The sequence below is a fragment of the Nocardioides sp. PD653-B2 genome, from assembly GCF_002117935.1.
GTDB lineage: Bacteria > Actinomycetota > Actinomycetes > Propionibacteriales > Nocardioidaceae > Nocardioides.
Map to the genome: position 1 here is coordinate 113245 of NZ_BDJE01000028.1, position 54610 is coordinate 167854.

A 54610-nucleotide genomic window follows, 5' to 3' on the forward strand; every position below is an offset into this window, starting at 1 on the left:
GCGACCGTCTTGACGTCGACCCAGGTGCCGGCGACGAGCCGCTGCAGGACCAGGTCTTCGTCACCGATCTGGTCCACCGCCACGGCGTCGGCCGCCGGGGTCGCCCCCTTCTTCACGGTGACGGTGCCCGTGCGCCAGCCCGAGATGCTGGTGACGGCCAGCGGCTCGTCCACGGTCATCGGGTCGCCGTCGTCGTTGACGATGCACGGGACCGTGCCCTGCCAGTGGTAGTTGGTGCCACCGACCTGGGTCCAGACCACGGAGTACGACGTCACGCCGGCCGGCCACTTCGGGTGGCTGGCGTAGGGGAAGGAGGTCGTCCCGCCCCAGAAGGCGTCGCTGTTGTGGAAGTTCAGCGTGACCTGGCCGAGGTCGGTCTCGAGCCGGACGTTGACGTCGTTGGCCTGGCCGTCCGGGATGTTGGACGGGTAGGCGACGGTCAGCGCCGAGCAGGACGGGTCGTCGTACTGCCAGTCCCAGCTGAACGGGCCCGGGTCGGTCGTCGTCGCCTGGTAGGTGCCGAGCACGACGGAGTCCGTCGTGGTGACGTCCGCACCGGTCGGCGGGGTGGCCGAGCCGCTGGCGATGTTGACCACGGAGCCCTGGTCGACGTCCGCGGCCGTCACCGTGTAGTGCGCGGCCGGCAGCGAGGGGCAGGTGGTCGTCTCGCCGACGGCCAGGGTCGCTGCGCAGAGCGCGCCGCCGGCCAGGGCCGGGATCATCGGGTCGGTCACCGTGACGTTGCTCAGCGGGGCCTGGCCGGTGTTGGTGACCGAGAACGAGTAGGTGAGCTGCTCGCCCACCGACGCCAGGTCGTCGGCGTCGTCCGAGTCGGCGACCGTCTTCTCCAGCCTGATCGACGACGCGGGCGCCGGCGGCGTCGTCTTCGTCGCGATCACGGCCGTGTCGTTCGCCGTCACCAGGTCACCGGTCGACCGGGCGGCCGAGGCGCTCGCGGTGTTCTCCACCGACTCGTGCGCCACCTCTGCGGCGGTGACCGTGTGCGTCGCGGCCGGCAGGGACGGGCAGGTCGTGGTCGCTCCCGGGGCCAGGCTGGCGACGCAGACCGCGCCACCGGCCAGGGCCGGGATCATCGCGTCGAAGACCTTGACGTCGCTGAGCGCGACGTTGCCGGTGTTGGTCACCGAGAACGAGTACGTCAGCCGCTCACCCTCCGAGGCCAGGGCGTCCGCGTCGTCGGAGTCCGCGACCGTCTTCTTCAGGGTGATCGACGCGGCGCTGGGCCGGGTGTCGATCGTGGCGCTGGCAGCGCCGGCGACGGCGGCGCCGGTCGGCGGCTTCGCGGTGGCGCTGGCCTCGTTCACGACCGTGGCCTGGTCGGCCTCGGCGCCGGTCACCGTGTGGGTGGCCGCCGGCAGGGACGGGCAGGTCGTGGTCGCACCCGGGGCCAGGCTCGCGACGCAGACCGCGCCGCCCGCCAGGGCCGGGATCATCGCGTCGGTGACCTGGACGTCGGTCAGCGGCACGTTGCCGGTGTTGGTGACCGAGAAGGTGTAGGTCAGCTGCTCACCCTCGGCGGCCAGGTGGTCGGCGTCGTCGGAGTCGGCGACCGCCTTGGTCAGCGAGATCGCAGGCGCGGCCGGCGACAGGATCGTCGCGGACGCGTTGCCGGCGACCGTGCCGGCCGGCGAGCTCGCCGACGCGGTGGCGAAGTTGTCGACCGACCCCTTGGTGATGTCCGCGGCGCTCACGGTGTGCGTGGCGGCGGGCAGCGACGAGCAGGTCGTCGTGTCGCCGACGGCCAGGGTCGCGGCGCAGACGACGCCGCCGGCGAGGGCCGGGATCGTCGCGTCGGTGACCTTCACGTCGGTCAGCGGCACGTTGCCGGTGTTCTCGACCGTGAACGTGTAGGTCAGCGTCTCGCCCAGGGCGCCGGCGAAGTCGGCGTCGGCGGAGTCGGCGACGGCCTTGGTCATCACGAAGGCGGGTGCCGCCGGCGTCGCGATCGTGGCCGAGGCCTGCGACGTCGGGTTCGGGCCGCTCGGCGATGACGCCGTGGCGGTGGCGTCGTTGACGACCGAGCCCCGGGCGATGTCCGCCGCGTTGACGACGTGGGTGGCGGTCACCGTCGAGCAGGTGGTGGTCGCCCCGACCGCGAGGGTGGCGGCGCACACGGCGCCGTCCTTCATGGCCGGGATCATCGCGTCGGTGACCCGCACGTTGGTCAGCGGCACGTTGCCGGTGTTCTTGACCGTGAACGTGTAGGTCAGGGTCTCGCCGAGCGAGCCGATCGTGTCGGCGTCGCTCGAGTCGGCCACCGTCTTGGTCATCGAGACCGACGAGATGGCCGGCGCCGCGATGGTGGCGCTGTCGGCCGCGGTGGGCGCAATGCCCTTGCTCGGGGTGCCGGTGGCGGTCGCCTGGTTGACGACCAAGCCTTGGGCGATGTCCGCCGCGTTGACGACGTGGGTGGCGGTCACCGTCGAGCAGGTGGTGGTCGCCCCGACCGCGAGGGTGGCGGCGCACACGGCGCCGTCCTTCATGGCCGGGATCATCGCGTCGGTGACCCGCACGTTGGTCAGCGGCACGTTGCCGGTGTTCTTCAGCGTGAAGGTGTAGGTCAGGGTCTCGCCGAGCGAGCCGATCGTGTCGGCGTCGCTCGAGTCGGCCACCGTCTTGGTCATCGAGAGGGCCGGGGTGGCCGGCGTCGCGATGGTCGCCGTGTCGGTCGCGGTCACCTTGGCACCGCTGGGCCGGGTGGCCGAGGCGGTGGCGTTGTTGACGACCGAGCCCTTGGTGATGTCGGCGGCGGCGACGACGTGGGTCGCGGCCGGCAGGAGCGGGCAGGTGGTGGTTGCGCCGGCGGCGAGCGTCGCGACACAGTCGGCGCCGTCGACCAGGCCGGGGATCATCGCGTCGGTGACCCGCACGTTGGTCAGGGTGATGTTGCCGGTGTTCTTCACCGTGAACCCGTAGGTGAGCCGCTCGCCGAGCGATCCGACCGTGTCGGCGTCGTCGGAGTCGGCGACGGTCTTGGTCAGGGTGATCGCCGCGGTGGTCGGCTTGGTCGTGATCGACACGCTGGAGCGGGCCGTGACGGCGGGCCCGGTCGGCGGCGTCGCCGCGGCGGACGCGGAGTTCACCAGCGCACCCTGGTCGGCCTCGGCCTCGGTCACCGTGTGGGCACCGGCCGGGAGCGCGGGGCAGGTGGTGACGGCGCCGACCGCGAGGGTGGCGACGCAGGTCGCCCCGCCCGCGAGGGCCGGGATCATCGCGTCCGTGATCTTCACGTTGGTCAGCGCGACGTTGCCGGTGTTGGTGACGGAGAACGTGTAGGTCAGCTTCTCGGTCTCGGACGCCGCGGTGTCGGCGTCGTCGGAGTCGGTGACGACCTTGGTCATCGAGATGCCCGGTGCCGCCGGCGTGGAGATCGTGGCCGAGTCGGTCGCGGTCACGGCCGCTCCGCTGGGAGGCGTCGCGACCACGGTGGCGGTGTTGTCGACCGAGCCCTGGGCGATGTCGGTGGCCACCACCGTGTGGGTCGCGGCCGGCAGTGCGGCGCAGGACGTCGTCTCGCCGACACCGAGGGAGGCGGTGCAGACGGCGCCGCTGCTCAGGGCGGGGATCATCGCGTCGGTGACCTTCACGTTGGTCAGCGGCACGTTGCCGGTGTTCTTCACCGTGAAGCCGTAGGTCAGCGTCTCCCCGAGGGAGCCGATGGTGTCGGCGTCACTCGAGTCGGCGACCGTCTTGGTGAGCTTCACACCCGGGGTCGCCGGGGTCGAGATGGTCGCCGTGTCGGTGGCGGTGACCGTGGTGCCGGCCGGGCTCGTGCCCGCCGCGGTGGCGGTGTTGTCGACGGAGCCCTTGCCGATGTCGGTGGCGCTCACCGTGTGGGTCGCGGCGGGGAGCGACGGGCAGGTGGTCGAGGCACCGACGGCCAGGCTCGCCACGCAGACCGCGCCGCTGGTGAGCGCCGGGATCATCGCGTCGGTGACCTTCACGTTCGTCAGCGGCACGTTGCCGGTGTTCTTCACCGTGAAGCCGTAGGTCAGCGTCTCGCCCAGCGAGCCGATCGCGTCGGCGTCGCTCGAGTCGCTCACCGTCTTGGTCAGGGACAGCGACGGGGCCGGCGGCGGGGTCGGGTTGACCGGCACCGACTTCGCGTCGAACGCGATGCGGCCACACCCGTCCGTGACCGTGACGCGGATCGTGCAGGCGGTCGCGGCGGAGAGGGTCGGCGCCGTGAAGGTCGTGCTGGCGGCGGTGCTGTTCGCGAAGGTGCCTCCGCAGCCCGAGGTCCACTTGTAGGTGTACCCGCCGCCGCCGCCCGTGGCGGTGGCGCTGACCGGGATGGTGGTGCCCGACGTGATCTCGGCGGACGAGACGGTGGCCGTGACCTCCGGGGACTTGTCGACCGAGGAGATCAGGTTGAAGTTGAGGAAGCTGCGCTGGGCGGCGACGTTCGCGGTGGCATCGGCCTTGGCGAAGTCGTGGCCGGCCTGGTACATGACGAGGCCGTTCGAGGAGTCACCGAAGCCGCGGCCGTAGACGGAGACGGCCGCCTTGCCGGGCGACAGCGCCCTGCTGCCGCTGATCTGCGGGTGGTCCGGGTCCCACGCGAGCACCTTGGTGGTCGGGCGCCAGCCGGTCTTGGGCAGGTAGACCTGCTCGGCGCCGTTCTGGGTCGCGGAGTCGAAGGAGTTCATGATCTGCGAGATCGGGTCCGACCAGTCCCCGTTGTAGGTGTACGCCGGAGTGCCGTCGTTGTGGTCGCCGTACTCGACCATCCCGCTCACGGACAGGAAGTTCAGGTCGGGCGCGGTGCCGGCGTCGGCCGGGTCGTCGAGGTTCTCGAGGGTGCTGGGGGCGTGGCACTGCCCGAAGATGTTGCCGCCGGCGTCGTTGAACGCCAGGAGGTTCTTGTGCAGCGACCAGGTCGGGTCGGCGTGCGGGAAGACGAAGAGGTCGTCGCAGGAGGTGAGGGCCGACGGGAGCGCCTTGCGGTAGGCCGAGGACGGGATGCCGGCGTTCGCGTAGTAGCCGTCGGCGACCGGATCGCTCGACGCGTCGAGCACCACGCGCGGCCAGCTGCGGAGCAGGGAGGACTGCGGCACGGAGGCGATCGGCGAGTTGGCGACGTACATCTGCACGCCCGCGGACCGCCAGGCCAGCAGCCGGGCCGCCGGGATGTCGCCCACGAAGTCACCCGAGACGACGAACGAACCGCCCGCGAACGCCTTGCTCGCGACCGTCGCCCCGGTGGTCACGTTGAGCAGGTTGGTGGCCGTGAAGTCCGACGCACCCATCGTGGTCTTGCCGTTCTTGACGGCCCAGGCCACCGGGACCTTGTACGTCGTGAGCAGCTCGTAGACCAGCCCGTACGGCTTCAGGCCGTTGGCCACCGTCTGCGGGGTCACGCCCATGTCGATGATCAGCGAGCCCGACGGGAAGTCCGCGGTCGCCGGGGTCGCGGCCCGGGCAGCGACGGGCGCCGTCGACGGGGTGCTCGCCGATGCCGAGGCGGCCGGGAGGAACCCGCCGGCCAGGACGGCCAGGACGAGGGCGATGAGGGCTGCGACGCGGATGCGCACGAATGGCTCCAAAGGGTGCTGGCGGAGGTGACGCCGAACTCTGGCACGCATTTCGGGGCCGAAACCGTTCCTGCCCCCAACCTTTGAGAGACGTTGAGGAAACCCGGCCTTCCTTGAGGAAACCCTGAGCATGAGGCCCCGGAACCGCGCCGTACAGTCGCTCCATGACCGACCGCTTCCAGGTGGCGAGCCGCGCCAACGTGCCCCCTTTTCACGTGATGGACCTGCTGGCGGCCGCGACGACCCGGCAGCGCACGCACGGCGACCTGCTCAACCTGCTGGCCGGCCAGCCGAGCACGGGCGCACCGGCGGCGGTCCGCGCGGAGGCGAAGCGGCTGCTCGACTCCGGCGACCCGCTCGGCTACACGCCGGCGGCCGGGGTGCTCGAGCTGCGCGAGGCGATCGCCGGCCACCACAAGCGCACCCACGGCATCGACGTCGACCCCGACGAGGTCGTGGTCACCACGGGCAGCAGCGGTGGCTTCCTGCTCGCCTTCCTCGCGGCGTTCGAGGTCGGCGACCGCGTCGCGATGGCGCGGCCCGGCTACCCCTGCTACCGCAACGTGCTGACCGCGCTCGGCTGCGAGGTGGTCGAGATCCCGACCGGGCCGGAGACCCGCTTCCAGCCGACGGTCGAGCAGGTGGCGGAGCTCGGTGACATCAAGGGCCTCGTCGTCGCCAGCCCGGCCAACCCGACCGGCACCATGCTGCTCCCCAGCGAGCTCGCCGCCCTCGCGACGTACTGCGAGACCGAGCGGATCCAGCTGATCTCCGACGAGATCTACCACGGCATCGAGTACGCCCCCCTCGCCGGCGGTGACCACCTGGCGCGCAGCGCCTGGGAGACCAGCCGGGAGGCCGTCGTCTTCTCCAGCTTCTCCAAGTACTTCTCGATGACCGGCTGGCGGATCGGCTGGATGCTGGTCCCCGACCGGCTCCGGCGCGCGACCGACATCCTCACCGGCAACTTCACGATCTGTCCGCCCGTCCTGGCGCAGTGGGCGAGCCTCGCGGCCTTCAGCGACGCGTCGTACGTCGAGCTCGACAGCCACGTCGCGCGCTACGCCGACAACCGGCGCCTCCTGCTCGACGGCCTGCCCCGGCTGGGGATCACCGAGCTCGCGCCGGCCGACGGCGCGTTCTACGTGTACGCCGACGTCGGCCACCTGACCGACGACACCATGGTGTTCTGCCACGAGCTGCTGGCCCGCACCGGCGTCGCCGTCGCACCCGGCATCGACTTCGACACCGTCGACGGCGGCCGGTTCATCCGGCTCAGCTTCGCCGGCCCGGGAGCCGACATCGAGCGCGCACTGGAGCGTCTCTCCACAGCCCTCGTGCGCTGACGTTTCTCCACATCCGCCGCCCGGCGAGGCTCCTCGGCACACCGACCGATGCGAGGGGGACTCCATGTACGGCGACACCACCACCATCCGGGCCCTGGCCCGCGACCTGCGCGACCGCGCCGACGACATCCGCACCGCGGCCGACCGGCTGGCGGCCCGGGCCGACGGGGTCGACTGGCGCGGGCTGACCGCCGACGCGATGCGCCGGCACGCCCACGACCGCTGCGCCGCGCTCCGGCGCACGGCGGCCCTCCACGACGACGCCGCGGACGCGCTCGACCGGCACGCCCGGGAGGTCGACCGGCTCGAGGACCTGATCGCCGCCGTCGAGCGGAAGGTGCACGGGCTCATCGACGCCGCCCGCGACAAGCTCCTGCCCGACGGCCTGGACGGGCTGCTCCACCGGTTCTCGCCGCCGCTCCCGGGCAGCCGGGACTGGCTGTCCGTCGACCTCCCGGGGATCTGAGATGACCGCCTCGCCGATCACCGGCGTGAGCGGCGGCTCGGCCGGCGTGGCGGCGACGTACGACGCGGTGCGAGCGCTGGCCGACGCCTTCGACGCGGCCGGCAGCGAGCTGCGGGGCTGGGCCGGCCTCGGCGCTCGGACCATGGCGAACCCCGACCTCGCCGAGTCGGCGATCCTCTCGCCGCTGACCTTCGCGGAGGCGGAGGGTGCGGTCCTGGCCGCGACCACCGGCCCCGACGGGGTGCTCGTCGAGGCGCTGGGCTGGGAGGCCGACGCCGTCGTGGTCCGGGCCGTCGTCGCCGCCTTCGAGGAGACCGACGCGCTGGTCCGGGCGGCGATCGACGCGGTCGACCACCAGGTCGGCCGGGTCGTCGGTCTCACCCTCGGCGCGACCGCCCCGGTGACGGTGCCGCTCCTGCTCCTCACGGTCCCCCACCTGCCGTCGCAGGCGCAGGACGAGCTCGAGCAGTGGGTGGTCGAGCACCCGGGGGTGGTCCAGCACGCCGCCAACGGCGGCGGCGGCCTGCTCGAGGGACTCTGGGACGGGGTCACCCCGTTCGCGCCCGCCGGGCCGCTCGGCGTCTCGCTCTTCGTCCCGGACACCGAGGCCGGGGCCGGCCTGCTCGCGGCGCTGTACGGCGACGACGGCAGCGCCCACGTCGTCCGCACCCTGGACGTCGTGCCGGGGGACGCCACCCAGCCGGCGGGGGTCGCCGACCTGGTCTCCCACCTCCAGGACGTCGCGCACCTCTCACCCGACCCCGACTCGCCGCTCAACGGCACCATCGAGGTCCAGACGCTCGGGGCCGGCACCGACGACGTGCGGCACATCGTCTACCTGCCGGGCACCGACGACATGACGACCGTGCCGTGGAGCAAGGACGACGACGTCCGCGACATGCTCACCAACCTGCTGCTGGTCGGCGGCCGCGACAACGCCTACCAGGAGGGCATCCTCGAGGCGATGGCCCAGGCGAGCATCGGTCCCGACGACCCCGTGCTGCTCGTCGGACACTCCCAGGGCGGCATGGAGGCGGCGGCGATCCTCAGCCAGGGCAGCGACTTCAACGTCACCGACGTGGTGACGGCCGGGTCGCCCACGGCCCAGGTCGACGGCTTCCCCGACGGCAGCCACGTGCTGTCGCTGGAGCACCAGGGCGACGTCGTGCCGCTGCTCGACGGCGCGGACAACCCCGACTCGGTCGAGCAGACGACCGTGACCTTCGACGACCACGGCTCCGGCATCGTCGACCAGCACGACTACGACCACTACGTCGCCGGGGCCGAGGCGGTCGACGCCTCCACCGACCCGTCGATCCTGGAGCAGCTCGCCAGCCTGCACCAGCACGGGTTCCTGGCCGGCTCCGGGGACGGGTCGACGAGCGTCACCGCCCACGTCTTCCAGATCACCCGGCAGCCGTGAGCCGGAGCGGGACGGCGTTTCGTGCCCGGCGTACGGGGAATGCGAATGAGCGACCACCCGGACATCTCGGAGGAAGGTGGCCCATGTACGGCGACACCGATGTGATGCGCAGACGCGCGGCCCAGCTACGCGAGCAGGGCGTCGACATCCGCGCGCTGGCCGACCGCCTGGTGGCCCAGACCGAGGGCATCGGATGGACCGGCCGGGCCGCCGAGTCGCTCAGCGAGCGGATGCGCGAGCGGGCCACCCATCTCCGCGATGTCGCCGCCCGCCACGACGGTGCCGCGGAGTCGCTCGAGGCTCACCTGCACGAGGTCGACCGTCTCAAGGACGGGATCGCCGCGACGGAGCGCAAGGCCGACGTCCTCCTTGCCGAGACCCCGAGCGGCCGGGGCGCGTTCACGCCTCCGCCGCCCGGTCACAAGGACTGGCTCGCGGTCGAGCTCCCGGGGCTGTGACATGGCGACCATCGACCTGAGCAACCCGCCGCCGGCCCCCGTCGGCATCCTCGGCGCCCTCCCGCGCCGGGTGTCCCTGACCCTCCCCGAGCTGCAGTGCGTGGCCGCCCGGGCCGGTGGCGCGCCGCTGCCGTTCGAGATGCTCACCCCCGGCGGTGAGCGCGAGCTCGGCGGCCGCCTGGGGCGCACCCCGGCCACCCTCGAGTCCGAGGCGTACGAGGCCGCGATCTCGTCCTTGCACGACGCCGAGTCGTCGCTCGCCCGACGCGGCCTGCTCGTCGACACCTCGATGGACGAGGGCCTCCTCGGCGCCGTCGGTCTCCTCGCCACCCCGACGGTCGCCCTCGACCTCGACGTCGCCGCCGGCGACTCCCGGATCAAGGCCTGGCACCGCCAGCACGGCGCAGCGGTGGCGAGCCTCGCGACCGCCGACGGCATCGTCTTCGAGCTGGCGTGGTTCCCCACCGACCAGTGGGCCGACGAGCTGGCCCGGGTCACCGTGCTCCCCGAGGAGTTCGCCCTGCGCGACTCCGTCGTGCCCGACCAGGTCGTGCTCCCCTATGCGCTCGCGGACGCCGCCAGCGAGGCGGTGCGCAGCAACCGCTCGGACCTCCTCTCCGTGCTGGTCGCCGAGCACGCCGGCGAGACCCGGGACGCCGGCGGGCGGCCGCTGCCCGACCTCGAGGTGGGCGTGCTCCTCTCCGGGCTGTCGACCGAGTCCCGCGGCCGGCTGCGCGCGCTGGTCGCCGACGTCTCGGGCGCGATGACCGCGGTCGTCGGCGTCGTGTCGTGGGTGCTGCTGGCCGACGGCTGGCGGGCGCTGCGACCACGCCGCACCGAGGGCGTCGACCGGATCGAGGTGCGCCGGGTCGACCCCGGCGACCTCGCCCACGAGCTGGCCCCCGTCCTCGCGGAGGTGACGACATGACCGAGATCCGCGACGACGTGGTGAGCACCGTCGACAAGTACGACCAGATGTTGCGCCTCGCCGACCTCTACGACGGCTCGGGCGCCGACCTGCGCACCCGCGCCGCGCTCGGGGAGCAGGTGCTCCGCGATCCCGAGGTGGCCGACTCGGCCGAGCTCGCGCCGACGACGTACGCCCGTGCCGACGAGGCCGTCCGCGGCGCGACCACCGGCAAGCACGGGCTGCTGGCACGTTCGGTCGAGCTCGACGCCGACGCCTTGATCGTGCGCGCGACGGTGCTCACCTACCGCTGGATCGACGAGCTCCAGGACGCGGCGTACCGCACCCTCGGCTCCATCGCCGGACGCGCGATCGGCTACCTCGCCCCCGAGGTGGCCCTCGGCGGCGCGATCGTCTCGGCCGGGCTGATCGAGACCGACGCCCTCGACCGCGACGGGGTCGCGTCGTACCTCGAGGAGCTCGCGGAGAACAACCCGGCCCTGATGGACCACGTCGCGAGCGGCGGCGGCCTCCTCGAGGGCCTGCAGATGCGCTCGCTGCTGACCGCCGGCGTGCTGGCCGGTGAGTCCGCTCCTGCCGCTGCCCGCGGCGGCCTGCGCGCGGCCGGGATCGAGCCCTTCGCGGCCGACCTCGGCTCGGCGCTGCGCGACGTCGCCGGCGGCGTCGTCGAGCAGCCGGCCGAGGACCCCCCGCCGTCGAAGGCCGCGGCGGACCGTCCGGCCGGCGTCGAGGAGCTGATGACCAGTCTCGTGAGCGCCGTCCACGCGGTGACCGTCCACGAGGTCGCGCCCGCGCGCTACATCGCCTACCTCCCCGGCCCGCACGGCGGCCCGCAGCGGCGCCTGCGCCTCGTCGGCGGCGACCACACGGCGTACGCCGACCAGGCGGTGCGCGCGATCGAGAGGGCGGTCGCCGACGGGTCCCTCGACGAGGCCGCGCGCGTGATGCTGGTCGGCTGCGGCCAGGGTGGCGTCACCGCCGTCGGCCTCGCGACGACGCCCGGGTCCGACGCCTACGTCGTCGACCAGGTCGTCACCGCCGGTGCCCCAGCGGCGCTGGTCCCGCGGGTCCCCGAGCCCACCCGGGTGCTGTCGCTGGAGGACCGCACCGACCCGGTCGCGCTCTTCGGCTCCCTGGTCAACGCGGGCTCCGACAACCGGCTCACCGTGGTGTTCGACGGCGGCGAGGAGGACGGCACCTCGTCGTACGTCGTGGGCGGCCGGGCCGCCGACGCCGCGGGCCATCCCGAGCTGCGCGACGAGCTGGCCCGGCTGCGGGAGCTCGGCTTTCTGTCGTGAGGGTGGTCCGGCGGGGTCACCAACAGCGCAATTGCGCTGTTGGGCACCTCGACACGCCGCCCGGCCGGGTCACAACGGCGCAATTGCGCTGTTGTGCACCTCGACACGCCGCCCAGCCGGGTCACAACGGCGCAATTGCGCTGTTGCGGAGGTGCGGAGGTGCGCGCTGGCGCGGAGGTGCCCGTCCTAGAGGATGTCGTGCACGAACTCACCGAGCTGGGTGAGGTTGCGGCACTCGACCATCGGCACCACCTCGCCGTAGCGGGACGCCGCGGAGTCGCCGGTGTCCCAGTGCCGGCGGTGCTCGGGGTTGAGCCACCAGCTGTGCCGGGCCGCGCCCGCGAGCCGCTCGAGCACGTCGAGGTTCAGGTCGCTGTAGTTGGAGCGCGCGTCGCCGAGGACGAGCAGCGACGACTTCGGGCCGAGGGCGTCGGCGTGCTGCTCCTCGAACTTCGCGAGTGCGCGGCCGTAGTTGGTGCGCCCCCAGAGCGCGGCGTGCGACGTGGCGGCGGCGAGGTTCGTCATCACGTCGGCGACGTCGGCACCCGGAGTGAAGTGCTCGGTCACCTCATGGACGTGGTCGATGAACGTGAAGGCGCGGACCTTCTCGAACTGGTCGCGCAGCGCGTAGACGAGCAGCAGCGTGAACTGCGCGAAGTTCGCGACCGACCCGCTGACGTCGCAGAGGACGACGAGCTCGGTGCGGTGCGGCCGCTTCGGCTTGTGATGGGTGACGAGCGGGACCCCGCCGGTGGAGATGGAGGCCCGGACCGTACGCCGGAAGTCGAGCGGACCCCGACGCCTCGCGTGGTGCTCCTGGGTGAGACGGGTCGCGAGCCGGCGCGCGAGCGGGTAGATCTCGCGGCGCATGTCCTCGAGGTCCGACTTCCGCGCGGCGGTGAAGTCGATCCGGTCGATGCTCGGGCGGATCGCGACGTTCGCGACGTGCTCGGGCCCCTTCTCCTCGGCGATCCGGCGGCGGGCGTCGTCCTCGACCATCTTCGTGAAGGAGCCGATCCGGCGCCCGGCCTCGCGACGCGCCTCGCCGTCGAGCCGCCCGTCGGCCAGCAGCGCCTGCACGACGCGGTCCACCAGCTCGGACGGCGACACCCGCTGGAGCGCGGTGTACGCCGACCACGACGACAGCCCGGGCCCGCGGCCCGGCATCGCCCCGAAGCGCGCCACCATCTCGGCCGCCAGCTGCAGCAGCGCCTGCTGGTCGCCGTCGGAGAGCGCGTCGAAGAGCTCGTCGCGGAAGCCGGCCAGCTGCTCGGCGTTGTCGCGGACCCCACCCTCGCCCCCGTCGTCGTCGTCGGACCCGGCGCGGACGGCGACCCCGTCGCCGACCATCCGCGGGAAGTAGACGTCGAACAGCGCGTCGAACGTCGGCCGCTGCGACTGCTTCTTCACGAGGGTCGCGGCGTACCCGTCGTGGACGACGCGACGGTCGTCCCAGTCGAGAGCGCTGAGCGCGGCGATGGCGTCGAGGTCCTCGGCGAGCGACACCGACAGCCCGGCAGCGCGCAGCGCCTCTAGGAAGGAGATGTGGCGATCGACGAGGCCGCTCATGCTGCCCTCATGACCGGAGCCTGAGCTCCTTGACCGCGCGCGCCTGGTCGGACACGTGCTTGAGCACGACGCCGAGCGTGTCGGACACGGCCTTGTCGTCGAGCTCACCGATCTCGAGCGCCACCAGGGTGCGCGCCCAGTCGACCGACTCGGCGATCGACGGCGCCTTCTTCAGGTCGAGCTCCCGCAGCCGCGAGATGGTGGCGACCAGCTGGCCGGCCACCCGCTCGTCGAGGTCGGGGACCTGCGAGACGACGATCTCGCGCTCGCGCTCGGCGTCCGGGTAGTCGAGGTGCAGATAGAGGCACCGGCGCTTGACGGCCTCCGAGAGCTCGCGGGTCGCGTTGGAGGTCAGCACCACGAAGGGGCGCCGTACGGCGGAGACGGTGCCCATCTCGGGGATCGTGACCTGGAAGTCGGACAGCACCTCGAGCAGCAGACCCTCGACCTCGACGTCGGTCTTGTCGACCTCGTCGATGAGGAGCACCGTCGGCTCCTCGCGGCGGATCGCGGTCAGCAGCGGGCGGGTCAGCAGGAACTCGTCGGTGAAGATGTCGTCGTGGGTCTCCGACCAGGTCTGGTCGTCACCGTGCGAGGCCTGGATGCGCAGCAGCTGCTTCTTGTAGTTCCACTCGTAGAGCGCCCGCGCCTCGTCGAGGCCCTCGTAGCACTGCAGCCGCACCAGGTCGGCGCCCGTCGTGCGCGCCACGGCCTTCGCCAGCTCGGTCTTGCCGACGCCGGCCGGGCCCTCGACGAGCAGCGGCTTCTCGAGCGCACCGGCGAGGTACGCCGTCGTCGCGGTCGTCGGGTCGGCCAGGTAGCCGGACTCCGCCAGGCGGGCGGCGGCGTCGTCGGGTGAGGAGAACCAGGTGCTCGGCTGCGGCATGCACCCATCCTCGCGCACGGCCGTGGCGGTAGCCCCGGGCCGCCCGTGTGACGCGGCAGACGCAGCGATGTTCCGGACCGGCGTCACCTCCGGGCGCCTTGCCTCGTTGGCGCAGTGGAGAGCGACACGCGCGGCCTGGGGGGACGTGCGTGCGACCGCCACAGCAGGAGGACCACCCGTGCAGCACCGACTTCCACGACCCGCTCGCCTGACGCTCCTGAGCGTCAAGCTCGGCGCCGTCGGCGCGATCATCGCCGCCGGGCTGCTGTGCGCTCCCGACTCCACGGGCGCGCAGCAGCCGGGAGTCACGGGCTACTCCGGCCCCGCCGTCACCGGCGAGCCCGGCCGGGTCGACCGGCTGCTCGACGCACACGAGTGCTCGGTGTCCGGGTTCGGCGAGAGCGAGCAGCCGGTGTCGGCCATCGTGCAGTCGGCCCGCGGCCGGCTGCGGTTCGTGGACTTCGAGACCGGCTGGCAGGTCTTCACCCGCCACGGCGACGCGAAGCTCATCGCGGTCTGCCTGGACGATCCGCCCGCCCGCTGACCGTCTAGAACCGACCGTGCCGGCCCTCGCCGGAGGCGAACCGCGCGGCCCCGTCCAGCGCGCCGGTCAGGGACGCGAGGCCGTGTCGCAGCTCGCCGGCCATCGCCTCGACCTCGGTGAGACCCTCCTGCTCGAGGACCGAGAGCCGGTCGTGGCGCAGGCAGTCCTGGGGGAACTCCGCCAGCGACCGCGCCAGCGCCTCCGCCTCGACCCGGGCCTGGCCGACCGGCACGACCCGGTTGACCAGCCCCATCCGCTCGGCCTCCCAGGCGTCGACCGGGCGACCGGTGAGGATTAGGTCCATGGCCCGGCTGGCCCCGATCAGCCGCGGCAGCCGGACCGTGCCGCCGTCGACGAGCGGCACTCCCCAGCGCCTGCAGAAGACCCCGAGCACGGCGTCACCGGCCGCCACCCGCAGGTCGCACCACAGCGCCAGCTCGAGGCCGCCGGCCACGGCGTACCCCTCGATCGCGGCGATCACCGGCTTCGACAGCCGCATCCGGGTCGGGCCCATCGGGCCGTCCGCTCCCTCGACGGGCTCGGTGACCTGGTTGCCGCGCTCGGTTCCGATCGCCTTGAGGTCGGCGCCGGCGCAGAACGTCCCGCCCTCGCCGTACAGGACCGCCACGCTCTGGCTCTCGTCGGCGTCGAACGCGCGGAACGCGTCGGCGAGCGCCGTGGCGGTGGGTCCGTCGACGGCGTTGCGGGCCTCGGGCCGGTCGAGGACGACCGTCGTGACCGCCCCGTCGGTCTCGACCCGGACGCTCACGACTCGACCGCCGACGCTCCGGCCCGGTGCCGCTGCGCGAGCTCCTGGTAGTACGGCGGGTTCTGCTCGACCCAGAACTCCGAGGAGGTGCCCTCGATCGGCTTCGTCGGCCTGGCGGGGATGCCGGCCGCCACCATGCCACCGGGGATCTCGGTGCCCGGGGTGACGACCGACCCGGCGGCGACCAGCGTCCGCGGGCCGACGGTCGCGTGGTCGAGGACGGTGGACCCGTTGCCCACCAGGGCCTGCTCGCCGATCTCGGCGCAGTGGATGACGCAGCCGTGGCCGATCGTGGAGTTGCGGCCGATGACCAGCGTCTCGCCGGGTGCGGCGTGCAGGACCGAGTTGTCCTGCACGTTGGCGCCCTCGCGGACCACGATCGTGCAGATGTCGGCCCGCAGCACCGCGCCGTACCAGATGCTCGCGCCCTTCTCGACGGTTACGTCACCGATCAGGGTCGCGGTCGGCGCGACGAAGGCCTCGGGGTGGACGGTCGGGCGCTTGCCCTCGAACTCGAAGCAGAACATGGGGTCATTCCACACCCCCGCTCTGCTCGGCGGATCCAGGCGTCCGCCGTGACGTCGTCGCGTCAGTCGCGGGTGGCCCACCAGGCGGCGAGGGCGCGGTACTTCTGCTCGTCGAAGGTGGTCGGTCGGTAGTACCGGCCGATGATCTGCTGGCGCTGCAGGTCGGTGCCGCGCGACGAGGGCGGCTGAGCGACGTAGGCGCGGGTGAACCCGTAGGGCTGCTCGGGCGAGAGGAAGAGGGTCACCCCGCGGGCCGGCGTCGTCCGCTCGTCGAAGTACTGGCCGACCGATCCCACCATGCCGGCGACCTTCTTCGAGCTCGCGATCGGGCTGATGTCGAGGTTCAGGACGAGCCCGGGGCGATTGGCGTAGGAGCACCGCACCTCGCCGTCCACGTCGGATCCGGTCGCCGCGCGGACCTCGCCGAGCAGCGCCCGGATCGGCCGGCTGCGTGCGGGCGGACAGCTCTCAGGCAGGTCGACGGGGAAGTCGAACATCGCCGGGTCGACCTGCTCGAGCATCCGGCCGAGCAGCCCCTCGACCCGCGCCGGGCGCGGCTTGGCGAACAGCTCGACCATCACGGTGTACCTGCCCTGGCGGGCCCACGCGTGCCACGTCTTGTCGCCGTAGGCGTTGTAGAGGACCAGCCGGGCCTGGTCGCCGACGTCGAGGCGGGCCGGCTTCTCGGTGCCGACCTGCTGCACGGCGTCGGCGACCGACACCCCGGGCACCAGGCTGTAGCCGTAGAAGACCGACCAGCCGTCCTTGCGGTCCGGCACCAGGCAGGCGGTGGTGCGCGGGTCGGGGAGCAGGCCACGCTGCTCGGTGTCCGGGTCGGGCGTCAGGCCCGCCGCCTCCAGGTCCTCGGCGGAGAGCAGGCTGCACGGGTCGACCGGCTCGGGCGGGGGCTCGGTCGGGCTGCTCGACGCCGTCGGGGACGTGCTCGCGGTCTGATCGGCGTCCGCGTCGGCGTCCCCTCCCGACGAGCACCCGCCGAGCACCGTCGTCAACACGAGCAGCACCCCGGCGTACCTCGTCCCCCGTCGCATGCCTGAGTCGTCCCCCGTTGGGGTGACGGGCAAACGACGAACGCCCCGGATCGAGGACCCGGGGCGTTCGGTGCGCGGTGGCGGTGGGATTTGAACCCACGGTGGGTGTGACCCCACACAACATTTCGAGTGTTGCACCTTCGGCCGCTCGGACACGCCACCGCCGGAGAGATTACCGGAGGGCGTAGGTGCGGACGAAATCGCCCTGTCACGGCCTCCACGCGGGGTCGCGACCCGTCGCGCCGGCCAGCCGGTCGAGGGCGGGAGCGTCGTCGAGCGCCACCAGCACCGCGATCTCGGCGGGCATCTCGACCGGTCCGGCCCGGGTGATCCCGTCGTACGCCGTGGGGTCGCGCCACGCGTGCGCCAGCACGGCCAGGTCGGCGGCGATCCGGTCGCGGAACCCGTCCTCGAGCCGGTCGGAAGTCGATGATCTCCCTGCTGTCTCCGACCCCCCGAGCTCGCCTACTCATCCGTCGCGCGCAGCTGTAACGCGGTGTTGGACCCTCTGGGCACCCCGTTCTAACGGGTTCCTAGTGGCCCTAACATCGCGTTACAGCGGGAGGGTCGGGTCAGCCGTCGCCGGCGCGCGTGGATGGCGTACGTCGTTCGTCCCATGCCGGGAGCGTCTCCCGAGCCGACGGCTCCGAACCCTCAGCGGCGACGCGGCTCCAGACGCTGGAGCTGGGTGACGTGACCGGGCTCCAGCTCGTCGAGCGTGGTCACCCCGAGCAGCCGCATCGTCCGCTCGATCTGGCCGGCCAGGATCTCGATCATCCGGTCGACGCCGTCGCGGCCGCCGGCCATCAGGCCGTACAGGTAGGCGCGCCCGACGAGGGTGAAGCGCGCCCCGTGCGCGATCGAGGCGACGATGTCCTGCCCGGACATGATCCCGGTGTCGAGGTGCACCTCCACGTCCGTGCCGACCGCGGCGACGACCTGCGGCAGCAGGTGGAAGGGGATCGGCGCCCGGTCGAGCTGGCGACCGCCGTGGTTGGAGAGCAGCACCGCGTCGACCCCGACGTCGGCGAGCCGGCGCGCGTCGTCGACGGTCTGCACGCCCTTGACCACGACCTTCCCGGGCCACTGGTCCTTGATCCAGGCGAGGTCGTCGTAGGTCACGGTCGGGTCGAACATCGTGTCCAGCAGGTCGGCGACCGTGCCCGACCACGCGTCCAGCGACGCGAAGGCCAGCGGCTCGGTGGTGAGGAAGTTGATCCACCACGCGGGCCGCGGGATCGCGTTGACGACCGTGCGCGGCGTGAGGGTGGGCGGGATCGTCATGCCGTTGCGCACGTCGCGCAGCCGCGCCCCGGCGACGGGTACGTCGACCGTGACGAGCAGCGTGTCGAAGCCGGCCTTCGCGGCTCGATCGACCAGCGCCATCGAGCGGTCGCGGTCCTTCCACATGTAGAGCTGGAACCAGTTCCGGCCGTCCGGGTTGGCTGCCGCCACGTCCTCGATCGACGTGGTGCCCATCGTCGACAGCGAGAACGGGATGCCCGCGGCGGCCGCGGCGGTTGCGCCGGCGATCTCGCCCTCGGCCTGCATCATCCGGGTGAAGCCGGTCGGCGCGATGCCGAACGGCAGCGCCACCCGCTGCCCGAGCACCTCGCGCGAGGTGTCGACGGTCGAGACGTCGCGCAGGATCGCGGGGTTGAACTCGACGTCGCCGAACGCCTCCCGGGCCCGGGCCAGCGAGACCTCGCCGTCCGCCGCGCCGTCGGTGTAGTCGAAGGCCGCCTGGGGCGTGCGCCGCTTGGCGATCCGTCTCAGGTCGTCGATCGTCAGCGCCGACGCCAGCCGCCGCTGCTTGGGCGAGAGCGTCGGCTTCTTGAACTTCATCAGGGGGGCCAGGTCCCGGCGCTTCGGCAGTTGACGCTTCATCGTCCGACTCCATCATGTCTGGCGGTCAGGCGCGACTCCGCACCGCCGATCGGGTTGACACGTTTCACAACAGCGTCCTCGGTCGCCCTGCTGTCTGCGACCATCGACGCCCTCCGGTCCGGCGACGCCACCAGGAAACACCCGGATCACGATCGCGCGGGAGTACGCTCGCGCACACCCTGGTCGTCCTTGATCGTTTCAAGAGGAGGCGCCGTGGCCGGACGAGATCCCGGCTCGCGCAACGCGTCGGTCAAGGACGTCGCCGCGGCCGCGGGCGTCTCGCTCGGCACCGTCTCCAACGTGCTCAACCGCCCCGACCGAGTCAGCCCGGACACCCGGGAGCGGGTGCTGCGGGCGATGGCCGAGCTCGGGTTCGTCCGCAACGAGTCGGCCCGTCAGCTCCGGGCCGGCAGCAGCCGGACCCTGGCCTACGTGATGCTCGATGCGAGCAACCCGTTCTTCATCGACATCGCGCAGGGCATCGACACCGCGGCCGAGGCGGTCGGCCTCTCCCTGGTGCTCTGCAACAGCCGCAGCCTCGCCGAGCGCGAGCAGTCGCACCTGGCCCTCCTCGAGCAGCAGCGCGTCCAGGGCATCCTGATCACCCCCGTCGACCCCGACGCGGCGTCCCTCGACGACGTCGCCCGCCGGGGCACCCCCGTCGTCCTCGTCGACCGCACCCGCGCCGACCAGAAGTTCTGCTCCGTCGCGGTGGACGACGTGCTCGGCGGGCAGCGCGCCGTCGAGCACCTCATCGACCGCGGGCACACCCGGGTCGCCTTCGTCGGCGGCCCGACGACGCTCGGCCCGGTCCGCGACCGCTGGCGGGGAGCCCAGGACGCCTGGGCCGCCGCCGGCCTCCCTGCCGAGGGACTGGTCGAGGTCACCACCACCGGGCTGACCGTCGCCGAGGGCCGCGAGGCCGGCCAACGGCTGGCCGGGATGCCGGCCCCGCGCCGACCGACAGCCGCCTTCTGCGCCAACGACCTGACCGCGCTGGGCCTGCTCCAGCAGGCGACGAGCTCGGGCCTGCGGGTGCCCGAGGAGCTGGCGCTCGTCGGGTACGACGACATCGACTTCGCGGGCGCCGCCGCCGTCCCCCTCACGTCGGTCCGCCAGCCGCGCCAGGAGCTGGGCTGCACCGCGGCCGAGCTGGTCCTCGACGAGGCGACCAACCCCGAGCACACGCACCGACAGGTGTTGTTCACCCCGGAGCTGGTGGCCCGGGCCTCGACGCTGGGCTAGACGCTACAGCTGGCGGTGCCCGGCGAAGAACGTCGCGAGGAGCGCGGCCGACTCGGCGGCGAGCACGCCCGACACGACCTCGGGCCGGTGGTTGAGGCGACGGTCGCGGACCACGTCCCAGAGGCTGCCGACCGCGCCGGCCTTGGGGTCGAACGCCCCGAAGACCACCCGGTCGACCCGGCTCAGCACGGCGGCACCGGCGCACATCGTGCAGGGCTCCAGGGTCACGACGAGCGTGCAGCCCTCCAGGCGCCACTCCCCCCGCTCGCGCGCGGCGGCCCGCAGCGCGACGACCTCGGCGTGCCCGGTCGGGTCGTGGTCGGCCTCGCGGACGTTGCGTCCGCGACCGATCGTCGTCCCGTCCGGCGCCAGCACCACCGCGCCGATGGGGACGTCGTCGGTCGCCAGCGCCGCCCGCGCCTGGTCGAGCGCGGCCCGCATCGGGCCGGCCCAGCGGTCCTGGGTCACGCCGGGTTCACGCGGAGGTGAGTCCGACGGCGTCGTCGAAGGCCTCACCGAACCCGGCCCGGCGGGCGATGTCGGAGAGCATCTCGTCGGGGTAGAGGTCGTAGTCGTCGAGCAGCACGCCCATGTCCATGGCGTGCATGCCGAGGTCGCCCAGCAGGTCGAGGTCCCCGGCCGGGACCTGGTCGTCCTCGTCCTCGGGCATCGGCAGGCCGAGGAACGCGACGGCCGAGCGGGCGAGCTCCCACTCGTCGGCGGCGGTGATGTCGGAGAGGAGCACCCGGGTGGTCGGACCCGCGACCCGGATCAGGATGAAGAAGTCCTCGTCCATCGCGACCAGCCCGACCGCGCCGCCGTCGCCGGGGAACCGGCGCAGTGCGTGGGCCAGGGTCTCGATGTCACCCAGGACGTCGTGGGCGAGCTCCTGGACCTGCCAGACGCCCTCCTCGCGATAGGCAGCCAGGGCGAAGTCGACCCCGTCGATCAGCTCAGCCATGGCGCTCCTCCGATCCGTCCGCTCCGGTGCGACCTGTCAGTCGTCTTCCAGAGTGGCAGACGGTCGCGGCCGGGCCAACCCCCCTTGCCCGCCTGGCACTAGTGTTCGGGCATGCGCACCCACGTCGTGGACCACCCGCTGGTCGCCCACAAGCTCACCGTCCTGCGCGACGAGGTCACCGACTCCCCGACCTTCCGGGCCCTGACCGACGAGCTGGTGACGCTGCTGGCCTACGAAGCGACCCGCGACGTCCGGGTCGAGCCCTACGACATCGTCACCCCGGTCGCGCCCACCACCGGGGTCGCGCTGGCGCGCCCCCGGCCGCTCGTCGTCCCGATCCTGCGCGCGGGGCTCGGCATGCTCGACGGGATGATGCGGCTGCTGCCGACGGCCGAGGTCGGCTTCCTCGGCATGATCCGCAACGAGGAGACGCTCGAGGCCTCGACGTACGCCGAGCGGCTGCCCGAGGACCTGTCGGGGCGCCAGTGCTACGTGCTCGACCCGATGCTCGCCACCGGCGGCACCCTCGCCGCGGCGATCAAGTTCCTCACCGACCGCGGGGCCGACGACATCACCGCGATCTGCCTGCTCGCCGCGCCCGAGGGCTGCGCCCGGCTGGAGAAGGACCTCGAGGGACTCGACGTCCCCGTCACCGTCGTCACCGCCGCCATGGACGAGAAGCTCAACGAGAAGGGCTACATCGTCCCCGGTCTCGGCGACGCCGGCGACCGCCTGTACGGCGTGGTGGGCTGAGCTGCCCCGGGCCGAGCCCGCGAGGACCGTGACCCAGCAGCCTCATGCCGGGAAGACGTGCACGGTGCCGGTGGCGATCAGCACCATCAGCACGAGCACCAGGACGCCGAGGGCCAGGTAGGCCCACTCCTTGCCGACCCGGTCGTCGTCGGACTCGGGCGCGTCGTAGCGATGTCCGTCGGGGCGGCCCATCCGCTCGTCGTCGTCAGTCATGCCCGGTCAACGAGCGAGACCCGCGGACGTCCCGTGTGACATCCGCGGCCCACCCGGATGGCCGAGCTCAGAGTGCCTTGACGGCGTTGAGCAGCTTGCCGAGCGAGTCCTTCGCGTCGCCGAAGAGCAGCGTCGTGGTCGGTTCGAAGAGCAGCTCGTTCTCGATGCCGGCGAAGCCCGGCCGCATCGAGCGCTTCATGAAGACGACCTGCTTCGCCTCGTCGGCGTTGAGGATCGGCATGCCGTAGATCGGTGCGCCGGGCGTGGTCTTCGCAGCCGGGTTGACCACGTCGTTGGCGCCGACGACGAGGACGACGTCGGTGTGCTTGAACTCGCCGTTGATGTCGTCCATCTCGACCAGCTGCTCGTAGGGCACCTGGGCCTCGGCGAGCAGCACGTTCATGTGCCCGGGCATCCGGCCGGCGACCGGGTGGATCGCGTAGTCGACCTTCGTGCCCCGGGCGATCAGCACATCGACCAGCTCACGCAGCGTGTGCTGCGCCTGGGCGACCGCGAGCCCGTAACCGGGCACGATGATCACCCGGTCGGCGTAGCCCAGGAGGATCGCGATGTCCTCGGGCCCGGCGGACTTCACCGGCCGGTCGGAGGCGACGCCGGCGCCGAGCGTGGAGCCACCCTTGAGGGCGCCGAAGAGGATGTTCGAGACCGAGCGGCCCATCGCGTTGGCCATCAACATCGTCAGGTAGGTACCCGAGGCGCCCACCAGCGTGCCGGCCACGAGGAGCACGACGTTCGACAGCACGTAGCCGCCGGCCGCGACCGTGAGGCCGGTGAACGCGTTGAGCAGCGAGATCACGATCGGGACGTCGGCCCCGCCGACCGGCAGCACCAGCAGCAGCCCGATCGCCAGGCCCAGCAGGGCCAGCACGATCCCGATCCAGATGGCCGGGCTGGTGACGGTCAGGACGCCGAGCGTGATCGTGGCGAGGCCGGCGACGCCGAAGAGGACCGGCAGGCCGGGGAAGACCACCGGCCGCGACGTCATCAGCTCCTGGAGCTTCGCGAAGGTGACGATCGATCCGGCGAACGAGATCGAGCCGACCGCGATCGTGAACGCCGTCGCGGCGAGCGTGAACCAGTCGATCGAGTCGACGTGCGGCAGCATCTCCTGCAGCTCGACGAGCGCCACGAGCGCGGCCGCGCCACCGCCGACGCCGTTGAAGAGCGCCACCATCTGCGGCATCTGCGTCATCTGCACCCGTTGGGCGCCGACGACACCGCCGACGGTGCCGATCGCGATCGCGACCAGGATCGGCACGACGTGGTCGAGGTCGAGGTAGACGAACGGGACGATCACCGCGACGACCGCGGCCGCGGCACCGATCAGGTTGCCGGCGCGGGCGGTCTTCGGGCCGGACAGGCCCTTGAGCGCGAGGATGAAGCAGATCGCGCAGGCGAGGTAGACGAGCTGTACCCAGGTCGGCATCAGGCGTTCCCACCCTCGGTCGAGGCCGGCGCGGGCTTCGGCTTCTTGCGCACGAACATCTGCAGCATCCGGTCGGTGACCACGAAGCCGCCGACCATGTTCACCGCGGCGAGCACGATCGCGACCAGACCGACCACCAGCGCGACGTCGTTGTCGGTCGAGCCGGTCACCAGCACGGCGCCGAGCAGGATGATGCCGTGGATCGCGTTCGCGCCCGACATCAGCGGGGTGTGCAGCGTCGAGGACACCTTCGAGATCACCTCGATGCCGACGAAGACGCTCAGGATGAAGATCGTCAGCCAGACGACTGCCTCGTCCATCAGTTGGCTCCTTCCAGAGCGGCTCGGGTGGGTTCGTGGCGGATCGCTCCGTCGTGGGTCACGCAGGACCCGGCGACGATCTCGTCCTCGAAGTCGGGGGCGAACGAACCCTCGACCGTCATCAGCGTGACGATGTTGACGATGTTCTGCGCGTAGAGCTTGGACGCCGGCCCGGGCATCTGCGACGGCACGTTCTGCCCGCCCCACACCTGCGCGTTGCCGATCCGGACCACCTCGCCGGGCACCGCGCCCTCGACGTTGCCGCCGGTCTCGGCGGCCAGGTCGACCACGATCGAGCCGGGCTTCATCTGCTCGACCATCGCGCGGGTGACCAGCACCGGGGCGCGGCGGCCGGGGACGGCCGCGGTGGTGATCAGGGCGTCCGCGGCGGCGACGTACGGCGCCAACCGCTCCATCTGCAGGGCGGCGCGTTCCTCGGTCATCTCCCGCGCGTAGCCGCCCGCCCCCTCGAGCGTGTCGAGCTCGAGGTCGATCGACTGCGCACCCACCGAGCGGATCTCCTCCGCCGCGGCGGCGCGCACGTCGTACGCCTTCACGACGGCGCCGAGCCGCTTCGCGGTCGCGATCGCCTGGAGCCCGGCGACGCCGGCGCCGAGCACCACGATCTGGGCCGGGGGGACGGTGCCCGCCGCGGTCATGTTGAGCGGGAAGAAACGGCGCAGCATCCCGGCCGCGACGATCGCGCAGCGGTAGCCGGAGACCAGCGCCTGCGACGACAGCGCGTCCATCGACTGGGCGCGCGAGATGCGCGGGACGAGCTCCATCGCGAACGACGTGATGCCGCCGTCGCGCAGCTGGGTGACGATCTCCGGCTCCTGCCCGGTCGGCAGGAACGACACCGTCGCGGCGCCGCGGCGGAGCCTGCGGATCACGTCCGTGCCCGGCGGCTGGACCGAGACGACGACGTCGGCCTGCTCGACGGCCTGCGCGTCGACCGTCGCCCCGGCGGCCTCGTACTCCTCGTCGGCGATCAGTGCGTGGCGTCCGGCGTCCGGCTCGACGAGCACGTCGTACCCGAGCCCGGTCAGCTTGGCGACCAGCTCCGGCACCATCGCGACGCGCGCCTCGCCCTCGCGGGTCTCTCTGGCTACAGCGATCTTCACCCGAGGCAACCTAGGGCACATCGCGGCCCCGGGAACAGGCGTCTCAGGTTCCACACGGCTTCCACCTACACCCGCTCCGTAGGGTGGTCGGGTGACCGAGACGTCGGAGACGCCCCCGGGCGAGGACTTCCGCCGGTTCATGCTCGAGCACCGGTTCGGGATGGACGAGATCGTCACCAAGCTCAACATCCTGCGCGACGAGTTCACGCATCTGCACGACTACAACCCGATCGAGACGGTCTCCTCCCGGTTGAAGTCGCCGGAGAGCCTGCTGGAGAAGGTCCAGCGCAAGGGCCTCTCGCTCGACGACCACCCGACGTTCGACGAGATCCGCGCGCGGGTCACCGACATCGCCGGCGTGCGGGTCGTGTGCAGCTTCGCCTCCGACGTCTACCAGGTCTTCGACCTGCTCACCGAGCAGGTCGACGTGTCGGTCGTCGAGGTGCGCGACTACATCAAGCTGCCGAAGCCCAACGGCTACCGCAGCCTGCACGCCCTGGTGGAGGTGCCGGTGTTCCTCTCGGGCGGCGCCGTGGACGTGCTCGTCGAGGTGCAGTTCCGCACCATCGCGATGGACTTCTGGGCCAGCCTCGAGCACAAGATCTACTACAAGTACCGCCGTGACGTGCCCGCCGAGCTGCTCGCCGGGCTCCGGGAGGCGGCGGACACGGCGTACACCCTCGACACCACGATGGAGCGGCTGCACGACGAGGTGCGCGGCCTCGCCGGCCTGCCGCCGGCGCTGGTGCAACAGCTGCAGACGGGCGCAGGCGGCCCGGACGCGCGGCTCGTCGACGCGCTGCGCCGGCTCGGCGCCCGCGCGGATCAGGACGACCCGAGCGCGAACTCCTCGACCACCTCGTAGCGGGGACGCCCGCGCGCGCCCTCCCCGAGGTACGACGCCACGAGGGCGACCCGGTCCGCGGGCCACCGCGGTCCCGCGTACCCGTCGAGCAGCCGCACCCAGCTCGACACCTCGGTCGGGTGCCCGATCCGGGCGAGCGTCACGTGCGGCCGGAACCGCCGGCCGTCGACCGCGATCCCGGCCCGGTTGGCCGCGGCCCGACACCCGGTCGCGAGCCGGTCGAGCTGGGTGCGACCGTCCTCGTCGAGGTCGAGCCCGGCCCAGAGGATCCGCGCCCGCGCCGGGTTCGGGAAGGCGCCGCCGCCGGCGATCGCGGTGTCGAACGTCGTCCGGCGGGCCGCGGCGCGGGCGAGCCGCTCGGCCAGGTCGTCGAGCCGGCGCTCCTCGACCGACGCGAGGAAGGCCAGGGTCACGTGCAGCTGCTCGGCGGTCGCCCAGCGGAACTCGCCCGCCGGGCGGCGCACCTCCACGAACTCGTCGAGATGCTCGACCGCCTCCGGGGGCGGCACGAGCGCGGCGAACATCCGGAGGGACATCAGCCGATCTGGGTCCCCAGCGCGGTCCCGATGGCGTAGGTGACGGCCATGGCGAAGAGGCCGCCGGCGATGTTGCGGGCAACCGCACGACCGGGCTTGCCGTAGCCGAGGCGGGCACTGGTCCAGCCCGTCAGCGCGAGGGCGAGGACCACGGCGACGACGGTGACGAGGACGCGTGCGGACGGGCTCACCAGGGTGATCGTCAGCAGGGGCAACAGCGCGCCCAGGGTGAAGGAGACCGTCGACGCGAAGGCCGCGTTCCAGGGGCTGGTGATGTCGTCGGGATCGATGCCGAGCTCGGCCTCGGCGTGCGCGCCGAGGGCGTCCTTCGCGGTCAGTGCCTTCGCGACCTCGAGGGCGAGCGCCTCGTCGAGACCCTTGCCGACATAGATCCCGGCCAGCTCGGCGAGCTCCTCCTCGGGCTCGTCGCGCAGCTCGCGCCGCTCCTTGGCGAGCAGCGCGAGCTCGGAGTCGCGCTGAGTGCTGACCGACACGTACTCGCCCGCGCCCATGCTCATCGCCCCGGCGGCCAGTCCGGCGACGCCGGCGATCACGATCGCGGTGCGGTCGCTGGTGGCGCCGACGGCACCGATGACGATGCCGGCCGTCGACACGATGCCGTCGTTGGCGCCCAGGACGGAGGCGCGCAGCCAGTTGAGCCGGTTGTTGAGGCCGCGCTCGTGGGGCTCGTCGTCGTGCGGTCCGATCGGTGCCGCGGCGTCATCGAGGTCACTGGCGCTCATGTCAGAATCCAAGCCCCCGGACGGTGCCCCTCGCAACCAAGGCAAGGCTGCGCTCGCGCGGCCGGGGCCGGGTGCTCAGCTCGATCCTGGCGGTGCCGACTCGGTGACCCGCTTGGTCATCAGCAGCCCGACGAGCAGCAGCGCCAGCGCCGCGAGAGCGGACGCCACGAAGACGGCGTGGATCGCCGGGTCGAGGACGTCCGGCGTGAGGTGCTCGAGGTCGGGGACGCCGCGGCCGACCCGCGACGCGACCACGCCGTTCGCGATCGCCCCGAAGACCGCGACGCCCACCGCGCTGCCGACGGAGCGCGCGAACATGGTGGTGCCGGTCGCGACACCGCGGTGCGCCCAGGTCACCGACGCCTGGGCCGCGATGATCGACGGGCTGGCGACCAGGCCGAAGCCGAGGCCCATCACGAAGCACGGGGCCGCGAGGTGCCAGATCGAGCTGTGCGGGTCGATGGTGAGCAGCAGCAACGCCCCGCCGACGGCGATCACACTGCCGATCAGCATCGTCGCCCGGAAGCCGATCGACAGGTAGAGCCGGCCGGCGTTGGACGCGGCGATCGGCCACCCGATGGTCATCGCCGCGAGCGCGAGCCCCGCGACGAGGGCACCCTGGCCGAGCACGCTCTGCGCATAGAGCGGGATGTACGACGAGAGCCCCATCATCAGCACGCCGACGACCAGCGAGGCGAGCATCGCCGAGACCAGCACCCGCTGCTTGAAGACCCACGGAGGCAGCACCGGCTCGGCCGCGCGTCGCTCGACGAGCGCGAAGGCGACCAGCAGCACGACCGCCGCGGCCAGCAGCCCGATGCTCGTGCCCGAGCCCCACGCCCAGCGCACGCCACCCTCCAGCAGCGCGAGCAGGAGCAGCACGCCACCGCCGGTGAGCAGCAACGACCCGGCGTAGTCGATGCGGTGCGGACGGCGTACGACGCGCTCCTCGAAGTGGCGCCACAGCATCCAGCCGGCGGCGATGCCGAGCGGCAGGTTGACGAAGAAGATCCACCGCCAGGACAGGTAGTCGACGAAGACGCCGCCGAGGGTCGGCCCGACGACCGACGAGACCGCCCACACGCTCGCGACGTAGCCCTGGACCTTCGCCCGCTCCTCGAGCGTGTAGATGTCGCCGACGATCGTCATGCTCATCGGCTGCACCGCGCCGGCACCGATCCCCTGGATCGCACGGAACGCGATCAGGGAGCCCATGCTCCACGCGAGCCCGCAGAGCAGCGAGCCGACGACGAAGAGCCCGATGCCCACGAGCATCACCGGCTTGCGCCCGACCATGTCGGAGACCTTCGAGTAGATCGGGACCGTGACGGCCTGGGCGAGCAGGTAGATGGAGAAGAGCCACGGGAACTGGGTGAAGCCGCCGAGGTCCTTCACCACCGACGGCACCGCGGTCGCGAGGATCGTCGCGTCGATGGCGACCAGGCCGACGCTCAGCATCACCGCGAGGAGGACGGGTCCGCGCTCGCTGCGCAGGCCGATGCTGGCACGGGTGATCTCGGGAGCAGTCACGTGAGGCGCCAACCCGGTGTGACGCTCGACCATTCCCCGGCGCGGTTGGACACCCGCCACGATGGGTACCGACCGCTTCACTAGCGGGAACAACTGAGGGGTGTGCTTTGATCGTTCCAAACGACCAGGTGGAGGCTGCTGTGGAGGTCTGGCCAGGACGCGCCTACCCGCTGGGCGCGACCTTCGACGGGAGCGGCACCAACTTCGCGCTCTTCAGCGAGGTCGCCGAGAAGGTCGAGCTCTGTCTCTTCGACGAGGACGACGTCGAGACCCGGGTCGCGCTGACCGAGGTCGACGCCTACGTCTGGCACGGCTACCTGCCCACCGTGCAGCCCGGCCAGCGCTACGGCTACCGCGTGCACGGACCCTGGGACCCCGAGCAGGGTCAGCGCTGCAACCCCAACAAGCTGCTGCTCGACCCGTACGCCAAGGCCACCAGCGGCGACATCGACTGGGACCAGTCGCTCTTCGGCTACAACTTCGGGGACCCCGAGTCCAAGAACGACGAGGACTCCGCGGCGCACATGATGAAGAGCGTCGTGATCACGCCGTTCTTCGACTGGGAGGGCGACCGGCGCCTCGACATCCCCTACAACGAGTCGGTCATCTACGAGGCCCACGTCAAGGGCCTGACCCAGCTGCACCCCGACCTGCCCGAGGAGATCCGGGGCACGTACGCCGGCCTCGCGCACCCGGCGATCACCGAGCACCTCACGAAGCTCGGCGTCACGGCGATCGAGCTGATGCCGGTGCACCAGTTCGTCCAGGACAGCACGCTGCTGGAGAAGGGGCTGCGGAACTACTGGGGCTACAACACCATCGGGTTCTTCGCGCCGGAAGCGTCGTACGCCGCCAGCGGCGAGGGCCAGCAGGTCCAGGAGTTCAAGTCGATGGTCAAGGCGATGCACGCCGCCGGCATCGAGGTCATCCTCGACGTGGTCTACAACCACACCGCCGAGGGCAACCACCTCGGTCCGACGCTGAGCTTCCGGGGCATCGACAACGAGGCCTACTACCGCCTGGTCGAGGACGACCAGCAGTTCTACATGGACTACACCGGCACCGGGAACTCTCTCAACGTCCGGCACCCGCACTCGCTGCAGCTGATCATGGACTCGCTGCGCTACTGGGTCACCGAGATGCACGTCGACGGCTTCCGCTTCGACCTCGCGTCGACGCTGGCGCGTGAGTTCTACGAGGTCGACCGGCTCGCGACGTTCTTCGAGCTCGTGCAGCAGGACCCGGTCGTCAGCCAGGTGAAGCTGATCGCCGAGCCCTGGGACATCGGCCCCGGTGGTTACCAGGTCGGCGGCTTCCCGCCGCAGTGGACCGAGTGGAACGGCGCCTACCGCGACTCCGTGCGCGACTTCTGGCGCGGCGAGCCGGCGCTCGGCGAGTTCGCGTCCCGGCTGGCCGGCTCCTCCGACTACTACGAGCACTCCGGCCGGCGCCCGGTCGCGAGCATCAACTTCGTCACCGCCCACGACGGCTTCACGCTGCGCGACCTCGTCTCCTACAACGAGAAGCACAACGAGGCCAACGGCGAGGACAACAACGACGGCGAGAGCCACAACCGGTCCTGGAACCACGGGGTCGAGGGACCGACCGACGACCCGGAGATCCAGGCCTTCCGGGCCCGCGAGCAACGCAACTTCCTCGCGACGCTGCTGCTCAGCCAGGGCGTCCCGATGATCCTGCACGGCGACGAGATGGGCCGGACCCAGGACGGCAACAACAACACCTACGCCCAGGACTCCGAGATCGCCTGGATGCACTGGGACAAGGCCGACAAGCCGCTGATGGAGTTCACGTCGGCGCTGATCCGGCTGCGCCGCACCCACCCGACCTTCCGCCGCAAGCGGTTCTTCACGGGCACCACGGTCCGCACCGGCGACGGCGAACGTCTCAACGACATCGTCTGGCTGCACCTCGAGGGCCGGCCGATGGAGGACGGGGACTGGACCGACGGGACCCAGGCGATCGGCATGTACCTCAACGGCAACGGCATCGGCGGCAAGGACGCCCGCGGCCAGAGCATCGTCGACGACCACTTCCTCATCTACTTCAACGCCGACGGGCCCGCCGAGGTGACCCTGCCGGCCGACGAGTACGCCGCGGCGTGGGACATCGTCGTCGACACCGGTGGCTCGGCCGACGAGAAGCAGGTCTGCAAGGCGGGTGAGACGTTCCACATGGAGCACCGGAGCCTGATCGTGTTGCGTGAGTTCACCGAGCCCGAGGCCGAGCCCGACCACTCCGTGGCCGCGTCCGTCGCCGCGCTCACGCAGAACTCCTGATCGCCGTGCCCGAGAAGATGCAGAGTCCGGTCAGCACCTACCGGCTGCAGATCACCGAGGACTTCGACCTGTTCGAGGCCGCCCGGCGACTGCCGTACCTCCACGACCTCGGCGTCGACTGGGTCTACCTGTCGCCGCTGCTGGCGGCCGAGCCCGGCAGCACGCACGGGTACGACGTCGTCGCGTTCGACCACGTCGACCCGTCGCGCGGCGGGGCCGAGGGCCTGGCCGCGCTGTCGGCCGAGGCGCGCCGGCTCGGCATGGGCGTGCTCGTCGACATCGTGCCCAACCACGTCGGCGTCGCCTCGCCGACCGAGGAGGCGTGGTGGTGGGACGTGCTCCAGCACGGCCGCGAGTCCGAGCACGCGACGGCGTTCGACATCGAGTGGCCGGCGGGCGACGGGAAGCTGCTGATCCCGGTCGTCGGCGACGGCGACGAGGACGCGATCGAGGTCACCGGCACCGAGCTCCGCTACCACGACCTGCGCTTCCCGCTCGCTCCCGGCACGACGACCCACGAGGAGCAGCACTACCGCCTGGTCAACTGGCACGAGGCCGACGACAACCTCAACTACCGGCGGTTCTTCGCGGTCAACAGCCTGGCCGCCGTCCGCGTCGAGGACCCCGAGGTCTTCGCCGAGACGCACATCGAGATCCGGCGCTGGTTCGAGGAGGGTCTCGTCGACGGGCTCCGGGTCGACCACCCCGACGGCCTGCGCGACCCCAAGCGCTACCTCGACGACCTCGCCCAGCTGACCGGCGGCGCCTACGTGCTGGTCGAGAAGATCCTCGAGCCCGGCGAACGCCTGCCCGCCGACTGGGCGACCCAGGGCACCACGGGGTACGACGCGCTCGCCTACGTCGACCGGGTGCTCACCGACCCGGCGGGGCAGAAGCCGCTCGACGAGCTCGAGGAGCGGCTGCGCGGTGCCCCGGTCGACTGGGCCGAGATGATCCACGGCACCAAGCGCGAGGTGGCCGACGGGATCCTGCACTCCGAGGTCCGCAGGATCACCCGCGAGGTGCGCCGGATGACGACCGAGGCGTCGTTCAAGGCCGTCGAGGACGCGATCGCCGAGCTGCTCGCCTGCTTCCCGGTCTACCGGTCCTACCTGCCCGAAGGGATCGACCACCTCGAGCAGGCCTTCGCCCTCGCCCGTGAGCACCGGCCGGACCTGGCCGCGACGTACGACGTGCTGCACCCGATCCTGTCCGACGGCTGGTCCCCGCCCGCGCGCCGCTTCCAGCAGACGAGCGGGATGGTGATGGCCAAGGGCGTCGAGGACTGTGCGTTCTACCGCTACTCGCGGCTCACCTCGCTCAACGAGGTCGGCGGCGACCCGAGCATGTTCTCGGTCAGCGTCACCGACTTCCACGAGACGATGGTCATCCGCCAGCGCGAGTGGCCGCTCGCGATGACCACGCTCTCCACCCACGACACCAAGCGGGGCGAGGACGTGCGCGCCCGGATCACCGCGCTCGCCGAGCTGCCCGACGTGTGGGCGGCGGCGCTCGAGCAGCTGCTCGAGCTGGTGCCGCTGCCCGACGCGGGCTTCGGATCCCTGCTGTGGCAGGCGATCCTCGGCGCCTGGCCCACCTCCACCGACCCGGACCTGCGCAGCCGGCTGCACGGCTACGCCGAGAAGGCGATGCGCGAGGCCGGCGACCGCACGACCTGGACCGAGCCGGACGAGGCCTACGAGGCCGCGGTGCATGCCGCCGTCGACGCGGCCTTCGACCATGCCGACGTACGACGCGTGCTGGACGACCTGCTGTCGTCCGTCGACGAGCCCGGCCGGTCGAACGCGCTGGCCGCCAAGCTGGTCGCGATCACGATGCCCGGCGTGTGCGACGTCTACCAGGGCTCCGAGCTGTGGGAGCAGTCGCTGGTCGACCCCGACAACCGGCGCTTCGTCGACTTCGACCACCGGGCAGCCGTGCTGGCCGGCACCGAGGAGGACGACGCGGCCGCCAAGCTCGCCGTCACCCACCACGCACTGACCCTGCGCCGCGACCGGCCGGAGCTGTTCACGACGTACGCCCCGGTCACCGTCTCCGGCTCCGCCGCCGACCACGTGCTCGCCTTCGACCGCGGCGGCGCGATCACCGTCGCGACCCGGCTGCCGGTCGGGCTCGCCGCCCGCGGCTGGGGCGACACCACCCTCGACCTGCCCCAGGGCGCGTGGACCGACGTCCTCACCGGCGCCCGCACCGACGGCACCCTCGCCGATCTCCTCGCGACCCACCCGGTCGCCCTGCTGGTCCGGGAGGACTCATGACCTACGGCCCCTTCGACGTGTGGGCACCGCGCCCGTCCCGGATGCGCCTGCTGGTGGCCGGCGAGACCCTCGAGATGACGCGCGGGGACGACGACTGGTGGACGCCGACCGAGCCGGTCCCCGACCGGTTCGGGGAGGAGATCGACTACGGCTACCTGATCGACGACGACGAGACCCCGCGACCCGACCCGCTGTCGCGGCGCCAGCCCGAGGGCGTCCACGGGTTGTCGCGCACGCACGACGCCACCGACTTCGAGTGGCACGACGCGAGCTGGACCGGTCGCCAGCTCGCCGGGGCGGTGATCTACGAGCTGCACATCGGGACGTTCACGCCCGAGGGCACCTTCGACGCCGCGCTCACGCGGCTCGACCACCTGCGCGACATCGGCGTCGACTTCGTCGAGGTGATGCCGGTCAACGCCTTCAACGGCACCCACAACTGGGGCTACGACGGTGTCCTGTGGCACGCCGTGCACGAGGGCTACGGCGGCCCCGAGGGCTACCAGCGCTTCGTCGACGGCTGCCACGCGGCCGGGCTCGGCGTCATCCAGGACGTCGTCTACAACCACCTCGGGCCGTCCGGCAACTACCTGCCGCTCTTCGGGCCCTACCTGAAGTCCGGCGCCAACACCTGGGGCGACCTGGTCAACCTCGACGGCGAGGGCTCGGACGTCGTCCGCCGCTACATCCTCGACAACGTGCACATGTGGCTCTCCGACTACCACGTCGACGGGCTGCGGCTCGACGCCGTGCACGCGCTGGAGGACTCCTCGGACGTGCACCTCCTCGAGGAGATGGCGGTCGAGGTGGCGGCGCTCTCGGCCCACCTGCGCCGACCCCTCACGCTGATCGCGGAGTCCGACCTCAACGACGCCAGGCTCGTGACGCCCCGCGAGGCCGGCGGCTACGGCCTCGACGCGCAGTGGAGCGACGACTTCCACCACGCGGTGCACGTGGCGCTGACCCGCGAGACCGAGGGCTACTACGCCGACTTCGAGCCGCTGAGCGCACTGGCGAAGGTGGTCGAGCGCGGGTTCTTCCACGACGGCACCTACTCGTCGTTCCGCGAGCGGGACCACGGGCACCCGATCGACATCGACAAGATGCCGAGCTGGCGGCTCGTCGTGGCCAGCCAGAACCACGACCAGATCGGCAACCGGGCGGTCGGCGACCGGATCACCGAGAAGCTCGACGACGACCAGCTCGCGTGCGCGGCGCTGCTCACGATGGCCGGCCCCTTCACGCCGATGCTCTTCCAGGGCGAGGAGTGGGCGGCGTCGACCCCGTTCCAGTTCTTCACCTCCCACCCCGAGCCCGAGCTCGGGAAGGCGACCGCCGAGGGCCGGATCGCGGAGTTCGAACGGATGGGCTGGGACCCGGACGTCGTGCCGGACCCGCAGGACCCGGAGACCTTCCGGCGCTCGAAGCTCGCCTGGGACGAGACCGGCTCCGGGCGACACGCCCGGATGCTCGACGTCTACCGCCGCCTGGCCGCGCTGCGCCGCGAACGCCCCGAGCTGACGGACCCGTCGTTCGCGAGCAACGCGTGCCTGGTCGACGAGGACGCCCGGCTCTTCGAGATGTGGCGAGGCGACGTGCACGTGCTCGTCAACTTCGGCGACGCCGAGGTGGTGCTCGATCTCGACGAGCCGGGTGAGCTGCTCTTCGAGACCGAGTCCGGCGTCGACCTCCGTGGTGAGACGTTGACGCTGCCGCCCCACGCCGGGGCGGTCATCGCCCCCTAGTCAGCCCGCCAGGGAGCTGAGGTCGATGATCTCGTCGGCGGCGGGAGCCTCGACGTCGACGTCCTGGTTGAACTCCGAGAAGGTCACGCTGCCGGTGTCCTGACCCTCGGTCTTCTCGATCTTGACCAGGTAGTGCGGGTCGTCGACCAGGATGTAGCCCGTGGACGTGCCCTTCGAGTCCTTGTTGTCGACCGCGATCGCCTGGTCGCCGTCCAGGTCCTGGGTGTCGCCCTTGGTGTACGTCGACTCGTCGCCGTCGTCCTCCAGGATCTGATCCATCAGGTCACTGACGTCGCAGAACTGGGCGAAGCCGTCCTCGCCGTCCGGCACGACCACCCAGTTGTCGCCCACGGCCGCGATGATCTGGTCGGCATCGGCACCGCCGTTGTCGCGCCAGAAGGTCTCGTCGGGCTTGAACCACAGGTCGCCGTCCACGCCGAGCAGCTCGGCGGTCCCGTCCCCCACCCCGATCGAGCCGGTGCAGTTGCCATCGGCGTCGGTCTGGACGTCGATCCGGGTCTCGGCGCCGTCGGTCGTGACGCTGCCGGAGACCTTGACCGAGTCGAGGTCCTTCATGGCGGCCTTCGACGCGTCGGCGATCTCCTCGCCCGACTGGTCGGTGAAGTCGTCACCGCCGCAGGCGGCGAGAACCGCAGCCATGCCGAGGCCGGCGATGGCCAGTCCCATCCGTGTCATGTTCGAGCTCCTCGTCGCAAAGGGGGCGTGAGGGTCCACCGTGTCAGACCATCGACCCGTCGCCCACGCTGGGGCAGGGGCAGGGACGCCGCCACCCCTGGTTCAGACCAGGCGGTAGCCCGAGACCTCGTCGACCCAGGCGGGGACGAGCAGCGACGCCGGACCGTGCCGGGCCTCGTCGAACAAGTGCGTGCCCTCGCTGGGGACCAGGTTGAGCTCGAGGGTGCGGACACCACGCGAGGCGGCGTACTGGACGAAACCGGCCGCCGGGTAGACCGCCCCCGAGGTGCCGATCGAGACGAAGAGGTCGGCGGCGTCGAGCGCGTCGTGGATCCGGTCCATCTCGTAGGGGATCTCGCCGAACCAGACGACGTCGGGCCGCAGGTCGCATGCCCCGCAGCGGGGGCAGGGTGGGAAGTCGCCGAGGTCGCCGGTCCACTCGATCCGCGACCGACAGGCCAGGCAGAGCGCGGAGCGCAGCTGTCCGTGCATGTGCAGCACCCGCGTCGACCCGCCGCGCTGGTGGAGGTCGTCGATGTTCTGCGTGACCACGAGGAGGTCGTCGCCGAGCAGCTCCTCCAGCCGGGCCAGCGCCACGTGCGCGGCGTTGGGCTCGACGGCGTCGAGGGCCGTACGGCGGGCGTCGTAGAACCGGTGCACCACCGACGGCTGCATCTCGTAGGCCTCGGGCGTCGCGACGTCCTCGACCCGGTGGCCGTGCCACAGCCCGTCCGCGTCGCGGAAGGTCGGCACGCCGCTCTCGGCCGAGATGCCGGCTCCGGTCAGGACGACGACCTTCATCTTGCGGACCTCGTGTGCACGGTGACCACATAACCACCCTCGTCGACGAACCCGTCGCCCGCCCACGTCCCGAAGCGGTCGACGGCCGCCAGCCCGGCGGCCGACATCGCCGCCTCGACCTCGGCCAGCGGCGTCGGTGGGCAGTCGCCCGGCAGGTGCGCGGCGTCCAGCCCGAAGCCGCACACCAGGTGGCCGCCCGGGTCGACGTGCGCGGCCAGCCGCGCGCAGGCCGCCGTCAGCGTCCCCGGCTCGAGCAGCGGGATCGTGTTGCCGGCGACCAGCACCAGGTCGAAGGTCTCGTCCAGGTCGAGCGCGGCGAGGTCGCCCAGCCGCCAGTCGAGGCCCGGCGCCTCGGCCCGCGCGACGTGCAGCATCGAGGCGTCGACGTCGACCCCGACCACGTCGTACCCCAGCTCGTCGAGGCGTACGGCGATCCGCCCGGTGCCGCAGCCCGCGTCGAGGACCCGCGCCGGCGCCGCACGCAGCCCCGTCACGAAGGTCGCCTCCCCGTGGATGTCCTGGCCCCGCGCGGCCATCGCGCGGAAGCGCTCGGCGTACGTCGTGGCGTAGCCCTCGCCCACCGTGTCGCGGGCGATCCGTTCCCAGCGGGTCGTCACGAGGAGAGCTTCCTCCGGCCGGCCTGGCTCTTGAACTCCTCGAGGAAGACCCGCTTCACCGCGTCGCTGTCGAGCACCCCGCCGACCGGGCCCAGCTCGCCCCGGGCGAGCCGCTCGCACACCCGCATCCAGGCGTGGCCCATCGCGTAGGTGAACGTCCCGGCGACCGTCGCGCTGATCGGCGCGGCCACCGCCGTCCCGGCGCCCGGGACGAACTTGATCAGGTTGGTCACCAGCGAACGCCCCGCGGTGGTCGCCGCCGCGGTCGCGGCGATCGACGCGGCCGTCGAGCGCTCGAGCGAGATCCCGTAGGTGACCGCGATCGAGGCCATCATTCCGATCTGGACCGGGACGAGGATGGCGGCGTCGGAGAAGGGGATCGGGGAGGCTCCGGCGGTGGTGGCTGCCCCCGTCGCCGCCTTGATGGCCACCTCCGCCCGCTCCCGCTTGCGGTCGAAGTCGATCCGCTGGGCGGCGGTGATGGCGTGGGCGACGCCGTCCGGCGCGCCGCGAAAGGTGGCATCGAGGACTTCCTGCAGGCCGTACGCCGTCTGTGCGGTGAAGTCGTCCGCGAGCGCCATCGTGTAGTGGATCAGCCCGTCCTGGATCGGCAGGTCGAGCGCCGCGATGCTCGCCGCGAGCGCCTCGGCGTCGGGGTGCACCCGGCCGCGGGCGCGGGGCACCTGGGTGAGCACCAGGATCACCGGCAGCCCGAGGTCGTGGAGGGCGCGCACGAAGTCCGCCTCGGTCGCCTCGAAACGGCGGTCACCGGCCCGGACGCAGTACCAGGCCACGTGCAGCTGGTCGGCGAGCGGCTTGCGGCGCATGCCGTGCAGGTAGTCGCGGAGCTCGGCGATCAGCGTCGCGTTGTCGCGACCCACCTCCAGCCCCCGGGTGTCGAGCACCCCAAGCGTGCCGCTCTGGTGGAGGTAGAGGTGCTCGGCACGGGTGACCGGCTCACCGATCCCGGTCTTCGCGATCTCGCTGCCGAAGATCGCGTTGACCAGCGTGCTCTTGCCGACCCCGGTCTTGCCGAAGATGGCCAGGTTGAACCGGCCGATCTCCTCGGCCTTGTCCTTCCAGGCCTTCCCGAAGGCCTGGCCGAACCACTCGTCCGTGGGCTTCGCCATGGGCCCAGCGTCTCAGACGACGCAACGAATCGGGTCGTCCGCCTCTCGCCCGTCTATGCGCCCGCCTCAGGCGGACGACTCGAGGATTCAGTAGTACCAGGGGAACGGCGACCAGTCGGGCTCGCGCTTCTCGAGGAACTGGTCGCGGCCCTCCTGGGCCTCGTCGGTCATGTACGCGAGCCGGGTGGTCTCGCCGGCGAAGATCTGCTGGCCGATCAGCCCGTCGTCGATCGCGTTGAACGAGTACTTCAGCATCCGCTGCGCGGTCGGCGACTTGCCGTTGATCAGCCGCCCCCACTCGAGCGCGGTCGCCTCGAGCTCGGCGTGCGGCACGGCCCGGTTGACGGTGCCCATCCGGACCCCGTCCTCGGCGGAGTACTCCTGGCCCAGGAAGAAGATCTCGCGGGCGAACTTCTGGCCGACCTGGCGAGCGAGGTACGCCGAGCCGAAGCCGCCGTCGAACGAGCCGACGTCGGCGTCGGTCTGCTTGAAGCGGGCCTCCTCGGCGCTGGCCAGGGTCAGGTCGCAGACGACGTGCAGGCTGTGGCCGCCGCCGGCGGTCCAGCCCGGCACCACGCAGATGACGATCTTGGGCATGAAGCGGATCAGCCGCTGCACCTCGAGGATGTGCAAGCGCCCGAGCTTGGCCTTGTCGACGGTCTCGGCCGTCTCTCCGTCGGCGTACTGGTAGCCCGCGCGTCCGCGGATCCGCTGGTCGCCGCCGGTGCAGAACGCCCACTTGCCGTTCTTGTCGCTCGGGCCGTTGCCGGTGAGCAGCACGCAGCCGACGTCGCTCGACACCCGCGCGTGCTCGAGCACCTGCAGCAGCTCGTCGACGGTGTGCGGGCGGAACGCGTTGAGGATGTCGGGCCGGTCGAAGGCGACCCGGACGGTGCCGTGCGCCCGCGCCCGGTGGTAGGTCAGGTCGGTCAGGTGCTCGAAGCCGGGCACGGTGTCCCAGGCGTCGGTGTCGAAGATCTCGGACACCCCGTCGATGGCGCTCATGCCCGCGAGGCTATCGCCGCTGGAATACCTGGCCGACGCGTGGTCTTCTGGAGGCATGGCACTTGAAGGCGAGTACGAGCCCAGCCCCGAGCAGTGGGTCCGCGACCAGGTCGAGGAGTTCGAGGCCTCCGACGGGCAGCGCGGCAACATCCTGCGTGGCAACCCCGAGTGGCCCATCGTGGTGATCACCTCGCGGGGCGCCAAGTCGGGCAAGCTGCGGAAGAACCCGGTGATGCGGGTCGAGAAGGACGGCAAGTACGTCGCGATCGCGTCGCTCGGCGGCGCCCCGAAGAACCCCACCTGGTACTACAACTTCGTCGAGCACCCGGAGGTCGACCTCCAAGACGGCGCCGAGAAGCACACCTACGCCGCCCGGGTCCTCGAGGGCGACGAGCGGGCCGAGTGGTGGGACTACGCCGTCGCGACCTGGCCGACCTACGGCGAGTACCAGAAGAAGACCGAGCGCGAGATCCCGGTCTTCCTGCTCGAGCGCGTCTGAGGTCTCGATACGCTCGCTGGCGCTCGCTACTCGACCAACGACGGTCGTCGGTCGTCGGTCGAGTAGCCGTCGAGGAACGAGGCGGCAGGCAGGTCGTCGGTCGTCGGTCGTCGGTCGTCGGTCGTCGGTCGTCGGTCGTCGGTCGAGTAGCCGCCGAGGAACGAGGCGGCGTATCGAGACCACCGTCACCCGCAGGCCCTGTCCCTCGTTGGGCGGGGCATGCGACGCCTCCTGCCCGCCGCCCTGACCGCTCTCCTGCTGGGGGCGGTGACGGCTCCGGCCTCCGCCGAGCCGGCGCCCACGCCGGGCGACCCGGCGTACACCCAGCGCGACCTGCAGAACATCGCCGACGCCTACGGTCGCATCGACGGCGAGGGCGGCCAGCTGCAGAACCCGGCGTACCTGCCGGCGCTGGTGGCCGCCTCCAACCAGACGGCGGTCGACCAGCTGCTCACCCAGGTCGCGTCGCCGACGCACCCGGCGCTCACCGCCGGCGCCGTCGTGCCCGGCTGGAACGTCGGCAATCCGCTGCGCGCCGGCTGGAACGGCACCCGCGGGGTCTCGAGGAAGGTCTCGTTCACCAACCGGTACGGCGCGCTGCTGCGCGGCACGGTCTACCGGCCGAAGCCGGGCGCGGTCGACCCCTACACCGGGCGTGAGCTGAGAGGCCCCTTCCCCGGCGTCGTCATCACCGAGGGCTCGGTCCAGGGGTCCGAGGGCATGTACGCCTGGCTGGCCCAGGACCTCGCCGAGCGCGGCTACGTCGTGCTGACCTACGACGTGCAGGGCCAGGGCACGAGCGAGACGCTGCCCCACGGCGCGTGCTGCCCGGGCGTGCCGTCGCAGCAGCTGGCGAACTTCGTGGTCGGCACCGAGGACGCCCTCGACTTCTTCACCTCGCCGCAGAACCCGTTCCGCCGGAGCTTCGACAGCTCCCCCGACCCGCACCCGGCGACACCCGGGCGCACCACCCGGATCGCGATCATCGGCCACTCGATGGGCGCCGCCGCGGTGTCGAAGGTCCAGGGCACCGACAAGCGGGTCGCCGCGGTGGTCGCGCTCGACAAGCTCACCGGCCCGTCGTCCGACGGCCCGCTCGACGGGTCGGGCAACGTGCCCGTCGTCCCGGCCCTCGCCGTGCAGTCGGAGTACGGCTTCACGGTCTCGCCGTGGCTGCTCAGCGGCGGCAGCTCGCTCAATCCCGAGCCCTCGCCCGACGGGCCGGACCCGAGGCGCGAGCGCGCGACCGGGTACGACGCGTGGCGCGCCGCCGGCGTGGACTCGATGCTCGTCGTACCCCGGGCCTCGACGCACCTGGAGTACACCGACATCCCGCTGGTGCTGCCCGCCAGCCGCTACGGCCAGGACCTGACCAGCGTCTACGTGCAGCGCTGGCTCGACCGCTACCTCAAGCACCGCGACAACACGTCCTCGCTGCTCGGCTCGTCGTTCCGCTACCTCGAGCCGACCGGCGAGGGCCGCTGGTCGCCGGTCCGGCTCCACCGCGACGACCTGCTGAGCTTCTACTACTGCTCGGCCTACGCCATCCACACCCCCGGCGGGCCGGCGAGCGACGGCGACGTCGCGGATGTGGGTTGCTGAAACCACCACCCCCACCCGCGCCCGCCTCCACAATGGCGGCTGTGACCGCCACCGCACCCGCGCGCTCCGCGCTGGCCGAGCCGACCACGAACCCACCGGTCCGCTGGGTGGTCTTCCTGACCATCGCCAGCATCGGCCTGTGGGCCGGGTTCTTCGGCCCGATCCAGGTGCTGCTCGCCCAGCAGGCCGAGGCGATCGACGCGGAGCACAAGAAGGAGATCCTCACCTTCGTGCTCGGCCTGGGCGCGTTCGTCTCCGTGGTGTGCAACCCGGTCTTCGGCGCGTTCTCCGACCGGACGACGCTGCGCGCCGGACGCCGGCTGCCCTGGGTCGTCGCGGGTGCCCTGGGCGGCGCCCTGTCGCTGCTCCTGCTCTCCGTCGCCGACAGCGTGGTGGTGATGGCGCTCGGCTGGTGTGGCGTGCAGGCGGCGCTCAACGCGATGCTCGCCGCCGTGACGGCGACCATCCCCGACCAGGTGCCGGTCGGCACCCGCGGCAGGGTCGGCGGCGTCCTCGCGATCGCCCAGACCGTCGGCGTGGTCGGGGGCGTGGGCATCGCGTCGGCCACCGGCAGCATCGCGGCGGGGTACGTCGTGACCGCGGCCGTGCTCGTGCTGTTGACACTGCCGTACTGCTTCGACGCCCGCGACCTCGCCCTCGCGCCGGGTGAGCACCCGCCCCCGTTCGACTGGGGCGCGTTCGCCACGGGCTTCTGGGTGTCGCCACGCACCTACCCCGACTTCGCCTGGGCGTGGCTGACCCGCTTCCTGGTCAACCTCGGCAACGCGCTGGGGCTGCTCTACCTCCTCTACTACATGCAGGACGTGCTCGGCTTCGACCAGGACGACGCCGCCGACCGGGTGTTCCTGCTGACCGGGATCTACGCCGCCGTGCTGATGGCGACAGCGGTGGCCTTCGGCATCTGGAGCGACCGGTCCGGGCGCCGGAAGGTGTTCGTCATCTGGTCCGGCCTGGTCGGCTCCGTGGCCTCCCTGCTGCTGGCCGTCGGCCAGAGCTGGCCCACCACGGTGCTGGCGGCGATCCTGATGGGCGTCGGCTACGGCATCTACACGTCGGTCGACTTCGCGATGATCACCCAGGTGCTCCCGCGTGCGGACGACCGCGCCAAGGACCTCGGCGTCATCAACATCGCCAACGCGCTGCCGCAGGTGTTCGCGCCGTTCATCGCCGCGCTGGTCCTGATCGTCGTCGAGGCCACGGGTGGCGTCACCGAGACGAACGGCGACCGGTTCTCCGTCGGCTACTGCGTGCTCTACCTCAGCGCGTTCCTCGTCGCGGTCCTCGGCTCGGTCTTCGTGACGAGGATCCGCTCCGTGCGCTGACCCCGGCGCTCAGTGCTTGGCGGCGCGGGAGATCGACACGGCGAGGCCGACCAGGTGGCCGAGCCGGGCGATCTCGGAGTCGAGGAACTCGGGGCCGCCCCGACGGCCGATGATGACGATCTCGGTCTTGTTGAGCCGGACGCCGCAGTGGATGTTGTCGTCGTCGGTGGCGAGCAGCTCGGCGCGCTCGACGGGGACCCACGTCAGGTCCTGGGGCGCAGCACCGGTCGCGTGGACGATGCCGTCGACCTTGCTCACCCGGGCGCCCCAGTCGGCACGGAACGTGACCGGCAGCAGGTCGACCAGACGGTTGAGCGCGCGCTCGGGGTCGGCGGTCAGCTCCTCGACGGCCTCGAGGTCGAGGAAGAGGTTGCCGCCGGCGGCGTACCGGTTGATCCAGACGACTCGGACGTCGTCCAGCGCGTTGCACGCCGAGACGATCGAGTCGGGCATCGTGCCCGGCGCCATCTCGAGCAGCACATCGTCGACCGCGGTGCCGTCGTGGCGCTTCTCGACGATCTCGATGGCCTCGATGTCACCGCCGGCCATACCGATGGCGGTCGCGACCCGACCCAGCGAGCCGGGGATGTCCGGAAGCTCCACACGCACGAGGTAAGGCATCAGCACTCCAATCTGCCTCGACCATAACCGCACCAGATTGCGGGGCGGTTTCCGCGCCCAGGGCGTGGGCCGGGTGGCTCAGCTCTCGAGGGTGTGCTGGGCGAGGCGCAGCCGGAGGCCGGTGGCCCGCTGCGCCCGGTTGTCGACCGCGGCGCGGACGGCGGACTCGGTGCCCACCACCCGCACGTGCCGGCGGGCGCGGGTGACCGCGGTGTAGAACAGCTCGCGGGTCAGCAGGCGGGATCCCGCGTCGGGCAGCAGCACCGTCACCCGGTCGGCCTGGCTGCCCTGGCTCTTGTGGATCGTCATCGCGTGCATGGTCTCGACCGCGTCGAGACGGCCCGGCGCGAACTCCTTGAGACGCTCCGAGCCGGCCACGAACGCCCGCGGCCGGCCGTCGCGGCGCACCACGACCCCGGTCTCGCCGTTGTAGACGTCGAGCGCGTAGTCGTTGCTGGTCACGAGCAGCGGGCGACCGACGTACCACTCCGCGTAGATCTCGGCGCCGACGTCCTCGACCATCCAGCGCTCGACGAGGTGGTTCCAGCGGCGTACGCCGTAGGGCCCTTCGCGGTGGGCGCAGAGCAGCCGGTAGCGGTCGAGGGCGTCGAGGGCGGCGCCCGGGTCCTCCCGGGTGGCGGCCTCCCACACGGCCCGCGCGCTCGCGACCGAGTCGGGGCGCAGCGCGGCCTCGATCTCGTCCTCGTCGGACGCTTCGACGAACGTCACCTGGTCCGAGGGCGTGCGGAGCACCTCGAGGACCTCGTCGGCGTCGCCGGCCCGCAGCGCGGCAGCGAGAGCCTTGATGTCCTGCTCGGAGCGGAAGTTCTCGGTGAGGGCCGCGACCGGGGAGTCGGCGCGACCCTCGTAGCCCGCGACCAGGTCGCTCAGCACCGCGCCGGCGCCGACGGACGTGAGCTGGCGGGGGTCGCCGACGAGCACCAGCCGGCACTCGGGCCGCAGCGCCTCCAGCAGCCGGCCCATCATCGTGAGCTCGACCATCGACGCCTCGTCGACCACGACGACGTCGTACTTGAGCCGGTTGCCGCGGTCGTGGCGGAAGCGGGTCGCGTTGTCGGGCCGCCAACCGAGCAGCCGGTGCAGCGTCAGTCCGTCGAGCCGGCCGACCAGGGCCGGGGCCTCGGGCCACGCCTTCGCCACCTCCGCGAGCTCGGTGGTCACCGCCTCCTGGAGCCGCGTCGCGGCCTTGCCGGTGGGCGCGGCGAGCGCGATGGCGAGACCGCCGCCCTCCTGGCCGGCGAGCAGCGCCAGCAACCGGGCGACGGTGGTCGTCTTCCCGGTGCCGGGGCCGCCGGTGAGGATGGTCGTACGCCGCCGAAGCGCGGCCACGACCGCCGCCTCCTGCTCCGGGCTGAAGTGGCCGTCGCGGACCCGCGCGAGCGCCGCCTCCAGACCGTCCTCGTCGACGCCCGGCGCGGCCTGCGCCAGCCGGGCCACGAGGTCGTCGTGGACCTGCGTCTCGAGCCGGTGGTAGCGGTCGAGGTAGAGCAGCCCGAGCTCCCAGCGGACGACCCCCGCGGCCACCAACGGGGAGTCCTCGATCGGCCAGGCGTCGGGCCACGGGAGGGCGGGGTCGACGTCGACGACGGTCGCAAGGTCGAGGCAGACCGACCCGCGCCGCACCGCGCGCACCGCGAGCGCGACCGCCAGCAGCATCCGCTCGTCGTCCTCGCCGCCGAGCACGCCGATGCGGGTCGCGACGTGGACGTCGGAGGAGGTGAGCACCCCTGCCTCGTTGAAGGTCGCGAGCAGGCCGGAGGCCCCGGCGGCCAGCCGCCAGTCGTGCTCGCCGGCCGGCTCCCACAGCTCGGTCATCGCGCACCGTCCAGGAGGTCGGAGAGCGCTTCGACCAGCGCGACCGGCGGCTGCCAGGCGAAGACGCCGCACGGGGCGCCGTCGACGAGCGGCGTCTCCGGGCCGCACATGCCGCGCAGGTAGAGGTAGAGCACGCCGCCGAGGTGCTGCTCGGGGTCGTATCCGGGTTGGCGCCAGCGCAGGAACCGGTGCAGCACGGCGGCGTACAGCAGCGCCTGGAGCGGGTAGTCGGAGTGGCCCATCGCGCCGTCGAGCGCCTCGGGCCGGTAGCTGTGGGCGGTGAGCGGCTCGTCCATCGGGCCGATCCAGTTGGTCTTGTAGTCGACGACGACGTAGCGGGGGCCGGGGAGCCGGAGGACGACGTCGACCGAGCCGGTGAGGTAGCCGCGCAGGGTCTGCTCGCCGAGCGGTCCGGCCAGGGTCGAGGCGTACTGCCGCACCGGGTCGCCGGGCGGCAGGTGCCGCTCCAGCAGCGGCGCGATCGCGCCCAGGAGGCCGTCGCCGAGCGGGAGCTCGAAGTCCATCTCGCGGAGCCGGTCGCGCAGCGGCAGCTCGCGCAGCGTCAGGCCGGCGGCGAGCGGGCCGAGCGGCGAGTCGCACACCGCGACCAGCGCGTCGGCCAGCTCTTCCTTGAAACCGGTCCCTGAGGAGGCGGCGGAGCCGCCGTCTCGAAGGGCGACCGGCCACCAGCCCAGCTGCTCGTCGATGTGGCCGAGCAGCTCGGCGCGCAGGTCGGGGGCCTCGGGGTCGGTGTGCTCGAGCACCGCGTGCACGAGCGAGCCGAAGGTCGCCCCCACCGGCAGCCCGGCCATCGGCGACGGCACGTCGCCGGGTGGGGGCGCGGCGGTCTCGATGATCGGGTCGAGCTCTTCGTCGTCCTTCGCCGACACCTCCGGCTCGCTCACGACGGCGCCCTTCGGGCCGGCCGGCCCGGTGGCGGCGTCGAGCTTGCTGAGGGAGGAGTACGACGCGCGCCGCCACTCCGTGTCGACCGCACGGGTGAAGCTCCGCGCGGCCAGCCCCGGCGTCGCGGGCCGGGGCGGGTCGGCGCCGGGGTCGGCGAGGACGGACGGCTCGGGCGCCGGGCCGCCGCGGTCGCGCCACTGCGCGAAGAGCGCGACGATGCCGTCGTCGTCGGGCACCGCCGGGGTCTCGGGCACGTCGGCGGAGTCGGGGTCGCGCATCAGCATCCGATGGAGGGGCGAGGCCACGGCGTTCTTGGTCGGCGCCCACCAGGCGACGACCTGCGACTGGGCACGGGTGACGGCGACGTAGAGCAGCCGCAGCCACTCGCCGGCCTCCTCGTCGGCCCACCGCCGGCAGTGGTCGCTCCAGCCCGCGCCGCCACCACCGACGTTGAGGCAGCGGGTGCCCTCGTCGTCGTGGAAGAGCGGCCGCGTCGGCTTGGGCACGAACCGGTCGGCGAGCGCGGGGAGGTAGACGACGGGGTACTCCAGGCCCTTGCTGGCGTGGATGGTCACCAGCTGCACCGCGGCCGCGTCGGAGTCGAGGCGCCGGGTGCGCTCGATGCCACGCCCGGCACGGCCCTCCGACACCTGCTCCCGCAGCCACGTGAGCAGCGAGACCAGCCCATGGCGCTCGGTGAGCGTCACCTCGTGCAGCGCCTCGCCGATGTGGCGCAGGTCGGTGAGCCGCCGGTCGCCGCCGATCTCGGCGAGCACCCGCTCGGGCAGGCCGGCGACGTTGGCGGCCTCGAGCACGGCGGCGAGGCCGCGCGTCGTGAACAGCTCGACCCAGCCGCGCAGCAGGTCGGCCACCTCGTCGGTGAGGTCGTCGCCGCGCTCGTCGAGCTCGGCCGCGGTGCGTCCCACGAAGCAGGTGAGCGCTGCCGACCGCACCCGGGCGCTGCGGTGCGGCTGCTCCAGCGCCTCGAGGAGGGTCAGCCACTCCATCGCCGCCGGGGTGGCGAAGACGCTGCCGCCGCCCGCGATCACGGCCGGGACACCGACCCCGAGCAGTGCCTCGCGCACCGACGCGAGATCGGCGTGCCGGTAGCTGATCACCGCCACGTCGCGCGGCAGCAGCCGGCGGCCGTCGAAGGTGGCGCCCGAGGCGAGCAGCCGGCGTACGTCGAGGGCGAGGTCCTGGGCGACGTGCGGGCGCACCTGGCCGACGGTGAGGGTGCCGGTGCCGCGGCGACCGAGGTCCTGGCGGCGCACCACGCGCACGCGGAACGGCGACGGGGCAGGCGCGCCCGCGAGCCGGCTCTCGTGGTGGTGGGCCTCGACGTCGCGGACCACGATCCGGTCGTCGCCGAGGGCGGCGCCGGCGAGCAGACGTTGGAAGGAGTCGAGCAGCGGCTTGTCGCTGCGCCGGTTGACCGAGAGCGTCTGCTGGCGCGTCGCGCTGTCGGCGGCCCGGAGGTAGGTGGTGACGTCGCCGCCACGGAAGGCGTAGATCGCCTGCTTCGGGTCGCCGATCAGCACCATCGTGGCGTGCCCGCGGAAGGCCCGGTCGAGCACCTGCCACTGCACCGGGTCGGTGTCCTGGAACTCGTCGACCAGCACGATGCTCCACCGGCCGCGCATCCGTTGCGCGGCGGCGCCGTCCTCCTGGGCGAGGGCGTCGGCGAGCTGGCTGAGCAGGTCGTCGTAGGACAAGATGCCGAGCCGGCGCTTGCGCCGGTCGAGCTCGGCGCGCACGGCGTTCGCGAAGCTGACCCGGCGCCCGACCGGCGTCGTGCGGTCCTCGGCCACGGGCTCGAGGCGGGCCTGCGGGTCGCCGACGGCGGCACGGGCGATGGCGAGGGCCTCGTCGTGGCTGAAGACCGGCCCCTCCTGGTCGAAGGCGAACGCCCGGAGGAAGAGGTCGTCGACGGTCTCCTTGACCAGGTCGTCGAGGTCCTCGACCAACCGGGCCCGGGAGTCGGTGTCGCCGGCGACGCCGAGCGAGTCGAGCACCAGCGAGCAGAACTGGTGGGTGGTGGCGATGGTCGCCGCGTCGAAGCCGGCCAGCGCCTCGGTGACCCGACGGTGGCCCACGCGACGCTGCTCGGCGTCCCACGAGCGCAGCAGCGCGACCAGGTCGGAGTCGCCGGCCACGGCGCCGGCCGGGTCGTCGCCCAGCACCCCCTCGGCCTCGACCAGCTGGGCGCGCACCCGCTCGCGGAGCTCCTGGCTGGCTGCACGTCCGAAGGTCACCACGAGCATCTGCTCGAGGGTGGCGACGCCCTCGGCGACGTAGCGGGTCACCAGGGCGCCGATGGTCCAGGTCTTGCCGGTGCCGGCGCTGGCCTCGAGGAGCACGGTGCCGGTGGGCAGCGGGTCGCGGATGTCGAACGGGGTCGGCGGGGTGGTCACAGCGGTCCCACCCTCTCGGCACCGGTGAGCAGCGGCTCCCAGATCCTCCAGGCGTGCTCGCCGAGACCGGCGTCGAGCAGCACCTCGACCGGAGCGCGGGAGCCGAAGACCCGCTGGTGGAAGGGGTCGGCGTCCTCGCCCTCGATGCCGAACTGGTGGTGCGGGTCGGTCTCCCACGCCCGGCGCGCGGCCTCGGCCGGTGGGTTTTCCTGGCCCATCAGCTCGCGCACGTGGGCCTCCGCCCAGGCAGCGCCGGTCGCGATCGGCACCGGCAGCGGCTCGCGCAGGCCACGCTCGCGGAGGTCGACGAGCTCACGCAGCCAGTCGGTGGCGCGGTGGTCGATCGGGCCGGACAGCGCACGTTTCGGCCCGGCGCGCTCGCGGCCGATGGCGTGGGCGGTCCAGTGCTGGTCGGGGTGCGAGGCGCTCAGCGCGAGCAGGTCGACCCAGGTGAGCAGCCGCTGGCGGGCCTTGAGCCGGGAGTAGCCGAGCGACACGACGCGGGTGCCGTAGACCGACGGCACCGTGCCGGTCAGCCGGCGACCGCCGCCGAGGTCGACATCGACGTCGACCGACCGGCGCTCACCCGCGCGGACGTCGGCGGAGCGGGCCCAGAGCTTCTGGCACTCCTCGACCACCTCGGCGAGCGCGGCGGTGCCCAGGCCCCCGGGCGGGAGCGTGCCGCGCAGCTGCTCGGCGGTCATCACCGCGGTCGCGTCCTGCCCGGCGAGCAGCTCGGTGAGGAGGTGGTCGCCCACCTTCCACTTCTCCAGGTTGTCGAGCGCCACCGGGATCGCGTCGGCCAGGTCGTCGGGCTCGAACGGCGTCGACACGTCGAGCCGCTCACGCAGGAACGACCGGACCGGGTGGACCAGGAACGCCTTGAGGTCCTGGAGCGAGACGTCCTCACGAGGCCGCTCGGCCAACGGCCCGGTGAGCAGCGGCGGCGGCTCGCGGCGCACGCTCCAGGCGGACCGGGCGCCGGCCAGCGACGCCGTGTCGAAGCTGAACGGCGCCGCGCGGGCGAAGTTGCGGGCGTCGTAGGGCTGCAGCGGGTGGCGCACCTCGATCCGGTCGCGCACGGGCGCGGCGGTGGTGCGGTCGGCGGCGTCGAGGATCTCGCCGAGCGGCACCGCGGGCGGGCGGCGCGCGCCGGACTGCTCGTCGGCGCCGGTGTAGGTGATGACGAGGTGCTCGGTCGCCGCCATCACCGCGTCGAGGAGCAGCTGGCGGTCCTCGCTGCGGGCGTCGCGCTCGCCGGTCCGGGGCCGCCGGCCGAGCACGTCGTCGCCGTCGACCGTGCCGGCCCGGGGGAAGACGCCGTCGTCGAGGCCGACCAGGCAGACGACGCGGTGCGGCACCGAGCGCATCGGGACCATCGTGCAGACGGTGAGGGTGCCGGTGCGGAAGTTGGCACGCGTGGGACGTCCGGCCAGCCGGGACTGGAGCAGCGCGCGCACGTCGGGCAGCCGGAGCTCCAGCTCACCCTCGTGGGAGGACGCCGCGGCGCGGGCCAGCTCGCGCTCGAACTGCGGCAGCTGCCAGGCGTCGTCGTCGGTCACGTCGGTGAGCGCGCGGACACCGCCGCGCAGGCCGTCGGTCCAGTCGGCGACCGTGCGGGCGGCGTGCAGCTGCGAGAGGCAGGCGTCGAGCCGGGAGACCAGCTCGGCGAGCCGGCCGGCCAGGTCGATCTCGAAGCTGGCGACGTCGTCGAGCGGCAGCCCCCGGCCCAGGTTGCGGTGGTCGTCGCCGCTCATCGCCACGCCGAGCAGGATCCGGTCGAGGCCCATCCGCCAGGTGTTGTGGGGGAAGCGCTCCATCTGGAACGCCGCGCGCGACGCCTCGTCGATCCCCCACCGCACGCCCGCGCGAGCCACCCAGCGGCTGACCCGGTCGAGGTCGTCGTCGGTGAGGCCGAAGCGTCGTCGCACGGGCTCGCGCCCCGCGAGGTCGAGCACGTCGGCGGCAGTGACCCGGCCGCCGGCCAGCTCGAGAAGCGTGTCGGCGACGGCGAGCAGCGGGTTGGTGCTGCTGAGCGCGCGGTCGGCGAGCTTGACCCGCAGCTCGTGGGCAGGGTGGCCGTCGTGGGTCGCCAGCCCGAACCCGGCCGAGATCAGCGGCGCGTAGGTCTCGATGTCGGGACACATCACGAGGATGTCGCGCGGCTCGAGCGTCGGGTCGTCCTGGAGCATCCCGACCAGCACCTCGCGGAGCACATCGATCTGCCGCGCCGGGCCGTGGCAGGCGTGCACCTGCAGGCTGCGGTCGGCGTCGTCGTGCCGGCGACCGGCGCGCTCGTCGAAGGAGGGGGCGTGGTTGGCCCGCAGGTCGTGCTGGAGCCGGCCGAGCAGGGTGTCGGTCGCGGGCTCGGGGGTCGCCACCAGCTCGGCGCCGACGCCGTCGAGGGTGCGGCGCAGCTCGCGAGCGTCGCGGCCGAGCGAGGCGAGCAGGGGGTGGCCCACCCGCTCCGACGAGGTGTCCTCGTCGCGCGGGACGACGCCGCCGGCCCCGGCCAGGGCGTCCCAGAGCACCGGGGAGGGCTGGGGGAGGAAGAGGTGCACGTCGCGGTGCTCGCCCAGGGCCGCGAGCAGCTCGACCTCGGTGACCGGGATGCGGGTGTGCCCGAAGAGCGAGAGCCGGCCGGGCAGGTCGAGCTCGGCACCCCCGGCCGCGAGGGCGCGACAGGTGTCGGCGTGCCGGACGTCGGGCGGCGGCGCGTCGACGCGCGGCAGCAGCCGGCGCCAGAGCTCGGCCTGCCAGCGCAGGTCGTCGGCGAGGTCGCCGTCGCGACCTTCGCGCCAGCCGGTCACGAGCGACGGGCGCTGCCGGGCGTAGGACGCGAAGAGGTGCGCGAGCCGGATCGCGACCGAGTAGCGGCGGTTGCGCCGCAGCTCGCCGTCGGCGCCGTCGCGGCCGTGGCCGAGGTGGGCGGCGAGCGTGGCGAACGCGGGGTCGTCGAGGTGGTCGTCGATGGCGGCGAGCAGCGGCCAGACCAGCCGCTCCGGGTCCCACGGGTCGTCGCGGTCACGACCCAGGAGCAGCGACACCAGCGATGTCGGGCGGAGGAAGCGGACCCCGGCGCACACGCCGTCACCGCCCCGCGGGCCGGTGCCGAGCCGGTGGCTGAGCCGCTGGGTGAGCCACCGCTCGATGCCCTTCTCGGGCACCACCACGACCTCCTCCGCGAAGGGGTCGTCGAGCGGCGCGGCCAGCATCTCCCCCAGGCGGTCCGCGAGCGCGTCGGTGCGCGCGGCGCGGTGGATCCGGAGGGTCACGCGGGAACCCTACGGCGCCGAGCCGACACCCGGTGCTGCCGGCAGCGGCGTCAGCGCCCAGGGACGAGGCCCTCACGGATCGCGATGGAGAGCACCTCGAGCTTGGAGTGCGCCCCGAGCTTCGCCGAGAGGTTGGCCAGGTGGTTGCGGACGGTGAAGACACTGACCGTCATCCGCTCGGCGATGGCGGCGTTCGACAGCCCCTCGGTGAGCAGGCCCAGGACCTCGCGCTCACGCTCGGTGAGCTCATGGCTGCCCGGCCGGCCGCCGCGGCGCAGGCGCGGCAGCAGGCGGGCCAGCATCTCCGGCGAGATCACCACCTCGCCCTGGGCGGCGGAGCGAACGGCGGAGGTGACCTCGGCGAGGCCGCGCGTCTTGGAGACGAAGCCGGCGGCGCCGCCCTCGATGGCGCTGGCCAGCACGCTGTCGGCGGTGCTCGCGGTCAGGACCACGAACCGCGCGGAGGGCCGCAGCGCGTGCAGCTCCGGCAGGGCGGCGACGCCGTCGCCGTCAGGCAGCCGGTGGTCGAGGAGGACCACGTCGGGTGCCGCCGCCGCGATGAGGGAACGGGCCCGGGCCAGGTCGGGCGCGACGCCGACGCTGACCATGTCGGGTTCCTCGTCGAGGACTCGCGCCAGGGCCGTGGCGAGCATCTCGTGGTCGTCCACCACGAGCACCCGGATCGGCGGCGCGGCCGCCTCGGTCATCCCTCCTCCGAGCGGATGCGGCGGCCGAGCTGGGGTGGGGGATCACTGAGGACCACCTCGCAGATGTCCTCGGACACGGTCCCGCCGGAGGTCACGACCATCATCCCGGCGATCGCGTTGGTCGCCAGCACGTCGGCGGCACGCAGGTGCACCAGGCTGTCCCAGAACGAGATCCGCAGGATCGCGCCGCCGTCACGATCGGCGAGGAGGTAGCCACCGCAGTAGCCCGCGAGGCGTTCGATCTGAGGGAGCACGACCGCGTCGATCGCGTCGATCGTCGACTCCTCGAGATAGCTGGCGTCGGCGATCCTCCAGACGCGCGCGAGGAGAGTGCTGGCGACCTGGTCGCCCGCGGGCGAACCGACCTGGCGATCCACGACCATGCACCCCGTCCAGGAGCCAACTGCGCGCGGAGGGCTGGAACCGGCGTCAGTTAGTACCAAGGTACTAGAACATGTGATGCCTGGGGGCGAGGCGCCGAAACGGAGCACGTGCCACGATCGAGATCTATCGAGGAGTGCCCATGCGCATCATCCGGGTCGTGATCGGGGACGACGACCGGGCCTTTCGGGAAGCCGTCAGCGACGTGCTCACCGATGACCCCCGGTTCGCCGTGGTGGCGGCCGTCGCGACGGGCGCCGAGCTGCGCACGGTTGCCTCGGAGACCCGGCCGGACGTGGCGCTCGTCGACATCCGGATGCCCGGCGGCGGCGCCGCGGCGGTGCGCGGCCTGATCGAGGACGCCCGCGCGGCCGCGGCTGCGCGGGACCTCGCCCGCGTCCCGATCGCGGTCATCGCCGTGTCCGCGCACTCCGGCGCCCACGACGTGCGCGCCGTGGTCGCAGCGGGTGCGTCGGGCTACCTCGCCAAGGGAACCCTCGGCGCCACCCTGCCCGACCTGGTCTTCCGCTGCGCGTCCGGAGAGGTCATCCTGGCCGTACCGACGGGCGCCACGGCGCTCACGGCGCTGGTCGCGGCGAACGAGGAGGTCGACAGCCATCACTGACCCGGGATCGACACGCGCGGTCCCGGGGGGTCCTCGAGACCCCCGGTGGCCCGACGTCGACTACCCGGACGTCATCTTCGAGATCCTCGACGCCAGCGCGTCGCCGACCGTCGCGGTCACGGCGAGCGGCGTCATCAACTACGCGAACCCCCAGGCCGAGCTGGACTTCGGCTACTCGCTCGCGGAGCTGCTCGGTCAGTCGGTCGAGCTCCTGATGCCCGTCGAGAACGCGTTGCTGCACGGGCGGCTCCGTGAGCAGTACGTCGCCGATCCCCGCCCCCGCGCGATGGGCTACGACCTCGGCCTCCTGGCCCGGCGCAAGGACGGCTCGACGTTCCCGGTCGAGATCAGCCTCACGCCGCTGCCGACCGACGACGGACCGTGGGTCCTGGCCGCGGTCGTGGACATCACCCCCCGGCGCGCCGCCGAGGACCGGGTCCGCGCCCTCAGCGACGCGCACCTCGCCCTCGCCGAGCTGAACGCGGCGATCCTGCACGCGCAGAGCCCCGAGGAGCTGTACGACGCGGCCTGCCGTGTCGTCGGCCGCGTCAGCGACGAGCTCGGCGTGTTTGTCGCGCAGTCGACCGGCGACGGCCTGCTCGAGGTGGTCGCCCACGTCGGCGAGACCGGGCCGGTCGGCGCCGACCCGACCGGGATCGCGACGGACCTGCCGGGCCTGACCGGGGTGCTGACCACGGGGAAGGTCTGGCTGTGTGCGGACGTCGCCGCCGAGACCTCCGGCTCGTGGCGGACCTGGGCGCTCGAGGCCGGCGTCACGGCCGTCGCCGGCCTCGCCCTGCGGCGCGCCGGCCGACCGGTCGCGGTGCTCGTGGTCCATGCAGCCCGACGGGAGCTGATCGAGGACCAGTTCGTCGCCGTGTTGGAGACGATGGCCGACAACCTCTCGTTCGCTCTGGACCGCCTAGCCACGCAGGAGCGGATGCACCGGGTCGACGGTCAGCGTCTCGAGCTGCTGGGCAGGCTCGTGGCGGCCCAGGAGCAGGAGCGGGCGCGGATCGCGGGCGACGTGCACGACCACTCCGTCCAGGCACTGGCGGCCCTGGACCTCCGTCTCGGGATGCACCGCAGGCAGCTCGACCTGGTCGCCCCCGACCTGGTCCCGTCGGTGGACGCCCTCCACGCCGGCCTCGTCGAGGTGGTCGCCGAGCTGCGGCACCTCCTCTTCGACCTGGAGGTGGCCGACGAGGGGGTCGCCCTGGTGGACCAGCTCCGTGACGCGCTCGAGCACGTCTTCGAGGCTCCGGGCACGGAGCGCATCCTCGACGTCCGCGACCCCGCTCGGGCCGACCTCCCGCCGGACCTGCGCTTGCAGGCCGTGCGCATCTTCAAGGAAGCGCTGGGCAACGTACGCCGGCACGCCGACGCCAC

At 72.5% G+C, this 54610-nt stretch carries 46 protein-coding genes and 1 tRNA gene (1 of these 47 cut by a window edge); 18 read left to right on the forward strand and 29 right to left on the reverse strand.

Annotated elements, in window-relative coordinates; all coding sequences use genetic code 11:
* On the reverse strand, positions 1-5555 hold the 5' portion of the coding sequence (locus tag PD653B2_RS13005) for a beta strand repeat-containing protein (RefSeq protein ID WP_085872807.1). Its footprint begins 136 nt before the window's first position; 5555 of the gene's 5691 nt are visible here — the first part of the coding sequence; its start codon is at positions 5553-5555; its stop codon lies beyond the left edge, outside the window.
* Between the two features lie 164 nt (positions 5556-5719).
* Here PD653B2_RS13005 and PD653B2_RS13010 point away from each other — a divergent pair, with 164 nt between their 5' ends.
* From PD653B2_RS13010 to PD653B2_RS13035, 6 genes are all read left to right on the forward strand, one after another.
* Positions 5720-6901, forward strand: a complete 1182-nt coding sequence (locus PD653B2_RS13010; protein WP_085872808.1) for a pyridoxal phosphate-dependent aminotransferase — start codon at positions 5720-5722, stop codon at positions 6899-6901.
* A 64-nt stretch (positions 6902-6965) separates the two neighbouring features.
* Positions 6966-7367, forward strand: a complete 402-nt coding sequence (locus PD653B2_RS13015) for a hypothetical protein (RefSeq protein WP_085872809.1) — start codon at positions 6966-6968, stop codon at positions 7365-7367.
* A 1-nt stretch (position 7368) separates the two neighbouring features.
* Positions 7369-8790 (forward strand): hypothetical protein, encoded by a 1422-nt coding sequence (locus tag PD653B2_RS13020; RefSeq protein ID WP_085872810.1) that lies wholly within the window; start codon positions 7369-7371, stop codon positions 8788-8790.
* 83 nt (positions 8791-8873) lie between these two features.
* The gene (locus PD653B2_RS13025; RefSeq protein ID WP_085872811.1) at positions 8874-9248 is read left to right on the forward strand and encodes a WXG100 family type VII secretion target; all 375 of its coding nucleotides are present in this window, start codon (positions 8874-8876) and stop codon (positions 9246-9248) included.
* 1 nt (position 9249) lies between these two features.
* Positions 9250-10176 carry a hypothetical protein gene (locus PD653B2_RS13030; protein WP_085872812.1) on the forward strand — a complete coding sequence of 309 codons (927 nt, stop codon included), beginning with the start codon at positions 9250-9252 and terminating at the stop codon, positions 10174-10176.
* A complete protein-coding gene (locus PD653B2_RS13035) occupies positions 10173-11474 on the forward strand; it encodes a hypothetical protein (RefSeq protein WP_085872813.1) in 1302 nt (433 codons plus the stop codon). Before PD653B2_RS13030 ends, PD653B2_RS13035 begins: the two co-directional genes overlap by 4 nt.
* Positions 11475-11660: 186 nt before the next feature.
* Here PD653B2_RS13035 and PD653B2_RS13040 read toward each other — a convergent pair whose 3' ends face one another.
* Positions 11661-13043 carry a vWA domain-containing protein gene (locus tag PD653B2_RS13040; protein WP_085872814.1) on the reverse strand — a complete coding sequence of 461 codons (1383 nt, stop codon included), beginning with the start codon at positions 13041-13043 and terminating at the stop codon, positions 11661-11663.
* A gap of 7 nt (positions 13044-13050) precedes the next feature.
* Positions 13051-13929 carry an AAA family ATPase gene (locus tag PD653B2_RS13045; protein ID WP_085872815.1) on the reverse strand — a complete coding sequence of 293 codons (879 nt, stop codon included), beginning with the start codon at positions 13927-13929 and terminating at the stop codon, positions 13051-13053.
* A 178-nt stretch (positions 13930-14107) separates the two neighbouring features.
* Here PD653B2_RS13045 and PD653B2_RS13050 point away from each other — a divergent pair, with 178 nt between their 5' ends.
* Positions 14108-14473, forward strand: a complete 366-nt coding sequence (locus tag PD653B2_RS13050) for a hypothetical protein (RefSeq protein ID WP_085872816.1) — start codon at positions 14108-14110, stop codon at positions 14471-14473.
* Between the two features lie 4 nt (positions 14474-14477).
* Here the strand turns inward: PD653B2_RS13050 and PD653B2_RS13055 are convergent, their stop codons facing one another.
* From PD653B2_RS13055 to PD653B2_RS13075, 6 genes are all read right to left on the reverse strand, one after another.
* Positions 14478-15242, reverse strand: coding sequence for a crotonase/enoyl-CoA hydratase family protein (locus PD653B2_RS13055; RefSeq protein WP_085872817.1), 765 nt, complete (start codon positions 15240-15242; stop codon positions 14478-14480).
* A complete protein-coding gene (locus PD653B2_RS13060; RefSeq protein WP_085872818.1) occupies positions 15239-15769 on the reverse strand; it encodes a gamma carbonic anhydrase family protein in 531 nt (176 codons plus the stop codon). The genes PD653B2_RS13055 and PD653B2_RS13060 overlap by 4 nt, the downstream gene beginning before the upstream one ends.
* 62 nt (positions 15770-15831) lie before the next feature.
* Positions 15832-16818, reverse strand: coding sequence for a hypothetical protein (locus PD653B2_RS13065; protein ID WP_133058879.1), 987 nt, complete (start codon positions 16816-16818; stop codon positions 15832-15834).
* Between the two features lie 75 nt (positions 16819-16893).
* Positions 16894-16980: transfer RNA gene (locus PD653B2_RS13070), tRNA-Ser, on the reverse strand.
* A gap of 46 nt (positions 16981-17026) precedes the next feature.
* Positions 17027-17191: a hypothetical protein gene (locus PD653B2_RS24965; RefSeq protein ID WP_165763463.1), complete on the reverse strand. Its 165-nt coding sequence runs from the start codon at positions 17189-17191 to the stop codon at positions 17027-17029.
* Between the two features lie 281 nt (positions 17192-17472).
* The gene (locus PD653B2_RS13075; RefSeq protein WP_085872820.1) at positions 17473-18705 is read right to left on the reverse strand and encodes an alpha-hydroxy acid oxidase; all 1233 of its coding nucleotides are present in this window, start codon (positions 18703-18705) and stop codon (positions 17473-17475) included.
* A 213-nt stretch (positions 18706-18918) separates the two neighbouring features.
* On the opposite strand from PD653B2_RS13075, the gene PD653B2_RS13080 reads away from it, so the two are divergent.
* Positions 18919-19950: a LacI family DNA-binding transcriptional regulator gene (locus PD653B2_RS13080; protein ID WP_085872821.1), complete on the forward strand. Its 1032-nt coding sequence runs from the start codon at positions 18919-18921 to the stop codon at positions 19948-19950.
* Between the two features lie 3 nt (positions 19951-19953).
* Here the strand turns inward: PD653B2_RS13080 and PD653B2_RS13085 are convergent, their stop codons facing one another.
* Both PD653B2_RS13085 and PD653B2_RS13090 read right to left on the reverse strand, forming a co-directional pair.
* On the reverse strand, positions 19954-20391 hold the full coding sequence (locus PD653B2_RS13085) for a nucleoside deaminase (protein WP_085872851.1): 438 nt from the start codon (positions 20389-20391) through the stop codon (positions 19954-19956).
* Positions 20392-20425: 34 nt separating this feature from the next.
* The gene (locus tag PD653B2_RS13090; RefSeq protein ID WP_085872822.1) at positions 20426-20911 is read right to left on the reverse strand and encodes a tRNA adenosine deaminase-associated protein; all 486 of its coding nucleotides are present in this window, start codon (positions 20909-20911) and stop codon (positions 20426-20428) included.
* A 111-nt stretch (positions 20912-21022) separates the two neighbouring features.
* On the opposite strand from PD653B2_RS13090, the gene upp reads away from it, so the two are divergent.
* The gene (gene upp, locus PD653B2_RS13095; protein WP_085872823.1) at positions 21023-21664 is read left to right on the forward strand and encodes a uracil phosphoribosyltransferase; all 642 of its coding nucleotides are present in this window, start codon (positions 21023-21025) and stop codon (positions 21662-21664) included.
* A gap of 42 nt (positions 21665-21706) precedes the next feature.
* Here upp and PD653B2_RS24970 read toward each other — a convergent pair whose 3' ends face one another.
* The 4 genes from PD653B2_RS24970 to PD653B2_RS13110 all read right to left on the reverse strand — a co-directional run bounded on the left by PD653B2_RS24970 (position 21707) and on the right by PD653B2_RS13110 (position 24768).
* Positions 21707-21877, reverse strand: a complete 171-nt coding sequence (locus PD653B2_RS24970; protein ID WP_165763464.1) for a hypothetical protein — start codon at positions 21875-21877, stop codon at positions 21707-21709.
* A 67-nt stretch (positions 21878-21944) separates the two neighbouring features.
* Entirely contained in the window at positions 21945-23324 is a 1380-nt protein-coding gene (locus PD653B2_RS13100; RefSeq protein WP_085872824.1) for an NAD(P)(+) transhydrogenase (Re/Si-specific) subunit beta, read from the reverse strand.
* Positions 23324-23644 carry an NAD(P) transhydrogenase subunit alpha gene (locus PD653B2_RS13105; protein ID WP_085872825.1) on the reverse strand — a complete coding sequence of 107 codons (321 nt, stop codon included), beginning with the start codon at positions 23642-23644 and terminating at the stop codon, positions 23324-23326. Before PD653B2_RS13105 ends, PD653B2_RS13100 begins: the two co-directional genes overlap by 1 nt.
* Positions 23644-24768, reverse strand: coding sequence for a Re/Si-specific NAD(P)(+) transhydrogenase subunit alpha (locus PD653B2_RS13110; protein ID WP_085872826.1), 1125 nt, complete (start codon positions 24766-24768; stop codon positions 23644-23646). The genes PD653B2_RS13105 and PD653B2_RS13110 overlap by 1 nt, the downstream gene beginning before the upstream one ends.
* Positions 24769-24859: 91 nt before the next feature.
* On the opposite strand from PD653B2_RS13110, the gene PD653B2_RS13115 reads away from it, so the two are divergent.
* Positions 24860-25633 carry a GTP pyrophosphokinase gene (locus tag PD653B2_RS13115; RefSeq protein ID WP_242665268.1) on the forward strand — a complete coding sequence of 258 codons (774 nt, stop codon included), beginning with the start codon at positions 24860-24862 and terminating at the stop codon, positions 25631-25633.
* On the opposite strand, the gene thpR is transcribed toward PD653B2_RS13115, so the two are convergent.
* The 3 genes from thpR to PD653B2_RS13130 all read right to left on the reverse strand — a co-directional run bounded on the left by thpR (position 25594) and on the right by PD653B2_RS13130 (position 28442).
* The gene (gene thpR / locus PD653B2_RS13120; protein WP_085872827.1) at positions 25594-26169 is read right to left on the reverse strand and encodes an RNA 2',3'-cyclic phosphodiesterase; all 576 of its coding nucleotides are present in this window, start codon (positions 26167-26169) and stop codon (positions 25594-25596) included. The two genes, PD653B2_RS13115 and thpR, sit on opposite strands and share 40 nt — an antisense overlap.
* The gene (locus PD653B2_RS13125) at positions 26169-26912 is read right to left on the reverse strand and encodes a VIT1/CCC1 transporter family protein (protein ID WP_085872828.1); all 744 of its coding nucleotides are present in this window, start codon (positions 26910-26912) and stop codon (positions 26169-26171) included. The genes thpR and PD653B2_RS13125 overlap by 1 nt, the downstream gene beginning before the upstream one ends.
* 75 nt (positions 26913-26987) lie before the next feature.
* The gene (locus tag PD653B2_RS13130) at positions 26988-28442 is read right to left on the reverse strand and encodes an MDR family MFS transporter (protein ID WP_242665269.1); all 1455 of its coding nucleotides are present in this window, start codon (positions 28440-28442) and stop codon (positions 26988-26990) included.
* A 140-nt stretch (positions 28443-28582) separates the two neighbouring features.
* Between PD653B2_RS13130 and glgX the strand changes: the two genes are divergently transcribed.
* Genes glgX through treZ form a run of 3 tightly spaced genes read left to right on the forward strand, consistent with a single transcriptional unit; the run spans position 28583 to position 34763 of the window.
* The gene (gene glgX, locus PD653B2_RS13135; protein ID WP_085872830.1) at positions 28583-30739 is read left to right on the forward strand and encodes a glycogen debranching protein GlgX; all 2157 of its coding nucleotides are present in this window, start codon (positions 28583-28585) and stop codon (positions 30737-30739) included.
* A gap of 5 nt (positions 30740-30744) precedes the next feature.
* Positions 30745-33018, forward strand: a complete 2274-nt coding sequence (treY, locus tag PD653B2_RS13140; protein WP_242665270.1) for a malto-oligosyltrehalose synthase — start codon at positions 30745-30747, stop codon at positions 33016-33018.
* Entirely contained in the window at positions 33015-34763 is a 1749-nt protein-coding gene (gene treZ / locus PD653B2_RS13145) for a malto-oligosyltrehalose trehalohydrolase (RefSeq protein ID WP_085872831.1), read from the forward strand. Before treY ends, treZ begins: the two co-directional genes overlap by 4 nt.
* On the opposite strand, the gene PD653B2_RS13150 is transcribed toward treZ, so the two are convergent.
* The 5 genes from PD653B2_RS13150 to PD653B2_RS13170 all read right to left on the reverse strand — a co-directional run bounded on the left by PD653B2_RS13150 (position 34764) and on the right by PD653B2_RS13170 (position 39012).
* Positions 34764-35459 carry a hypothetical protein gene (locus tag PD653B2_RS13150; protein WP_133058880.1) on the reverse strand — a complete coding sequence of 232 codons (696 nt, stop codon included), beginning with the start codon at positions 35457-35459 and terminating at the stop codon, positions 34764-34766.
* A 102-nt stretch (positions 35460-35561) separates the two neighbouring features.
* Positions 35562-36260 carry an NAD-dependent deacylase gene (locus PD653B2_RS13155; RefSeq protein ID WP_085872833.1) on the reverse strand — a complete coding sequence of 233 codons (699 nt, stop codon included), beginning with the start codon at positions 36258-36260 and terminating at the stop codon, positions 35562-35564.
* The gene (locus PD653B2_RS13160; RefSeq protein WP_207559242.1) at positions 36257-36877 is read right to left on the reverse strand and encodes a class I SAM-dependent methyltransferase; all 621 of its coding nucleotides are present in this window, start codon (positions 36875-36877) and stop codon (positions 36257-36259) included. Before PD653B2_RS13160 ends, PD653B2_RS13155 begins: the two co-directional genes overlap by 4 nt.
* Positions 36874-38007 carry a GTPase family protein gene (locus tag PD653B2_RS13165; protein WP_085872834.1) on the reverse strand — a complete coding sequence of 378 codons (1134 nt, stop codon included), beginning with the start codon at positions 38005-38007 and terminating at the stop codon, positions 36874-36876. Before PD653B2_RS13165 ends, PD653B2_RS13160 begins: the two co-directional genes overlap by 4 nt.
* Positions 38008-38094: 87 nt before the next feature.
* Positions 38095-39012, reverse strand: a complete 918-nt coding sequence (locus PD653B2_RS13170) for a 1,4-dihydroxy-2-naphthoyl-CoA synthase (RefSeq protein ID WP_085872835.1) — start codon at positions 39010-39012, stop codon at positions 38095-38097.
* Between the two features lie 55 nt (positions 39013-39067).
* On the opposite strand from PD653B2_RS13170, the gene PD653B2_RS13175 reads away from it, so the two are divergent.
* The 3 genes from PD653B2_RS13175 to PD653B2_RS13185 all read left to right on the forward strand — a co-directional run bounded on the left by PD653B2_RS13175 (position 39068) and on the right by PD653B2_RS13185 (position 42456).
* Positions 39068-39511, forward strand: a complete 444-nt coding sequence (locus tag PD653B2_RS13175; protein ID WP_085872836.1) for a nitroreductase family deazaflavin-dependent oxidoreductase — start codon at positions 39068-39070, stop codon at positions 39509-39511.
* A 219-nt stretch (positions 39512-39730) separates the two neighbouring features.
* Positions 39731-41113, forward strand: coding sequence for an alpha/beta hydrolase (locus PD653B2_RS13180; protein WP_085872837.1), 1383 nt, complete (start codon positions 39731-39733; stop codon positions 41111-41113).
* Between the two features lie 32 nt (positions 41114-41145).
* Complete coding sequence (locus PD653B2_RS13185; RefSeq protein WP_085872838.1) at positions 41146-42456, forward strand: MFS transporter; 1311 nt, start codon at positions 41146-41148, stop codon at positions 42454-42456.
* A 9-nt stretch (positions 42457-42465) separates the two neighbouring features.
* On the opposite strand, the gene PD653B2_RS13190 is transcribed toward PD653B2_RS13185, so the two are convergent.
* The 6 genes from PD653B2_RS13190 to PD653B2_RS13215 form a co-directional block, all read right to left on the reverse strand.
* Positions 42466-43059 carry an amino acid-binding protein gene (locus tag PD653B2_RS13190; RefSeq protein WP_242665271.1) on the reverse strand — a complete coding sequence of 198 codons (594 nt, stop codon included), beginning with the start codon at positions 43057-43059 and terminating at the stop codon, positions 42466-42468.
* Positions 43060-43155: 96 nt separating this feature from the next.
* Positions 43156-44913 (reverse strand): exodeoxyribonuclease V subunit alpha, encoded by a 1758-nt coding sequence (gene recD / locus PD653B2_RS13195; protein WP_085872839.1) that lies wholly within the window; start codon positions 44911-44913, stop codon positions 43156-43158.
* Positions 44910-48233 (reverse strand): UvrD-helicase domain-containing protein, encoded by a 3324-nt coding sequence (locus PD653B2_RS13200; RefSeq protein ID WP_207559243.1) that lies wholly within the window; start codon positions 48231-48233, stop codon positions 44910-44912. The genes recD and PD653B2_RS13200 overlap by 4 nt, the downstream gene beginning before the upstream one ends.
* Positions 48230-51508 carry an exodeoxyribonuclease V subunit gamma gene (gene recC / locus PD653B2_RS13205; protein ID WP_085872840.1) on the reverse strand — a complete coding sequence of 1093 codons (3279 nt, stop codon included), beginning with the start codon at positions 51506-51508 and terminating at the stop codon, positions 48230-48232. Before recC ends, PD653B2_RS13200 begins: the two co-directional genes overlap by 4 nt.
* 50 nt (positions 51509-51558) lie before the next feature.
* Entirely contained in the window at positions 51559-52215 is a 657-nt protein-coding gene (locus tag PD653B2_RS13210) for a response regulator (RefSeq protein ID WP_085872841.1), read from the reverse strand.
* Positions 52212-52592 (reverse strand): hypothetical protein, encoded by a 381-nt coding sequence (locus PD653B2_RS13215; RefSeq protein ID WP_133058881.1) that lies wholly within the window; start codon positions 52590-52592, stop codon positions 52212-52214. The genes PD653B2_RS13210 and PD653B2_RS13215 overlap by 4 nt, the downstream gene beginning before the upstream one ends.
* A gap of 146 nt (positions 52593-52738) precedes the next feature.
* Between PD653B2_RS13215 and PD653B2_RS25680 the strand changes: the two genes are divergently transcribed.
* Both PD653B2_RS25680 and PD653B2_RS13225 read left to right on the forward strand, forming a co-directional pair.
* Complete coding sequence (locus tag PD653B2_RS25680) at positions 52739-53221, forward strand: response regulator (RefSeq protein WP_085872843.1); 483 nt, start codon at positions 52739-52741, stop codon at positions 53219-53221.
* 133 nt (positions 53222-53354) lie between these two features.
* On the forward strand, positions 53355-54610 hold a 1256-nt coding region (locus PD653B2_RS13225; RefSeq protein WP_242665274.1), incomplete at its 3' end, for a PAS domain S-box protein.

Bases quoted from the DNA above. Each gene is read 5' to 3' on its own strand.
- PD653B2_RS13010 (WP_085872808.1), top strand. From the start codon at position 5,720: ATGACCGACCGCTTCCAGGTGGCGAGCCGCGCCAACGTGCCCCCTTTT.
- PD653B2_RS13015 (WP_085872809.1), top strand. From the start codon at position 6,966: ATGTACGGCGACACCACCACCATCCGGGCCCTGGCCCGCGACCTGCGC.
- PD653B2_RS13020 (WP_085872810.1), top strand. From the start codon at position 7,369: ATGACCGCCTCGCCGATCACCGGCGTGAGCGGCGGCTCGGCCGGCGTG.
- PD653B2_RS13025 (WP_085872811.1), top strand. From the start codon at position 8,874: ATGTACGGCGACACCGATGTGATGCGCAGACGCGCGGCCCAGCTACGC.
- PD653B2_RS13030 (WP_085872812.1), top strand. From the start codon at position 9,250: ATGGCGACCATCGACCTGAGCAACCCGCCGCCGGCCCCCGTCGGCATC.
- PD653B2_RS13035 (WP_085872813.1), top strand. From the start codon at position 10,173: ATGACCGAGATCCGCGACGACGTGGTGAGCACCGTCGACAAGTACGAC.
- PD653B2_RS13040 (WP_085872814.1), bottom strand. From the start codon at position 13,043: ATGAGCGGCCTCGTCGATCGCCACATCTCCTTCCTAGAGGCGCTGCGC.
- PD653B2_RS13045 (WP_085872815.1), bottom strand. From the start codon at position 13,929: ATGCCGCAGCCGAGCACCTGGTTCTCCTCACCCGACGACGCCGCCGCC.
- PD653B2_RS13060 (WP_085872818.1), bottom strand. From the start codon at position 15,769: ATGTTCTGCTTCGAGTTCGAGGGCAAGCGCCCGACCGTCCACCCCGAG.
- PD653B2_RS13065 (WP_133058879.1), bottom strand. From the start codon at position 16,818: ATGCGACGGGGGACGAGGTACGCCGGGGTGCTGCTCGTGTTGACGACG.
- PD653B2_RS13075 (WP_085872820.1), bottom strand. From the start codon at position 18,705: ATGAAGCGTCAACTGCCGAAGCGCCGGGACCTGGCCCCCCTGATGAAG.
- PD653B2_RS13085 (WP_085872851.1), bottom strand. From the start codon at position 20,391: ATGCGGGCCGCGCTCGACCAGGCGCGGGCGGCGCTGGCGACCGACGAC.
- PD653B2_RS13090 (WP_085872822.1), bottom strand. From the start codon at position 20,911: ATGGCTGAGCTGATCGACGGGGTCGACTTCGCCCTGGCTGCCTATCGC.
- upp (WP_085872823.1), top strand. From the start codon at position 21,023: ATGCGCACCCACGTCGTGGACCACCCGCTGGTCGCCCACAAGCTCACC.
- PD653B2_RS24970 (WP_165763464.1), bottom strand. From the start codon at position 21,877: ATGACTGACGACGACGAGCGGATGGGCCGCCCCGACGGACATCGCTAC.
- PD653B2_RS13100 (WP_085872824.1), bottom strand. From the start codon at position 23,324: ATGCCGACCTGGGTACAGCTCGTCTACCTCGCCTGCGCGATCTGCTTC.
- PD653B2_RS13105 (WP_085872825.1), bottom strand. From the start codon at position 23,644: ATGGACGAGGCAGTCGTCTGGCTGACGATCTTCATCCTGAGCGTCTTC.
- thpR (WP_085872827.1), bottom strand. From the start codon at position 26,169: ATGTCCCTCCGGATGTTCGCCGCGCTCGTGCCGCCCCCGGAGGCGGTC.
- PD653B2_RS13125 (WP_085872828.1), bottom strand. From the start codon at position 26,912: ATGAGCGCCAGTGACCTCGATGACGCCGCGGCACCGATCGGACCGCAC.
- treZ (WP_085872831.1), top strand. From the start codon at position 33,015: ATGACCTACGGCCCCTTCGACGTGTGGGCACCGCGCCCGTCCCGGATG.
- PD653B2_RS13150 (WP_133058880.1), bottom strand. From the start codon at position 35,459: ATGACACGGATGGGACTGGCCATCGCCGGCCTCGGCATGGCTGCGGTT.
- PD653B2_RS13155 (WP_085872833.1), bottom strand. From the start codon at position 36,260: ATGAAGGTCGTCGTCCTGACCGGAGCCGGCATCTCGGCCGAGAGCGGC.
- PD653B2_RS13165 (WP_085872834.1), bottom strand. From the start codon at position 38,007: ATGGCGAAGCCCACGGACGAGTGGTTCGGCCAGGCCTTCGGGAAGGCC.
- PD653B2_RS13170 (WP_085872835.1), bottom strand. From the start codon at position 39,012: ATGAGCGCCATCGACGGGGTGTCCGAGATCTTCGACACCGACGCCTGG.
- PD653B2_RS13175 (WP_085872836.1), top strand. From the start codon at position 39,068: ATGGCACTTGAAGGCGAGTACGAGCCCAGCCCCGAGCAGTGGGTCCGC.
- PD653B2_RS13180 (WP_085872837.1), top strand. From the start codon at position 39,731: ATGCGACGCCTCCTGCCCGCCGCCCTGACCGCTCTCCTGCTGGGGGCG.
- PD653B2_RS13185 (WP_085872838.1), top strand. From the start codon at position 41,146: ATGGCGGCTGTGACCGCCACCGCACCCGCGCGCTCCGCGCTGGCCGAG.
- recD (WP_085872839.1), bottom strand. From the start codon at position 44,913: ATGACCGAGCTGTGGGAGCCGGCCGGCGAGCACGACTGGCGGCTGGCC.
- PD653B2_RS13210 (WP_085872841.1), bottom strand. From the start codon at position 52,215: ATGACCGAGGCGGCCGCGCCGCCGATCCGGGTGCTCGTGGTGGACGAC.
- PD653B2_RS25680 (WP_085872843.1), top strand. From the start codon at position 52,739: ATGCGCATCATCCGGGTCGTGATCGGGGACGACGACCGGGCCTTTCGG.